Annotated in this window: 58 protein-coding genes and 1 tRNA gene (1 of these 59 running past the window's edge); 56 read left to right on the plus strand and 3 right to left on the minus strand. The window is 37.1% G+C overall.

Annotation, left to right across the window (positions count from 1 at the left end):
• The 22 genes from PHO70_01405 to PHO70_01510 form a co-directional block, all read left to right on the plus strand.
• Positions 1-331: hypothetical protein (locus PHO70_01405; GenBank protein MDD5431629.1), on the plus strand; the 331-nt coding region annotated here is incomplete at its 5' end.
• 809 nt (positions 332-1140) lie between these two features.
• Complete coding sequence (fusA, locus tag PHO70_01410; protein MDD5431630.1) at positions 1141-3240, plus strand: elongation factor G; 2100 nt, start codon at positions 1141-1143, stop codon at positions 3238-3240.
• Positions 3241-3257: 17 nt separating this feature from the next.
• Positions 3258-3812 (plus strand): peptidylprolyl isomerase, encoded by a 555-nt coding sequence (locus PHO70_01415; protein ID MDD5431631.1) that lies wholly within the window; start codon positions 3258-3260, stop codon positions 3810-3812.
• Between the two features lie 194 nt (positions 3813-4006).
• Complete coding sequence (locus PHO70_01420; GenBank protein ID MDD5431632.1) at positions 4007-6052, plus strand: ATP-dependent helicase; 2046 nt, start codon at positions 4007-4009, stop codon at positions 6050-6052.
• Positions 6053-6582: 530 nt separating this feature from the next.
• Entirely contained in the window at positions 6583-7239 is a 657-nt protein-coding gene (locus PHO70_01425) for a methylenetetrahydrofolate reductase C-terminal domain-containing protein (protein MDD5431633.1), read from the plus strand.
• 1 nt (position 7240) lies between these two features.
• The gene (nifU, locus tag PHO70_01430) at positions 7241-7681 is read left to right on the plus strand and encodes a Fe-S cluster assembly scaffold protein NifU (GenBank protein MDD5431634.1); all 441 of its coding nucleotides are present in this window, start codon (positions 7241-7243) and stop codon (positions 7679-7681) included.
• On the plus strand, positions 7668-8264 hold the full coding sequence (locus PHO70_01435; GenBank protein ID MDD5431635.1) for a 5-formyltetrahydrofolate cyclo-ligase: 597 nt from the start codon (positions 7668-7670) through the stop codon (positions 8262-8264). Before nifU ends, PHO70_01435 begins: the two co-directional genes overlap by 14 nt.
• A 120-nt stretch (positions 8265-8384) precedes the next feature.
• Positions 8385-9938 carry a ribonuclease Y gene (gene rny, locus PHO70_01440; GenBank protein MDD5431636.1) on the plus strand — a complete coding sequence of 518 codons (1554 nt, stop codon included), beginning with the start codon at positions 8385-8387 and terminating at the stop codon, positions 9936-9938.
• Between the two features lie 80 nt (positions 9939-10018).
• Positions 10019-10801: a TIGR00282 family metallophosphoesterase gene (locus tag PHO70_01445; protein ID MDD5431637.1), complete on the plus strand. Its 783-nt coding sequence runs from the start codon at positions 10019-10021 to the stop codon at positions 10799-10801.
• A complete protein-coding gene (locus PHO70_01450; protein ID MDD5431638.1) occupies positions 10802-12604 on the plus strand; it encodes a cellulase family glycosylhydrolase in 1803 nt (600 codons plus the stop codon).
• Between the two features lie 8 nt (positions 12605-12612).
• A complete protein-coding gene (xseA, locus tag PHO70_01455) occupies positions 12613-13875 on the plus strand; it encodes an exodeoxyribonuclease VII large subunit (protein ID MDD5431639.1) in 1263 nt (420 codons plus the stop codon).
• Complete coding sequence (locus tag PHO70_01460; protein ID MDD5431640.1) at positions 13853-14092, plus strand: exodeoxyribonuclease VII small subunit; 240 nt, start codon at positions 13853-13855, stop codon at positions 14090-14092. Before xseA ends, PHO70_01460 begins: the two co-directional genes overlap by 23 nt.
• A 2-nt stretch (positions 14093-14094) precedes the next feature.
• Positions 14095-15939 (plus strand): 1-deoxy-D-xylulose-5-phosphate synthase, encoded by a 1845-nt coding sequence (gene dxs, locus PHO70_01465; protein MDD5431641.1) that lies wholly within the window; start codon positions 14095-14097, stop codon positions 15937-15939.
• Positions 15940-15949: 10 nt separating this feature from the next.
• The gene (locus PHO70_01470; GenBank protein MDD5431642.1) at positions 15950-16153 is read left to right on the plus strand and encodes a 4Fe-4S binding protein; all 204 of its coding nucleotides are present in this window, start codon (positions 15950-15952) and stop codon (positions 16151-16153) included.
• An 87-nt stretch (positions 16154-16240) separates the two neighbouring features.
• Positions 16241-17293 carry a 3-methyl-2-oxobutanoate dehydrogenase subunit VorB gene (locus PHO70_01475; GenBank protein ID MDD5431643.1) on the plus strand — a complete coding sequence of 351 codons (1053 nt, stop codon included), beginning with the start codon at positions 16241-16243 and terminating at the stop codon, positions 17291-17293.
• Positions 17294-18022, plus strand: a complete 729-nt coding sequence (locus PHO70_01480; GenBank protein MDD5431644.1) for a thiamine pyrophosphate-dependent enzyme — start codon at positions 17294-17296, stop codon at positions 18020-18022.
• 3 nt (positions 18023-18025) lie between these two features.
• Complete coding sequence (locus tag PHO70_01485; protein MDD5431645.1) at positions 18026-18556, plus strand: 2-oxoacid:acceptor oxidoreductase family protein; 531 nt, start codon at positions 18026-18028, stop codon at positions 18554-18556.
• Positions 18553-19845, plus strand: a complete 1293-nt coding sequence (gltX, locus tag PHO70_01490; GenBank protein MDD5431646.1) for a glutamate--tRNA ligase — start codon at positions 18553-18555, stop codon at positions 19843-19845. Before PHO70_01485 ends, gltX begins: the two co-directional genes overlap by 4 nt.
• Before the next feature lie 13 nt (positions 19846-19858).
• Positions 19859-20044 carry a hypothetical protein gene (locus PHO70_01495; GenBank protein MDD5431647.1) on the plus strand — a complete coding sequence of 62 codons (186 nt, stop codon included), beginning with the start codon at positions 19859-19861 and terminating at the stop codon, positions 20042-20044.
• Between the two features lie 12 nt (positions 20045-20056).
• On the plus strand, positions 20057-21268 hold the full coding sequence (locus tag PHO70_01500) for a glycosyltransferase family 39 protein (GenBank protein MDD5431648.1): 1212 nt from the start codon (positions 20057-20059) through the stop codon (positions 21266-21268).
• A gap of 370 nt (positions 21269-21638) precedes the next feature.
• Positions 21639-22067 (plus strand): CBS domain-containing protein, encoded by a 429-nt coding sequence (locus PHO70_01505; GenBank protein MDD5431649.1) that lies wholly within the window; start codon positions 21639-21641, stop codon positions 22065-22067.
• Between the two features lie 411 nt (positions 22068-22478).
• Positions 22479-23414: a DUF4238 domain-containing protein gene (locus PHO70_01510; protein ID MDD5431650.1), complete on the plus strand. Its 936-nt coding sequence runs from the start codon at positions 22479-22481 to the stop codon at positions 23412-23414.
• Between the two features lie 113 nt (positions 23415-23527).
• Here PHO70_01510 and PHO70_01515 read toward each other — a convergent pair whose 3' ends face one another.
• A complete protein-coding gene (locus tag PHO70_01515) occupies positions 23528-24412 on the minus strand; it encodes a hypothetical protein (protein ID MDD5431651.1) in 885 nt (294 codons plus the stop codon).
• A gap of 479 nt (positions 24413-24891) precedes the next feature.
• Between PHO70_01515 and PHO70_01520 the strand changes: the two genes are divergently transcribed.
• The 6 genes from PHO70_01520 (at position 24892) to PHO70_01545 (ending at position 31635) form a co-directional block, all read left to right on the plus strand.
• Positions 24892-25071 (plus strand): helix-turn-helix transcriptional regulator, encoded by a 180-nt coding sequence (locus PHO70_01520; GenBank protein ID MDD5431652.1) that lies wholly within the window; start codon positions 24892-24894, stop codon positions 25069-25071.
• A 2-nt stretch (positions 25072-25073) separates the two neighbouring features.
• Positions 25074-26747, plus strand: a complete 1674-nt coding sequence (locus PHO70_01525; protein ID MDD5431653.1) for a site-specific DNA-methyltransferase — start codon at positions 25074-25076, stop codon at positions 26745-26747.
• A 3-nt stretch (positions 26748-26750) separates the two neighbouring features.
• Positions 26751-29111 carry a DEAD/DEAH box helicase family protein gene (locus tag PHO70_01530; GenBank protein MDD5431654.1) on the plus strand — a complete coding sequence of 787 codons (2361 nt, stop codon included), beginning with the start codon at positions 26751-26753 and terminating at the stop codon, positions 29109-29111.
• Positions 29108-29692 (plus strand): hypothetical protein, encoded by a 585-nt coding sequence (locus PHO70_01535; GenBank protein MDD5431655.1) that lies wholly within the window; start codon positions 29108-29110, stop codon positions 29690-29692. The genes PHO70_01530 and PHO70_01535 overlap by 4 nt, the downstream gene beginning before the upstream one ends.
• Positions 29693-30065: 373 nt before the next feature.
• On the plus strand, positions 30066-30926 hold the full coding sequence (locus PHO70_01540) for a hypothetical protein (GenBank protein MDD5431656.1): 861 nt from the start codon (positions 30066-30068) through the stop codon (positions 30924-30926).
• A gap of 55 nt (positions 30927-30981) precedes the next feature.
• Positions 30982-31635, plus strand: a complete 654-nt coding sequence (locus tag PHO70_01545; protein MDD5431657.1) for a hypothetical protein — start codon at positions 30982-30984, stop codon at positions 31633-31635.
• Between the two features lie 17 nt (positions 31636-31652).
• Here PHO70_01545 and PHO70_01550 read toward each other — a convergent pair whose 3' ends face one another.
• Positions 31653-31868: a helix-turn-helix transcriptional regulator gene (locus PHO70_01550; protein ID MDD5431658.1), complete on the minus strand. Its 216-nt coding sequence runs from the start codon at positions 31866-31868 to the stop codon at positions 31653-31655.
• Positions 31869-32019: 151 nt separating this feature from the next.
• On the opposite strand from PHO70_01550, the gene PHO70_01555 reads away from it, so the two are divergent.
• The 11 genes from PHO70_01555 (at position 32020) to PHO70_01605 (ending at position 40601) form a co-directional block, all read left to right on the plus strand.
• The gene (locus PHO70_01555; GenBank protein ID MDD5431659.1) at positions 32020-32913 is read left to right on the plus strand and encodes a PEP-CTERM sorting domain-containing protein; all 894 of its coding nucleotides are present in this window, start codon (positions 32020-32022) and stop codon (positions 32911-32913) included.
• A gap of 503 nt (positions 32914-33416) precedes the next feature.
• Positions 33417-34022: a hypothetical protein gene (locus PHO70_01560; GenBank protein ID MDD5431660.1), complete on the plus strand. Its 606-nt coding sequence runs from the start codon at positions 33417-33419 to the stop codon at positions 34020-34022.
• A gap of 127 nt (positions 34023-34149) precedes the next feature.
• Positions 34150-34878, plus strand: coding sequence for a hypothetical protein (locus PHO70_01565; protein ID MDD5431661.1), 729 nt, complete (start codon positions 34150-34152; stop codon positions 34876-34878).
• A gap of 40 nt (positions 34879-34918) precedes the next feature.
• The gene (locus PHO70_01570; protein ID MDD5431662.1) at positions 34919-35191 is read left to right on the plus strand and encodes a hypothetical protein; all 273 of its coding nucleotides are present in this window, start codon (positions 34919-34921) and stop codon (positions 35189-35191) included.
• A 9-nt stretch (positions 35192-35200) separates the two neighbouring features.
• Positions 35201-35386 carry a helix-turn-helix domain-containing protein gene (locus PHO70_01575; GenBank protein MDD5431663.1) on the plus strand — a complete coding sequence of 62 codons (186 nt, stop codon included), beginning with the start codon at positions 35201-35203 and terminating at the stop codon, positions 35384-35386.
• A 76-nt stretch (positions 35387-35462) separates the two neighbouring features.
• The gene (locus PHO70_01580) at positions 35463-36533 is read left to right on the plus strand and encodes a site-specific integrase (protein MDD5431664.1); all 1071 of its coding nucleotides are present in this window, start codon (positions 35463-35465) and stop codon (positions 36531-36533) included.
• Between the two features lie 14 nt (positions 36534-36547).
• A tRNA-Gln gene (locus tag PHO70_01585) sits at positions 36548-36622 on the plus strand.
• Between the two features lie 253 nt (positions 36623-36875).
• On the plus strand, positions 36876-37766 hold the full coding sequence (locus PHO70_01590; GenBank protein MDD5431665.1) for a metal ABC transporter substrate-binding protein: 891 nt from the start codon (positions 36876-36878) through the stop codon (positions 37764-37766).
• A gap of 20 nt (positions 37767-37786) precedes the next feature.
• On the plus strand, positions 37787-38617 hold the full coding sequence (locus PHO70_01595) for a metal ABC transporter ATP-binding protein (GenBank protein ID MDD5431666.1): 831 nt from the start codon (positions 37787-37789) through the stop codon (positions 38615-38617).
• On the plus strand, positions 38604-39452 hold the full coding sequence (locus PHO70_01600) for a metal ABC transporter permease (GenBank protein ID MDD5431667.1): 849 nt from the start codon (positions 38604-38606) through the stop codon (positions 39450-39452). Before PHO70_01595 ends, PHO70_01600 begins: the two co-directional genes overlap by 14 nt.
• 15 nt (positions 39453-39467) lie before the next feature.
• Positions 39468-40601, plus strand: coding sequence for a GNAT family N-acetyltransferase (locus tag PHO70_01605; protein ID MDD5431668.1), 1134 nt, complete (start codon positions 39468-39470; stop codon positions 40599-40601).
• A gap of 3 nt (positions 40602-40604) precedes the next feature.
• Here PHO70_01605 and PHO70_01610 read toward each other — a convergent pair whose 3' ends face one another.
• Positions 40605-41831: a hypothetical protein gene (locus PHO70_01610; protein ID MDD5431669.1), complete on the minus strand. Its 1227-nt coding sequence runs from the start codon at positions 41829-41831 to the stop codon at positions 40605-40607.
• A gap of 13 nt (positions 41832-41844) precedes the next feature.
• Between PHO70_01610 and PHO70_01615 the strand changes: the two genes are divergently transcribed.
• The 17 genes from PHO70_01615 to PHO70_01695 form a co-directional block, all read left to right on the plus strand.
• A complete protein-coding gene (locus tag PHO70_01615; GenBank protein MDD5431670.1) occupies positions 41845-42048 on the plus strand; it encodes a hypothetical protein in 204 nt (67 codons plus the stop codon).
• 293 nt (positions 42049-42341) lie between these two features.
• Positions 42342-42656 carry a metalloregulator ArsR/SmtB family transcription factor gene (locus tag PHO70_01620; protein MDD5431671.1) on the plus strand — a complete coding sequence of 105 codons (315 nt, stop codon included), beginning with the start codon at positions 42342-42344 and terminating at the stop codon, positions 42654-42656.
• 80 nt (positions 42657-42736) lie between these two features.
• Positions 42737-44566, plus strand: a complete 1830-nt coding sequence (locus PHO70_01625) for a proton-conducting transporter membrane subunit (protein MDD5431672.1) — start codon at positions 42737-42739, stop codon at positions 44564-44566.
• A 1-nt stretch (position 44567) separates the two neighbouring features.
• Positions 44568-45467, plus strand: coding sequence for an NADH-quinone oxidoreductase subunit H (locus PHO70_01630; GenBank protein ID MDD5431673.1), 900 nt, complete (start codon positions 44568-44570; stop codon positions 45465-45467).
• Between the two features lies 1 nt (position 45468).
• Complete coding sequence (locus PHO70_01635; protein ID MDD5431674.1) at positions 45469-46104, plus strand: hypothetical protein; 636 nt, start codon at positions 45469-45471, stop codon at positions 46102-46104.
• Between the two features lie 2 nt (positions 46105-46106).
• Complete coding sequence (locus PHO70_01640; protein ID MDD5431675.1) at positions 46107-47564, plus strand: hydrogenase 4 subunit F; 1458 nt, start codon at positions 46107-46109, stop codon at positions 47562-47564.
• Positions 47534-49108 (plus strand): NADH-quinone oxidoreductase subunit C, encoded by a 1575-nt coding sequence (locus PHO70_01645; GenBank protein ID MDD5431676.1) that lies wholly within the window; start codon positions 47534-47536, stop codon positions 49106-49108. The genes PHO70_01640 and PHO70_01645 overlap by 31 nt, the downstream gene beginning before the upstream one ends.
• Positions 49109-49111: 3 nt before the next feature.
• A complete protein-coding gene (locus PHO70_01650) occupies positions 49112-49624 on the plus strand; it encodes an NADH-quinone oxidoreductase subunit B family protein (GenBank protein MDD5431677.1) in 513 nt (170 codons plus the stop codon).
• A 139-nt stretch (positions 49625-49763) separates the two neighbouring features.
• Complete coding sequence (locus PHO70_01655) at positions 49764-51146, plus strand: radical SAM protein (GenBank protein MDD5431678.1); 1383 nt, start codon at positions 49764-49766, stop codon at positions 51144-51146.
• 499 nt (positions 51147-51645) lie between these two features.
• Positions 51646-51966 carry a methionine--tRNA ligase subunit beta gene (gene metG / locus PHO70_01660; protein MDD5431679.1) on the plus strand — a complete coding sequence of 107 codons (321 nt, stop codon included), beginning with the start codon at positions 51646-51648 and terminating at the stop codon, positions 51964-51966.
• Positions 51963-52466 carry a YkgJ family cysteine cluster protein gene (locus PHO70_01665; GenBank protein MDD5431680.1) on the plus strand — a complete coding sequence of 168 codons (504 nt, stop codon included), beginning with the start codon at positions 51963-51965 and terminating at the stop codon, positions 52464-52466. The genes metG and PHO70_01665 overlap by 4 nt, the downstream gene beginning before the upstream one ends.
• A gap of 3 nt (positions 52467-52469) precedes the next feature.
• On the plus strand, positions 52470-53360 hold the full coding sequence (locus PHO70_01670) for a phosphatidylglycerol lysyltransferase domain-containing protein (protein ID MDD5431681.1): 891 nt from the start codon (positions 52470-52472) through the stop codon (positions 53358-53360).
• Positions 53361-53364: 4 nt separating this feature from the next.
• On the plus strand, positions 53365-54183 hold the full coding sequence (locus PHO70_01675; protein MDD5431682.1) for an exonuclease domain-containing protein: 819 nt from the start codon (positions 53365-53367) through the stop codon (positions 54181-54183).
• Positions 54155-55525, plus strand: coding sequence for an aminodeoxychorismate synthase component I (pabB, locus tag PHO70_01680; GenBank protein MDD5431683.1), 1371 nt, complete (start codon positions 54155-54157; stop codon positions 55523-55525). The genes PHO70_01675 and pabB overlap by 29 nt, the downstream gene beginning before the upstream one ends.
• Positions 55526-55528: 3 nt before the next feature.
• Positions 55529-56362 carry an aminotransferase class IV gene (locus PHO70_01685; protein ID MDD5431684.1) on the plus strand — a complete coding sequence of 278 codons (834 nt, stop codon included), beginning with the start codon at positions 55529-55531 and terminating at the stop codon, positions 56360-56362.
• A 1-nt stretch (position 56363) separates the two neighbouring features.
• On the plus strand, positions 56364-57515 hold the full coding sequence (locus PHO70_01690) for an FGGY-family carbohydrate kinase (protein ID MDD5431685.1): 1152 nt from the start codon (positions 56364-56366) through the stop codon (positions 57513-57515).
• A gap of 22 nt (positions 57516-57537) precedes the next feature.
• On the plus strand, positions 57538-57671 hold the 5' portion of the coding sequence (locus tag PHO70_01695) for a HypC/HybG/HupF family hydrogenase formation chaperone (GenBank protein ID MDD5431686.1). It continues 76 nt past the right edge of the window; 134 of the gene's 210 nt are visible here — the first part of the coding sequence; the start codon lies at positions 57538-57540; the stop codon falls past the right edge of the window.

Consider the following 57671-nt stretch of genomic DNA (forward strand, 5'->3'; position numbering starts at 1 on the left):
GACAAAAGAAGGGCAAGCGGAAGGAAAAGCCCGGCTTGAGGACAAAAAGGGAGAAATAGAAGGAGAGAAGATTAGTTATAACTTCGAGAATAAAACCGGGATAATACTTGATGCGGCTTTTAGGGCTAATCCTTATTTTGGTAAGTCTGAGAGCCGCAAGTTTCGTTCCAGGATCAGAAAATACAGAAACTTCAGGATGAAGCCGGTTCCTTGCAAAGCGAATTGGAAATTGTTAAGGCTAATTATGAAAATGCTCAAAAAGAGGCTGAAAATGCAAAAGCCCAAACTGCTAAATTGCAGGAAGAGATTTCCCGGAGGCAGGAGTGGGTAACCAAGTCCGAGGAAATGCTTAATAAGGCCAAAGAAGAAGCCCTTGATTTAAAAAATAAATTTATCTCAAAAGAAAAAGAATCCCACGATGAATTTGCGAAAAACGTAACTTTAGGAAAAGAATTAAGAGAGGGCGCGGAAAGAATAAAAATACTTGAGGCTGAAATTAAGGATAAATCGGATTTGATAGAGGCACAAAAGCATCAGATTGAAAGGTTAGAAAAAGAGATTAAAGAGCAGTTAGGCTTAGTCGCTGAATTTAAGAAAAAAGAAAAAATTAGTGAATGGATCCCGAAAACAGAGTTTAATAAATTAAATGATGAATTTGCAGAATTAGAGAAGGAATCTGAGCATAAAGATGAAAGGATAAGGGTTCTTTCCGAAGAGATCGTGCATTTAAAAAATCAGATAGAAAAGAGAGAACCCGTTTTTTCCGGGGAAGAAAAGAATATTGAAAAAACCCAGCCTTTAAATGAAGAGGCCCAAGAAAAAACAGATGAAAAAAGAGTAGAGGAAAAACTTTTTGAACAAACACCCTCGGATGTTGAGAAAAATATCCCTCCCGGACCAGCTCAAGAAGAAAAACCGCAAGAAGTTGAAGAACCTATTAAAGAACCGGATATCCCCGTAGAAGATGTTGTTGAAGAGATGGTTAAGGAAGACGTAGTGTCTTCCCCTGAGCCTCAAGAAGCAATTCCGGAAAAAACAGTTCCCGAGGAAACAGCCTCCAAGGAAACAATTTCTGAAGAAGTGGTGATTCCCGAAGCAGCAGCCCCCGTTGAAAAAGAAAAGAAAGAAAGCGGCCTGCCTGTGCCAAAATTTGATTTGAATAAGACAAGAAATATAGGGATTATGGCGCATATAGATGCCGGGAAAACCACTCTTTCTGAAAGGATTCTTTTTTATACTGGGAAATCTTATAAGATAGGCGAAGTGCACGAAGGTAAAGCTCAGATGGACTGGATGAAACAAGAGCAGGAAAGAGGCATTACTATCACTGCAGCTGCAACAACTTGTTTTTGGAAAGATCATAGGATTAATCTGATTGATACTCCCGGGCACGTTGATTTTACTGTTGAGGTTGAGCGTTCTTTAAGAGTTTTAGATGGGGCAGTTGCTGTTTTCTGTGCGGTAGGCGGCGTTGAACCGCAGTCAGAAACCGTCTGGCATCAGTCTGATAAATACGGTGTCCCAAAGATAGCTTTTATTAATAAGATGGACCGTACCGGAGCTGATTTTTACGGAGTTTTAAACGGTATTGAAAAAGACCTAGGAGCAAATGTTGTGCCATTAGATATCCCTATTGGCAGTGAAGATAAATTCCGCGGGGTTGTGGATTTAATGGAGATGAAGGCATATCTTTATCAGGATGAAACCCAAGGCAAAGAATACCGCGTAGAAGACATCCCGGAAGAGCTAAAAGAGGATGCGAAAAAATACCGGCACATGCTGGTTGAAAGAATTTCTGCTTTTGACGAGAGTTTAACTAAAAAATATCTTGAGGCTCCAGAGTCAATTACTCAGGAAGAATTAGTTGCAACTTTAAGGAAAGGGACGATTGCTAATAAGCTTGTCCCCTTGCTCTGCGGAGCTGCTTTTAAGAATAAAGGAGTACAGAAATTACTAGACGCTGTTACGCTATACCTTCCTTCTCCTTTGGATTTACCTCCTGTTAATGGGCATAATGTTGATAACCCCGATGAGGCTATTGCGCGGGCCGCTGATTACAAAGAACCATTAAGCGCTTTGGCATTTAAAATCCAATCTGATCCGCATATGGGCAAGTTAGTTTATATCAGAGTTTATTCCGGTGTATTGGAAACCGGAACGTATGTTCTTAATTCAACTAAAAACAAAAAAGAAAGAATCGGCAGGATTGTCCGTATGCATGCTAATCAACGGGAAAATGTTGAAAATGCTTTTGCCGGTGATATTGTAGCTGTCATTGGTTTAAGTAATACGATTACAGGGGATACTCTTTGCGACCCGGAGCATCCTGTATTATTGGAAGCGATAGAATTTCCTACTCCCGTAGTTTCTCTAAGTATTGTCCCTAAAAGCAGGGGAGATCAGGATAAACTTGGCAAAGGTTTGGCAAAGTTAACAGAGGAAGATCCTACATTTTTAGTGCAGACCGACGAAGAAACCAAAGAAACAATTCTTACCGGTATGGGGGAATTGCATCTTGAGATTATCGTTGATAGATTGAAAGTGGAATTTGGAGTTGAGGCAATTGTCGGCCAGCCAAAGGTCGCTTACCGCGAGACGATCCTAAAGAAAGCATCCGGTGAAGGAAAATATATCAAGCAATCAGGCGGACGCGGGCAATATGGACATGTTGTAATGGATCTTATTCCTGCTACTCCGGGAGAAGGCTTTGAGTTTATTAATAGTATTAAGGGAGGGGCAATACCGCGTTCGTTTATTCCGGCAGTAGAAAAGGGGATAATCGAAGCAATGCAGCAAGGGGTTTATGCGGGTTTTCCTGTTGTAGACGTGAAGGTGGATCTTACCGATGGTTCTTTTCACGAAGTTGATTCTTCGGAACTTTCATTTAGAATGGCGGCTATTTTAGGTTTTAAGGAGATTTTTATGCAGGCAGAGCCTGTTTTGCTCGAGCCATCTATGAAGCTTGTAGTTACGAGCCCCGAAGAATATGTTAATAGTATTGTCGGGAATATATGTTCCCGAAGGGGGAAAATTCTTGGGATTGATCAAAAAGGAAATCAAAAGATAGTTTCAGCAGAAGCCCCTCTTTCTGAAATGTTCGGATATGCTACAATGTTTCGGTCTTTAAGCTCCGGACGGGCAAATGCAACTATGGAATTTGATAAATACGTGCAGGTCCCTACGGAAATAGCCAAGAAAATAATTGAAGAAAAGAAAGCGCAAAAAGAAAAAGAGCGGTAATGATAAGGAGAAAGAATATGAAGAAAATGCTCGTAATATTGTTAGCAGTATTTTTTATTAACTGTATTAACCAAGGAGTGTTTGCAATGGAAGAAAAGACTGTTGTGTTGGAAACAAATCAGGGGAATATTGAAATTAAACTTATGCCGGAGATTGCCCCTAAGACTTGTGAGAATTTTATTAAGTTGGTAGAAAAAGGGTATTACAACGGTATAATATTTCATAGGGTTATCAAGGGTTTTATGATTCAAGGGGGAGACCCTACGGGTACAGGCATGGGAGGAGAATCAATTTGGGGGAAACCGTTTGAAGATGAAGTTACTCCTGTTGCTAAATTTGATAAGGAAGGCTTACTCGCTATGGCAAATGCCGGCCCAGGCACAAATGGAAGCCAGTTCTTTATTACGGTTGCAAAAACTCCATGGCTTAACATGAAGCATACGATTTTTGGAGAAGTTGTTTCCGGGTATGATGTGGTGCAGAAGATAGAAAATACACAGGTAGGTTCTGGCGATAAACCAGTTGCCGAGCAAAAAATCATAAAAGCATATTTAAAGCCCGCCTCTAAATGAAGTTTTGCGGTTTCTAAAGCATATAAACAAAAATGGCCCCCGCTTAAAAGGGCCATTTTAGGAGGAGATAATCCTCTAATGTGCTTTCGCTATCGCGAACCTCCTTTTGGTTAAGCAAAATGAGTAATTAAAATATGCCACATCTTGAATGCGTTTCAAGGTGAAATTATAGTTTTTTTGAAAGCGGTTTCATTATGAAGAACATTGACTACAAAAGTGAATTAAATACAGCACAACTTAAAGCGGTTGAATCAATTGATGGAGCGCATTTAGTTATTGCCGGTGCCGGAAGCGGAAAAACCCGGGTGTTGGTTTATCGTGTTGCTTCTTTGGTCCAAAAAGGAGTAAAGCCGGAAGAAATACTTCTGCTTACTTTTACCCGTCGAGCAGCAGAAGAAATGTTAAGGCGTGCTTCTCTTCTTCTTGATGAGCGTTGTTCAAGAGTTTCCGGAGGCACATTCCATTCTTTTGCAAATATGATTTTGCGTAAATACGCGCAGGCAGTTGGTATTTCAAATAATTTTACTATTCTTGACCAGGCTGATGCAGAAGATGCAATTAGCCTGATTCGTACTCAGCTCGGGTTTCATAAAGCAGAAAAAAGATTTCCCCGGAAGCATGCGATATTGGAAGTCATTTCAAAGAGTATTAATAAATCCCTTGATTTAAAAGACGTTCTTTTTGATGAATATCCTCAGTTCATGGAATGGGAAGGTGATATAAAGAAGATTCGTGAAGAATATGTAAAATATAAAAGCCAAAAATCACTCCTTGATTATGATGACCTTCTGGTTTTCTTAAAGAATCTTTTAGTTACTCATGAAGAGATTCGCTCAAGCTTATCCCGAAAATATAAATATATTATGGTTGATGAATATCAGGATACGAATAAGCTTCAGGCTCACATTGCCTGCCTTTTAGCCTCGGAACATAATAATATTATGGTTGTAGGAGACGATGCCCAGAGTATTTATTCTTTCAGGGGGGCAAATTATAGGAATATTATTGATTTCCCGAAAATTTTTAAGGGCGCAAAGATTATTACTCTCGAGGAGAACTATCGTTCTACTCAACCTATCCTTGATATGACCAATGCTGTGATTAAAGAAGCGCGTGAGGGTTTTGAAAAGACTCTTTATACCAAGAAGAAATCAGAAGCGCTTCCAGTTTTTATTGACGCGCAGGATGAACACGCACAATCCAAATATGTAGCGGATAAAATACTTGAGCTTAGGGAAGAGGGTGTTGAATTAAGGGATATTGCAGTTTTATTCCGTTCCGGATGGCACTCAAATGATTTGGAAATTGAGCTTTCCAGCCGCAACATCCCTTTTGTAAAATATGGAGGGCAAAAATTTGTCGAGGCAGCGCACATAAAAGACATAATGTCTTATTTGCGCATTGCCTATAATATGTTTGATGAAGTAAGTTGGCACAGGATGTTATTGCTCATCCCGGGAATAGGCCCAAAAACAGCACAGACAATTATTAATGAGATTGTTACCCAGAAAAAAGGGCTTGCTGTTGATGAAAAAGCTTATCGCAAGATTGAAGATGTAAGGAAAGTTTTAGAGATTCTAAAAAATGTTGATTCTACGAGGCTTACTCCGTCGGAACTAATCAAGGCTTTTCTGGAATATTACCAGCCATTATTAAAAGTAAAATATGATGATTTCCATAAGCGCATTAATGACCTTGATTCCCTTGAACATATTGCCTCCCGTTATACTTCCTTAGAAAAGTTTTTGACAGATATGGCCTTGGAGCCTCCGGAGAGAAGCATTGTGGAATCTGGGTTTAATGATAAGGATGACTCAAGATTGACACTTTCTACGATTCACTCCGCAAAAGGTTTAGAGTGGCATAGTGTTTTTCTTATTTATGTAGCAGAAGGACACATGCCTTCTTATTTGTCTTTAGAAAATGCAGATGATATTGAAGAAGAGCGTAGGCTTTTTTATGTTGCTTCAACCCGGGCAAAAGAAAACCTCTTTTTGCTAAAGCCGCATATTGACCGTTCGCCGAGAAGTTTTATGAATGAAGGGGGCTTGGTTTTTACACAGGTATCGCGTTTCCTGGAGCAGGGGAATATTTTGGATAAGTTTGTGGAAACCGAAAATGGCGGAGAATTTGACAGGATTGTAGAAGAAACAGATTTTGATGATATTGTTGAACCTCGACATCCGCGCGACAAAGAGTTTTTTGACAGAATGAATGATTATTTTGGCGAGAATGAATGAAATGAATCTGTCGTTTTTCTCGCTCAGGTCGATTTTTTAACGGCAAAGGTCTCTCGTATTTTGGCGGCTGCTGAACTCCACCCTCCGCCTCTGCTTCGGGTGTCGAACAGCATCGCCGTCCCGATATTGTCCCGCCCTGTCGGTCGGGACATCGGGATTCCCAAAATACTCGAGCATGCTTTGCCTAAAATCGACATTCGCTCGAAAATCCGACAGATTCATTTATAATAGTAATGATTCTAGCGGATGGTTTGGCTTTTGTTTTATCGGGGCCTCCGAGGATGCCGAGCGGGCACGGTTCGCCCGCTAAATACACGTAGCGAGAGCGAGGCACCGCAGGGGAGCGAAATTTTGCCTCGCAGGGGCAAAATAAGCGTCCCCGAGAAAACAAAAGACAAGGCAGACGCGAAAGTTAACTACCTTTTTCCTTGAGAATGCTTGTAAACTGTGCTAAAATAGGAAAAGTTGGAGTTTTATCAGAAGCTTAACTTAATATTCTTATTCAAGTTAGGTTAATTTAGAGGGAATAAATGATTGTCACACAGCTTAAGCCGTCACAGGAGATACTAGACAGCTTAAAAGGCTTTAACAAGATTTTCTTAGTCGGTTGCGGCGAATGTGCCACTACTTGTAAGACCGGCGGAGAAGTTGAGCTTGCTAAGCTCAAGGTTGAGTTAGAAAAAGAAGGGAAAACAGTTGTTGGGATGTGTGTCCCAAGCGCTCCTTGCGTAGCCGCAAAGCTTAAAATAGAGCTTGCTAAGAATATGGCGCAAGTACGCCAGGCAGAAGCAGTGCTGGTACTTGCTTGTGGTTTGGGAGTTCAGTCCGTAAAAGACAATGACCGGTTGCAGCTCACAGTTCTCCCTGCACTAAATACAATCTTTGGCGCAGTGTTGGATGCCAAGGGGAATTTTTATGAAAAATGTTCCTTGTGTGCAGATTGTGTCTTAGGTGAAACTGGCGGTATTTGTCCAATTACCCTCTGTGCAAAGGGTTTGTTAAATGGCCCCTGCGGAGGGATGAATAAAGGTAAGTGCGAAGTAGATAAAGAGAAAGATTGCGCATGGGTTTTGATTTATAAAGAAATGGAAAAAAAGAACAAGCTTGATGTTTTAAAGAAAGTTCGTCAGCCAAAAGATTTTAAGAAGTCAAATAAGCCGCATAAGTTGATTTTAAATCAGGAGTAAAATGGGAGAAACTTATTCCGATAAAGTAATGGATCATTTCATGAACCCCAGAAATGTTGGGGAAATTACGGATGCCAGTGGGGTTGGTACCGTCGGAAATCCCGTGTGCGGGGATGTAATGAAAATGTTTTTAAAGATTGAAAATGAAGTAATTACAGATGCAAAATTTAAAACTTTTGGTTGTGGTGCTGCGGTTGCAACAAGTTCTATGGTTACAGAGATGGTTAAAGGAAAAACTATTAATGAAGCGCTTGCAATTTCAAATAAGGCAGTTGCAGAAGCATTAGGAGGATTACCTGCAATAAAAATGCATTGTTCTGTTTTGGCAGAACAAGCCTTAAGGTCGGCTTTGGCGGATTATTATAAGAAACAGGGTAAGCCTGTTCCTTTTGATGAAAAAATGCATGCGCACGATGAACATCATGGTCATGAACAAGAGTAAAGAATCGAAAAAAGCAGGAATTTTGAGCCCTTTAGTTGAGTTGACAAAAGCTCAGATACGTAGTAAAATTCTTATTAAGTTAAAAAAACAGAAGGAGGAAGACCGTAACCGAAAAAGTAAAAAGATAAAACAAAGACTTTTTAGGACACAGGTTTTTACTAAGGCAAATAATATAATGTTTTATATTGCATTTCGTGGCGAGGTTGATACGGAAGAGATGATTAGAGAGTCAAGAAAATTAGGTAAGATAATAGCAGTTCCAGTATGTCAAAAAGATAGAGAAACTTTGAGGCCATGTATTTTAGATAATGACGCGCGGTTAAAAAGGGGCCCATATGGCGTCCGCGAACCAGCTTTGGAGAGTTTTATTAGAATGGACGAGTTAGACCTTGTGATTGTCCCCGGCTTAGCCTTTGACAAAAAAGGCAATCGATTGGGCCGCGGGATGGGGTTTTACGACCGTTTCTTAAGTAAACTACCCAAGCGCACAAAAACCCTTGGCCTTGCTTTTGACTTTCAAATCTTACCATCCGTACCCACCAGAGCGCACGATGTGCGTATTAACAAAGTTTTGTTTGCTTAATCAATAATAAAAGAGTTAACCAAAGAGTAATTGCGTTTGCGCTAAATTTTCGGTGTTAATTATAATTTTGCCGATATTTGTTTAGTGCGTTGCTTTTGGAAAGAGGAGGAAGGAATAGTCATGTTAAACATAGCTATATTCGTGGGAATTGCATTAATTGCCTGCTGTGCAGGATATTTTATGAGGAAATATTTTGCAGAAAAGAAAGTTCAAAGCGCCGAATTGCAGGCACAGCAGATTATTGAACAGGCGAAAAAAGAAGCGCAGGATAAGCGTAGAGAAATTGACTTGGAAGGCAAAGACCTTCTTTTTAGATTAAGGCAGGATTTTGAGCGCGAGACAAAAGACAGAAGACTGGAAATTTCCAATATGGAAAGAAGGCTTGCGCAAAAAGAGGAAAATATTGACCGAAGGCTTGATCTATTAGAGAAGAAGGAAAAAGAAATCGATTTAAGGCAGGAAAATCTTAAGAAACAGGAAGAGGCATTAAAGGCTAAAGATAGCCAGTTGCATTTATTGATTGCGGAAGAGAAAGAAAGATTGCAGAAGATTTCTTCTTTGTCTGCCGAAGAGGCAAAGCAAATTCTCTTGAGCCGCTTGAATGAAGAATTAAATGTGGAAAAAGCAGTGCTTATTAAAAGAGAAGAAGAAGAAATGAAGCAGACTGTTGATAAAAAAGCCAGAGAAATTATCAGCCTTGCGATTCAAAGATGCTCAGCGGAGCATACCGTAGAGTCTACTGTAAGCGTTGTTAATCTACCTAATGATGAGATGAAGGGAAGGGTTATCGGAAGAGAAGGCAGGAATATACGCGCATTAGAAATGGCAACTGGGGTTGATGTAATTATTGATGATACTCCCGAAGCAGTAACCCTCTCAGGTTTTGATACTGTGCGCCGTGAAATTGCGCGGCTCAGCCTTGAGAAATTAATTTCTGACGGCAGAATCCATCCGGGCAGGATTGAAGAAATTGTTGAAAAGACAAAAAAAGAAATGGAAGAAAAGATCCGCGAGGAAGGCGAAAAAGTGGCTTTTGAGGCGGGGATAAATGGATTGCATCCGGAAATTATTAAGTTATTGGGCCGTTTGAAATACCGCACCAGCTTTGGCCAGAATGCTTTGCAGCATTCCAAAGAAGTATCTTTTCTATTAGGGGCAATGGCATCGGAGCTGGGTTTGGATTTTAAACTTGGAAGGCGTATAGGGCTCTTGCATGACATAGGTAAGGCAGTTGATCATCAGGTTGAAGGTACGCATGCGAAATTGGGAGCTGATTTAGCAAGAAAATATAATGAGTCTCCTGAAGTTGTATCCGCAATTGAAGCGCATCACGAAGAGGCTGCTCCAACGAGCTTATACGCAGTCCTTGCGATTGCAGCGGACGCAATCAGCGCAGCTCGTCCCGGTGCACGCAGAGAAACATTGGAAACTTATATTAAGCGCCTTGAGAAATTAGAGTCTATCGCAAATCTTTTTAAGGGTGTAGAGAAATCATTTGCTATCCAGGCAGGCCGTGAGATAAGGATTATTGTGCAGCCTGATAAGATTTCCGATAGCGATGCTATTAATCTTTCCCGCGATATCCGTAAGAAAATTGAAGAGGGTATGGAATATCCGGGCCAGATTAAAGTAACGGTAATTAGGGAAACAAGAGCAATTGAGTATGCAAAATAAGTCGCAAGTTGCAAGATTCAAGTTTCAGGTAAAATCTTTTTCTTGAAACCTGAAACCTGCAACTTGAAACCTAGGAATATATGAAGATTTTATTTATCGGTGATGTGGTTGGAAGGCCGGGCAGAGACGCTATAAACAAGCTTTTGCCTAAACTTAAAAAAGAGCATAATTTAAGTTTCGTAATTGCCAATGCGGAAAATGCTGCCGGAGGATCCGGCATTACGCAAAAAACAGCCGCGGAATTATTTGGCGCGGGAGTAGATGTGCTTACTTCCGGAGATCATATCTGGAAAAAAAGCGAGATTTTGGAATTTATTAAGGAAGAAGAGAGAATTTTGCGCCCAGCAAATTTTCCAGCTGGAGCTCCTGGCAGAGGATTTAGCATATTTAAAGCAGCCAATGGAATTAAAGTCGGAGTAATTAATGTTAACGGAAGAGTTTTTATGGAGGCATTGGAGTGCCCTTTTCGAACTGCGCTGGCAGCACAAGAAACAATAAGCAAAGAAACAAAAATTATTATTGTAGATATCCACGCGGAAGCAACTTCTGAAAAAGTAGCTTTGGGATGGTTCTTAGATGGAAAGGTTTCCGCTATATTAGGAACGCACACGCATATACAAACAGCCGATGAAAAAATTCTGCCTCAGGGCAGCGCTTATATTACAGATGCAGGGATGACTGGGCCATATAATTCAGTGATTGGTAGGAAGGTCGAGAATGTTTTGGATAAATTCCTTAGCGCAATCCCTGTTAAGTTTGAAGTTGCCGAGGAGAATGTGCAATTACACGGTGTTGTTTTGGATATAGATGAATCAAGCGGCAAGGCAAGGTCGATATTGCGCCTGCAGGAGAAAGTTTCTTAAATGGCCGAGAATAGATTTAAATATTTTGTATTAATGCAGATTTTTGCAGTTTTTCTGTTTGGCTCCGTGTTTGTTTCTTCTGCCCAGCAGGATGATAGTATTGAGGTTGCTTTGGATGTTAATTCAAGCCCCGTAACCTCGCTTCCAAAAATATTTAAACCGGGCATTGATATAAGCGGAAGAGGTTTTCATCGTGAGCCGACATGGCCTCAAGGCTTAGCAGCAAAAGAGGTTTTAGATAAATGGCAAAAGGAGATTGGTTTTGAAGGGGTTTACCGTTTGCCTTATAGCCTTTGGGAGATAAGCCAGCTTTCTAAAAATGCGGAACTGCAGAATAAACTTATAGCAACCTATGATGAAGTGATAAAAAGGATATCGGATTCCGGCGGGACCGTGATAGTTAATGTTTTTGGTATGCCAGCCGGCTTAGGTAAAATCTTAGACAGGAGAAGCCCGCCCCAAGACTTCAGAGAATTCAAAAAATTTGTAAAGAAAACAATCAGTGAATTAAGTTGTAATAAAAAATATAATGTTTGGTATGAGGTTTGGAACGCTCCGGATTTGGATGATTTTTTTCTTGGCCGCAAGCAGGATTACCTGTATTTATACCGTTCTATAGCGGAAGCGGTGAAAGAATTAGAGCGTCAGAATAAAATACATATCCCTGTCGGAGGTCCAAGCATAAGCGGGTGGTTCCAGAATATTAACGGGAATAATGTTTTGACCCCGGAGAAAAGCTTAGTTTACGAGCTCATTAAATACTGCTATCGTTACCATCTTCCCTTAGATTTCATCAGCTGGCATGTTTATTCAACAGCTACTTCTCCGGAAAAAGACGAAACAATTTACAAGAAAACGATTATTAGTTTAACAAGGGATTGGCTGAGCTATTTTAAATTTAAAAAAGAGACACCGTTAATTATAGATGAATGGAATTATGATAAAAGCATCAATGTCCTTCCGGAAAGGAAAGAGAAGTCCTTTGTTGCTGCCAGCTATATTCCAAGCCGGATAAAAGGCATGTATGAGTCTGGGATTGATTATCAGGCGTATTATTGTTTAGAGGATTTCCAGCATAATAAAGAAGGCATAACCCGGAATGTAGGGGTGTTTTCTTTTGACCCGGAATATGTAGAATATAAAGGAACTCCTAAGGCAACCTACAATGTTTTTAGGATGCTTTCAAAACTTGGCAAAGAAATGTTTTTGCTTAAAACTCAGGATGATTTTGCAGGTGTAATTGTGACTAAATCTCCGGAAGAAATCGCAATATTAGCCTATAATTATAGCGATCAGGATTTAGTTACGAATTACCTGTCAAAAAATATTGCCTATCTGGCAGGTTCGGAAAGAAGGTTTTTATTGGATATCATTAAAACTGGTGATGTAGATAAGATTATGTCGGGAGATATCGAAATTTCTAAATTACGTATGACGAAAAGGGTGAAGAACTTTTTAAGGAAAGCACAGGAATTAAATTCCAGAGAGAAGAAGTTTGAAACTACCCCGCGAAATATTAAATTGCAGATAAAAGGGTTAAAGGGAAATTATCTCTATGAAAAATACGTGGTAGATTCATCCTGCGCGCAGAATTGTAAGTTTGCTCCGCAGGAAGATAAAGAATTGCCTATGCTGCAGTCTTTTCAGGAGACATTAGTTTTAAAGCCATATTCGGTCCAGCTAATTTTATTGAAGAATAAGCCGCCAGATCCAGAGCCGGAGGTCAAAGAAGCAGTAAAAGAACCGGTAAAAGAGAGTATTCCCGAAGCAAAGGAAGTATCTGCGGTTAAGCAGAAACAATAAAAATCTTTATGCCGAAAACCACACAAGGCCAATCTTTAGAAACTGGTATCCGTCTTGAATCCAAGCACGTTTATACCGTTTCTCAAATTACAGAAGATATAAAGGTTATATTAGAAAATACATTTGGTGATGTTTGGGTAGAGGGGGAAATCTCTAATTTTAAAGCAGCTTCTTCCGGGCACTTTTATTTTTCTTTAAAAGATTCCAAAGCGGTATTGCTGGCCGCGATGTTTTCTCGTGCAAACCGGGAAATTAAATTTAAGATTGAAGATGGCCTAAAAGTAATTTGTTTTGGAAAAGTAGATGTTTATCCTCCTCGCGGGCAATATCAGCTTATTGTAGAAAGAATTGAACCAAAAGGCATAGGCGCTCAGCAGTTAGCCTTTGAACAGCTAAAAGAAAGGCTTTTAAAAGAGGGATTGTTTGCTCCGGAGCATAAAAAACCCCTTCCTCTTATGCCATTTCGCGTCGGGATTGTTACATCCGGGGCAGGAGCTGCGGTAAGAGATATCTTACAGATTCTTAAGAAGGGCGCTCTTTGTGTTGATGTGGTTATTCGTTCCGTCCGCGTACAAGGAGAAGCTGCTGCAGGAGAAATTGCCCGGGCAGTAGAAGATTTTAATAGTTTTGATAAAATTGATACTATAATTGTAAGCCGCGGCGGAGGAAGCATTGAAGACCTCTGGGCGTTTAATGAAGAAATAGTGGCAAGGGCGGTTTATAATTCAAAGATTCCTGTAATTTCAGCGGTAGGCCATCAGATTAATACCACGCTTTGCGATTTGGTCTCTGATATGTTTGTGGAAACCCCATCAGCTGCAGCAAAAATCATCGTTGATAAAAAGAATGCACTTTTATCTGATTTAGATGGTATGCGGCATGAGTTGAAGTTCTCTATTTCCGAGGCGATCAATGAATTAAGGCATAATTTGATTGCTCTTGAGCACATGTTAAAAAGCCCTCAAGACAGGCTTTTAGAAAAACAACAGACAGTAGATGATTTAAACGAAAGATTGAATTTAAGTATCCACCAGTATTTAAAAAATATTAATGAAAGAGTGATGGCTCTTGCAGGAAGATTAGATGCGCTTAGCCCTTTGTCGGTATTAGCACGTGGGTATAGCTTAAGTTCACTTTTAACCGACGGGTCAATTATTAAAGATGCCGGAAATTTAAAACCAGGGGATTTAATAAAAACTTTTTTGGGTAAAGGTGCGTTTGTTAGCAGGGTTCAGGAGGTAATGAAGGATGAAAGAAAAACAGACATTTGAAGAAGATTTAAAGAAACTGCAAAAAATTGTTGAAGAGTTATCAAGCGGGAAACTGACTTTGGGCGAGTCTATGAAAAAATATGAAGAAGGGGTCAAGCTTGCGCAAAGTTGCTCTCAGGTGTTAAATGATGCTGAGCGCAAAGTTGATTTATTGATGAAAAAAGAAGGGAAATTTTCTTTGGAAAAGTTTGAAGAAACAGAGGAAGGGAAAGAGTAGCAATGTTATTGGAAAATATTAATTCCCCTCAGGACCTTAAGAAATTGACGAGTGGGCAGCTTGCTATCTTAGGCAGTGAAATAAGAGATAAGATTGTAAGTACTGTTTCTCAAAATGGCGGGCATCTTGCTTCAAGCCTTGGTGCTGTGGAGTTAATAATTGCTTTGCATTATTGCTTGGATTGCCCTAAAGATAAAATAGTTTTTGATGTTGGCCATCAAGCATACGCTCATAAGTTGTTGACAGGCAGGAATGCTCAATTCTCGAGCCTGCGCCAATTTGGCGGAATAAGCGGTTTTCCTTCCAAGGATGAATCTATTTATGATGCTTTCACAGTGGGGCATTCTTCCAATGCCGTATCTTTAGCCCTTGGGCTTGCCTGTGCAAGAGAAACTTTGCCTAAGGAAGCCTATTTTAAAGTGGCAGCGGTAATCGGAGACGGTTCGTTAAGCGGAGGGCTTTGTTTTGAAGGTTTGAATAACGCAGGCCACCTTAAGAAAGACCTCCTCGTTGTATTAAATACTAATGAATTAAGTATTGCGCCTAATGTTGGAGCGCTAAGTACATATTTAAATAAAATTATTTCTTTGCCTATATATAATCGTTTTAAGGCTTCTCTTGAAAAATTCACAACTTCGCGTATTCCCAAGGGAAGCCGTATTATTAAGCTTGCAAATAAGTTTGAAGAAGGGCTAAAAGGCTTATTCATTCCAGGAATGTTTTTTGAAGAGTTGGGTTTTAAATACTTTGGCCCGTTTGACGGGCACAATTTAGAGCTTTTAATCCGCAGCCTTAAAAATATTAGCACAATAAAAGGGCCGATTCTATTCCATGTTATTACAAAAAAAGGTAAAGGTTATCTTCCCGCGGAAAAAGAACCGGTTAGATTCCATGGGACAGGCTCTTTTAATATTAATACCGGAGAATCATCAAAGATAGCATCAACTAGTTATACAGATATTTTTAGCAAGAAGCTCGTGGAATTAGCGCAAACTGATAAAAAGATTATCGCTATAACTGCGGCAATGCCAGAAGGCACGGGCCTTGATAAATTTAGGAATGCATATCCCGATAGATTTTTTGACGTAGGGATTGCTGAATCTCATGCAGTCTGTTTTGCAGCCGGACTTGCAAAAGAAGGGTTTAAGCCTATTATCGGCGTCTATTCTACTTTTCTACAGAGAGCTTTTGATCAGATTATTGAAGATGTGGCTTTGCAGGAATTACCTGTTGTTTTCGCAATTGACCGTGCAGGGATCTCTGGAGAAGATGGAGTAACACATCAGGGGATATTTGACATCTCCTTTCTAAATTTAGTTCCGAACATAGTAATAATGGCTCCTAAAGATTTCATTGAGCTGGAATACATGCTTGAGTTTGCGTTTAAATTAGGTAAACCTGTAGCAATTAGATATCCGAAAGGAATCGGTGTAACTTTTGCAAATAATATGCGGCAGATAGAATTGGGGAAGGCGGAAATTTTAAAGAAGGGCGATGACTTCATGGTTATCGCGTATGGGAGCATGGTTTCTTTAGCGCAGGAAGCCTTAGAGAATTTATTTAAAGAAGGCAAAGCAGGAACGTTAGTGAATGCCCGTTTTGCCAAGCCGCTGGATAAGGAATTATTTATAACCCTTGCAACAAAGTTTAAGCATATTTTTACTATTGAAGAAGGCGTTTTAAATGGTGGTTTTGGTTCTTCTGTGGCTGAAGTGATAAATAGGCAGGTAGTTAAAATTGGCTTACCCGGAGCTTTTATAACTCATGGAAAAAGAGAGTTATTGTTGGATAAATACGGGTTAAGTGTAGAAGCGATAGTTAATAAAATCAGGACGGTTGTAGGATAAGGAAAATAAATTGGCAAAGATTATTATAAATAAAAATAAATGCAAGGGTTGCCTTTTGTGCATTAGTGTCTGTCCAAAAGGATTGATTGTCAGGGGGGAGGAATTAAACACTTTAGGTGTAAAACCGGCTAAATTTAAAGATGAACAAGTTTGCCTTGGGTGCATGATGTGTGCTGTAATTTGCCCGGAGTGTTGTATAGAGGTCTATAAATAGAAGTTGCAAGTTTCAGGTTGCAAGTTTCAAGTAAAAGATTGCATCTGAAACTTGAATCTTGTAACTTGAAACCAAGAAAAATAAATTATGAAGAATAAGATTTTGATGAGCGGAAATGAAGCAATTGCCGAAGGAGCAATCAAGGCAGGCTGCAGGTTTTATGCCGGATATCCGATTACTCCGCAGAATGAATTGATTGCTTACATGTCTTCCAGGATGCCAGAAGTAAAAGGCGTATTTATTCAAGCAGAGTCAGAATTGGCTGCGATAAATATGGTTTATGGCGCTTCAGCTGCAGGCGTAAGAGCGATGACTTCTTCATCAAGTCCGGGTGTTAGCCTTAAGCAAGAAGGAATTTCCTATATTGCAGGAGCTGAATTGCCGGCAGTAATTGTAAATGTGATGCGCGGCGGGCCGGGCCTTGGAAATATTGCTCCAGCTCAGTCGGATTATTTTCAGGCAACTAGAGGAGGAGGCCATGGTGATTATCGCTCTATTGTAATTGCTCCTTCTGCTGTGCAAGAAGCTTTTGATTTGATGTTCTTGGGATTTGGCCTTGCTGATAAATACCGAAATCCTGTTATTGTTTTGACAGATGGCATGCTTGGCCAGATGATGGAACCTATAAAAGTTGCAAGTTGCAAGTTTCAAGTTTCAAGTAAAAAGCCTTGGGCGCTTACTGGTTGCGCAGGTAGAAAACCGAATATTGTGAAATCATTCTTTTTAGCAGAAGGCGCTTTAGAGATTGCTAATTTAAAGCTTCAGGAAAAATATAAAACGATTCAAGAAAAAGAACAGCGTTTTGAGGGATTATTCCTGGATGATGCAAATATCATTTTGGTTGCATACGGATCAATGGCGCGCGTTGCAAAAGGCGCGGTAGGCGCATTGCGTAGGAATGGTAAAAAAGTCGGGCTTATCCGCCCAATTACTTTATGGCCTTTTCCAAGTAAGGTTTTTAAGAGTATCTGCCAAAGAAATAAGAAGTCAAAAGTTCTAGTTATAGAAATGTCTTATGGCCAGATGATTGAAGATGTTTTGCTGTCAGTTAACGGTAAGCTTCCGGTTGAATTTATTGGTAAATCTGGAGGAGGAATTCCTTCAGAGGAAGATATAATAAATAAGATAAAATTATTATAAATGGAAAAAATATATAGACGTCCCGAATCACTATACGATACCTCGACTCATTATTGCCCCGGTTGCGGGCACAGCACTGTGCATAAAATCATCGCTGAAGTCGTTGATGAATTAGGTATACGTAAAAAAGTTATTGGAATTGCTCCGGTTGGCTGTGCGGTGGTTGCTTATAATTACTGGAATTTTGATTGCTCGGAAGCTGCTCACGGAAGGGCGCTTGCTGTGGCAACAGCAATTAAGAGAGTAAGGCCAAACAATATAGTTTTTACTTATCAGGGGGATGGAGATTTAGCTGCAATTGGGACAAACGAAACAATACATGCAGCGAACAGAGGAGAAAACCTCACTGTAATTTTTATTAACAATGCGATTTATGGCATGACCGGAGGCCAGATGGCCCCTACCACGCTTTTAAATCAAAAAACCGCAACTACTCCTCTTGGCAGGGATGCTAAGTTTCAAGGTTATCCCTTAAAAATTTCCGAGATGCTGGCAGTTTTGCCGGCGGTAAAATATATTGAAAGAGTGTCTTTGCAATCGGTTCCGGAAACTATTAAGGCGAAGAAAGCTATAAAACAGGCTTTTATTAATCAGGTTGATGGGGTTGGATTTTCTTTGGTTGAAGTGTTGTCTCCCTGTCCAACATATTGGGGGATGAATCCCGTGGATTCGCTAAAATGGATTAAAGATGTGATGGCTAAAGAATTTCCATTAGGGAGAATTAAATAAAACATGATAGAGCGGATCATTATTGCAGGTTCCGGCGGGCAAGGAGTCATGCTTTTGGGTAAAGTCTTAGTTTCATCCGCTATGAAGGAAGGAAAATTTGTTACATGGCTTCCCGCTTATGGTCCGGAAGTGCGAGGAGGAGCGGCTCATTGTATGGTAGTAATTTCTGATAGTGAAATCGGCTCGCCTTTTGTGGATAAAGCAGATAGTTTGATTATCATGAATAGCCAGTCACTGGATAAATTTAAGAATCGCCTTAAAGAAAACGGCATTATGATTTTGAACAACTCTTTGGCGGATATAAATATTAAGAAAAGCCTTGTTATAAAATATCCTTTTACTGATATTGCTCAGGATTTGGGAAATATCAAAGTTGCGAATATGGTAGCTTTGGGTTGTTTTCTGGCCCACAAGAAAATAGCAGGTTTAAAAAGCGTATTTTCAACAATTGTTGAATTTGCCCCTGCCGGAAAAAAAGAACTCATTGAGGTAAACAAAAAAGCAATACTGAAAGGAATGGAACTTAAAAAATGATAAGAGTACGTTTTGCCCCAAGCCCTACAGGATATTTGCATATCGGCGGCGGCCGCACCGCTTTATTTAATTGGATTTATGCCCAGGCTCAGGGTGGCAAGTTTGTTTTAAGGATTGAAGATACGGATAAATTACGTTCAAAACAAGAATACGTTGATGAAATTCTCTTTAGCCTAAAATGGCTCGGCTTCAACTGGGATGAGATTTATTATCAAAGCCAGAGATTTGATCTTTACAGAGAATATGCCCAAAAACTTCTTCAAGAAGGGAAGGCTTATATTGAAAAATCTCCCGAGGGGAAAGAGGCGATTATCTACAAAGTCAACCCTCAAAAGATTCAGGTAAACGATTTGATCCGCGGCCAGATTGAATTTGATTCGTCAGTTATTAAAGATCAGGTTTTGATTAAATCAGACGGGACGGCTACTTATAATTTTGCCTGTGTTGTTGATGACGCAACTATGAATATTACTCATATTATAAGAGGGGATGACCATATCTCAAATACCCCAAAACAGCTGCTTATATACGAGGCCTTAGGTTTTAAAATTCCCGAATTTGCGCATTTACCTCTAATCATGGGCATGGAGGGAGGAAGGCTTTCCAAGAGAACCGGGGCAACGGCAATATCCGATTACCGCAAGATGGGGTATTTATCCGAAGCCTTGGTAAACTATCTTTTGCTTTTAAGCTGGGCGCCGGGAGGAAACAGGGAAGTAATTGATATTAATGAAGCAATTAAGCTGTTTGATATTAAAAATGTAAATAAGACGGCCGCAACATTTGATTTAAAGAAGCTTGATTGGATGAATAATCAGTATCTTAAGAATAAGGATCCCCTTAAACTTTTTGACGAGATATTCCCTGCGTTGGTTGAGAAAAAATATATTGATAAAGATAATTTTGATAAAGATTACGTTGTTTCTCTGATAAAATTATTTCAAGGCAGGCTTACCACTATAAATGATTTTGTTGATTGGTCGGATTTCTTTTTTGTTAAAGATATTGTAATGGATGAGGCAGCGCGGGAAAAGCACTTATCGAAGGACTTATCAAAAGAATTTAAGCTTTTCTCAGACAAGCTGGATGCTTTAGGAGAATTTAATATAACAAACATAGAAACTGTTTTCCGTGATGTGTTGAAGGATTTAAATTTGGAGTCAAAAGCTTTAATCCATCCGGTCAGGGTTGCCTTAACCGGAAAAACTATTGGACCTGGCCTTTTTGAAGTGATATATTATCTAGGTAAAGAGCGTACAAAGACAAGGCTTTCACGTTTTATCAAATAACGAAGGAGCAGCTATGAATTTTAAAAGGCTTTTGTTTCTTGTTTCTTTTGTTTTTGTTTCTCTTCTTGCCGGATGTGAAACTTCAAAAGGCGTAGCTGTCGGAGTAGCAGGAACCGCGGTTGGCGCAGTGGAAGACACCAAGAATACGTATAGTTTTCTAGAGCGGGTTGACAACTGGATGAGAAAGAATATGTGGTAGTTTTGTAATATCGTGAAGAACAAGGTATTCTTTTTGGTACTTTTAAGTTTTTTAATTCGCGGCTTATTCGCAGTTTATTACCTTAATTTTGATACACACTATTCGAAAAGCTACGGGACAAAACCCTTTCTAAGCGGCAAAAGCAAGATTGATGAAGTTGTTATAAACTACGATAAATACAATTCCACTGCCTACAATATTGTTTTTTCCGGAGGAATGCTTGATAAAACAGAGCATTTCCTTTATCACCCGCCTCTTTATTCGTTCTTTTTGGCATTTTCTTATTTTTTCTTTGGTTACAATATTCTTTCTTTTATCATTCCTCAAATTTTGCTCGCCTCATTTAATTCTGCTTTGGTATTTATTCTTACATTCCGAATATTTAGGAATGAAAAGGTTTCTTTTATTGCTGCATTAATGTATGCATTAAACCCCTACTTTGTATTAAATTCAGTGCTTCTTTTATCAGAAACTCTTTACTCATTCCTACTGCTTTGCGTGTTTATTATTTGTTCAAAAATCGCTTTTCCTCCCAGCCAGAAGAATAATTTTTTATCCGGAATATTTTTGGGCTTAACTGCTTTATGCCGCACAGTAGTATTGGTTTTTATACCTTTTGTATTTATCTGGCTTATATCAGTATTGAGAAAAAGAGCTAAAGCTATCATTATTTCTTCCAGTGTTATCTTTTTGGCGTTTTTGTTAGTATATGGCTCTTGGTTAGTGAGAAACTATTTTACATATGGCCGCTTTGCTTCTTCAATAGGGTATGATTCTGCGCTTGAAGAAAACTCTCTGCAATTGTATAAGCAGCATGTAGAAGGTACTTTAGAATATGGGAAACAAAGGCAGATTTTCTTTAATTGGGTAGCAAATAATAAGCAACTTTATCTTAAGAATTCCGCTAAACGTTTTGTAACCTTTTTCTTTAAGCCTTATTCTGTGGATGATATAACGAAAAGAAATAAGATAATTGCATTTTTTGTGTTCCTTCTAATATTCCCTTTGGGCTATCTGGGGCTATTTAGGCAAATAATGATTAATAATAGGATATCTTGGCTTATTTTCTTTTATTGCCTTTCTACCGCTTTCTTGCATGTTATGACTTCTATCTCTGCGCTTGAGAATATGCGTTATCGCCTACCGATAATGCTTTGTCTTATCCCGTTTGCCGCAAATGAACTATATTTGGCTATAAAATCCGCCAAGAGAAAGTTTTCTTAAAAACAAATATTTTTAGATTTCCGTCGATAATATTTATTTTACCTCTACTTGAAATCGCATTAATATGTGTTATACTTTCTGTAGAAAAAAGGTTCGGGCGAGGGGAAAACTACCAGCGGGCAGGCAATGCCCAGCTTAAAACAAACAAAAATTAAATTTACCCCTTGCCCTTTTTGTTGTCCCTTCCGGTTATTTGCAATAATCCAGTAATTATAAGCTCTTGCAAAAAAAACCTCTAAGATATATAATTCTTTAAGGTTAGGTGTCTGCTAAATCAAGAATTTCATTAATTTTTGCAGAGTTGTGCCTTATTCTGCCGTTTCTGATGGCAGATGGAAGAGGACGAACCGATGCTTAAAGGAGGTTAAAGATGTTGGTCAAAAATCTAATGACATCAAATGTAATTACTATAACCCCGGATTCATCTATAAAAGAAGTGGGAAGGATTCTAAAAGAGAAAAGGATAAGCGGAATTCCAGTTGTTGATAATGACGGAGAGCTTGTTGGGATTATAACGCTTACGGATTTATTCAAGATATTGGGCCAGATTTATCATTGGAGAAAAGTTGAGTCTGTAGCCCCTGAATTGAGAATTAGCGAAATGTTTGAGAAAGAAAAAGAAGAGGCCAAAGTAGCAAGTTACATGACCAAAGCAGTATTTACTGTTGAAGAAGAGGAGCCTATTGAGGCGGTAATGGATCTTATGTTTGAAAGAAATGTTCATACAATCCCTGTTACAAGAAAAGGTAAATTAGTTGGAGTCATTGGACAGAGAGATTTGATATATAGCTGTTTTTGATAAGTAGGAATAAAGAAATTTATACATTTTCCTGTCGTCTAATCAAGCGAGCTTGATTTTGCAACAGTTTGCGAGCGCAGTCCTCGCTTGCCCTGATATCAAGAAATAGGCAAGCAAGGATGGTAGGAATAAAGAAATTTATACATTGCCCTGTCGTCTAATTGGTAGGACTTCAGATTCTGGATACGATATTGGCTGAAATCATAACATATTGAAATCATTGTAACTCTAATCTCCATGAATAACTTGCGGAGATTTTTTGTTTTTAGGTCTTTTAATGTTCTTTAACCATTTATAATATTCCATAGTCATTTTTTAGACACTGGGTAGGGTGTTTTTTCGCACAATCGGTAATTTTCGCATAAATAGTCCTACTAATCCTATCTATGAGTAAGTGATATAATACTAGAAATGAATAATTCCAGTCCCAAAACGAAACACCATTTTGTACCAGTTTTTTATCTCAAAGGGTTTGTTAATTCAAACGGTTCACTGTGGGTGTATGACAAAAATGACAAAGGCTTATTTGAATCATCACCGGAAGGGATAGCCTATGAAAAACACTACTTTTCTTTTACAAATCTGCAAGGAGAGAAGGATTCAGAGACAGTAGAGAATGCCATGAGCGAATTGGAAGGAAAATTTGCAGGTGTTGTTAAAAAAATACTTAATTGCAAAGAGTTATCCGAAAAAGATAATTTAGATTTTGCGTTATTTGTTTCTTCTATGATGGTAAGAGTGCCCAATATGAAGGAAAACATTCGAGAGTCAACAGGTGAAGTAATAAAGCGAACGAGTCTTTTTATTGCATCAAATAAAGAAAATTTTGAGAAAATGATAGAAAATTATGAGAAAAATACAGGGAAAAAGATTAGTATGACGCCTGAAGAGTTACGTCAATGGATGCTTAATGAAAATAATTATACAGTAAATGTTGACCATCAATATGCGATTGGGATGGCACTATCTTTACTAGATAGTTTTGCGAGAATATTTTTTAATATGAAGTGGCGTTTTATAAAGGCAACAAACGACTATAAGTTTATGACAGGAGATAATCCACTGAGATATTTTGACCCGACTCATAATCCGCATTCTTTTTATGGCGTAGGTTTAGCTAATAAGAACATAGAAGTAACCATTCCATTATCAAAAGACATGGCTGCTTTTGGGTCATGGGAACGTAGTGAAGGATATTTTCAAGGTAGCAATCAACATGTCAAACATATAAATAGAATGACTGTGATTGCGTCACGCAGGTTTGTATTTGCACATAATAAATCAGAAATTATAGATAAATTTGTAAAAAAATATAAAGGGAGTCATCTAGTGATTAAAGTTGGATGAAGGAGGGTATTATTAAAAGATAAATTATTGACTCTAGAGTTGTCTTAATTCCTAAAATGTGAATTTCCGGTTGCTATTTAACGCTTGTAATTTTGATTCTAAATATTAGTTGGTTAAATATCAATAACATGGCAATAAATACCTTGAGTAGTATCCTCAAATCGTATCCCAAAATTCTCCATAAAACAAATCATTAAATTAACTCCGTCAGACAAATCAGTATTGTTTTCATTAAATTTTTTCCGATAATAATTTAATAAATTTAAAGTTTTATTATTAACAAATCTTGATTTTAGTAAGAATCGTTCGAATCTTTTAAATTTTGGATAGTGGTCAATGTAGGAATATGAATGAACTATTGCTTTAGAAACTTCATCAAAATTACACTCAGTATTATTTAAGAATTGGTTTATTTGACCATGAACTCGAAATTTTCCAATCTCAAGCTTAATTTTATCGTAATGTTTTGAATCGGCAATCAATGGTTTTATCAATAGTTTTAATTCTGTTCTATTACCATGTTTATGTTTTGTAGATGTTTGAGGGAATAGGTTATCTACTATTTCAAAAGATTTTCTATTTGCATAGTATTCATCAAATAAAATGTATAGATTAAGTAAGTATGTTTTAACAGAATGCACATTCTTTTCTAAGGCAGGAAATCGTTGTTTATTAATGGCATGTATCAATTCGTGGAGATAAAATTGTAGCCGCTTAAGATTATCATACGTTTCGGTATATAATAGTCCTGAAAAAACTAGGTATATACCTCTAACGGTAATGATAGTTTTTGCTACAGCACGATGGTTTTCCCTTGTCGATTTGTAATGGATTGTATTCTGAATCTCGTTAACTTTATTATCAAAGTTTTCGGGGACAATAATACAGATTACTTGAGTAGGGGGGGTAAGATTTGAACAAACAGTTTTAATAATTTCCAATTCTTGTTTAATCAATTCTTTCTGTTCAGCAGTTCCTATTTCAACAATAATTTCCATAACATAAATTTATCACAAATATGAATATTATCTAGATTTAATATGGGTTTATTTTCTGGGAAACCATTTAGTAATTTCTTGGTTCTATTAAAAATTAATTAATTGGAACAGGGGAACGTCTAATGCTTGGGCGATTCTTTCGATGGTTTCAAGCTTCCAATTAGGAGGATTTGTACATTAAGTTATTAGCCCGCATTTGAGCTATTTTAATACAAACAAAACGATTTAATTACAAAATATCGTGTTAGATTTTTCCAATTCCTTCGTCTATTGTTAGTAGGGGGTGGCGAAGATGAAACCTACCAAGAAGCTAGTCCAAGAAACAAAGGCTATAATCCGGTTGTATCAATTCCTGCGATATGATTGTGGCCTTAAATATGCTGATAAGCTTTCCGCGAAGGATTTAAAACACCTATTAAACGTACTGAAAATCAGAGATAAAAGTTGATTCTATTTATAAGATGATATAAAATGTTAATATGGATTTAGTCCAGAAGCTAGACACTTACCGGTTAGAGCATAAGATCTCCCAGCAGGCACTTGCAAAGCTTTTGGGAGTTTCTTTTGTTACGGTGAATAGGTGGTTTAATAGAAAGACTGAGCCAAACAAGATACAAAGTTATCACATAGAGAAATTATTGTCAAAAAATAATAGGTAAACATGAACGAAGAAATCTTGGAATTAAAAAAGGAAATAGAGAGGTTAAAGAAGGCGGTAAAAGAACAGCGCTATGGCTTAAATTGGATTGATGTTCCAGAGGCATTTGAAGATGATGTTGAAAACAAATTGCCTATTTTAAAAGAAGCAGAAGGCAATGAAATTATAAATAATGATACCAAGCCCACCCACATTTTAATTGAAGGCGACAACTACCACGCTCTTACCTGCTTGAATTATACACATAGAGAAAAGATAGACTTTATTTATATTGATCCGCCATACAATACTGGGAATGATGGTTTTGTATACAAAGATAAAAGGATACTGGATAGATATCCAGACGGGAGTCCAGTTCCTAAGGATAACCCGTTTCGGCATAGTTATTGGCTTTCGTTTATGAAAAAGCGCCTAGAACTAGCAAAAACACTCTTAAAAGAAACAGGAGTGATTTTTATCAGTATTGACAATAATGAAATTTCCCAACTTAAACTTTTGTGTGACGAAATATTTGGAGAAGATAACTTTGAGTCCTTTATCTGGAAAAAGAAGGGAGGCGCAGGGAATACAGAAAGAATAATAGGAAATCTTACTGAGTATATTTTGTGTTATTTTAAAAATAAAAAACCAGGCATTTTTAATTATAGAACTATCGAAAGGGTATACAAGCATAAAGATGGGAAAGGGCCTTATAACTTAGAAGGTATTGAAAAAACTAACCTTGGTGGCTATGAAAGAAAAACGATGCAGTTCCCAATTGTTGATCCAAAGACTAAAAAGAAATTTTTCCCTGGGACAAATATGAGATGGACTATCGGCGAAAAGAACGCTAAGAAAGCCATAGAACAAGGAAGAATTTATTTTGATTATAAGAAAAGTAAAGTTTATATAATAAAGAGACCTAAGGATTATGAGGAATCAGAAAATGTATTTTATAATTTATTGTTAGACGCCGGTAGTCTAGCTACAGCGAAAGATGAACTGTATGATTTCTTTGGAAATAGAGAAATTTTTGATACTCCCAAGCCAACATCTTTAATTAGGCAGCTATTAGAGATAGCATCTTCAAAGAATCATATAGTCTTAGATTTTTTTGCGGGGAGCGGTACTACAGCGCAGGCCGTCTTAGAATTAAATGAAGTAGATAATGGGGAGAGGCAGTTTATCGTATGTACTGATAATGAGAATAATATTTGCCAAAAAATATGCTATCCAAGAATTAAGAAGGTTATTAATGGCTATCTAAATCCAGATGGCGAAAAAGTAAAAGGTTTGGGGAATTCACTAAAATATTATAAGACTAATTTTATTGGCAAACATAATATCAAAAGAGTGATAGATGAAGACAAAGTAGAATTAGCGTATCATGCGGGTGAGTTATTAGCAGTGGCAGAGAATACACTTTATAAAGTATCAAAAAATAGGCATTATCAATTCTTTAAAACAAAGAGTAATGCTAATGAACATTATACTGGTGTCTACTTTAGAGAAGAGTTGAACAAGTTCGATGAGTTTGTCAAAAGGGTAGAAAAACTTAAGAGTTTAGTTACTGTTTACGTTTTTAGTTGGGGACAAGGTGAATTTATTGATGAATTTTCTCACTGTAATAACGTTACTGTAAAAAATATACCGCTACCAATATTGGCAATATACAAAGAAATTTACAATCTTCATTAAACTATGTTTAATCCACTTAATTTTCAAGAAGAGGCAGTAGAAGATCTATTATCGAGAATTTTGCTCATTTGGAATAGGGAAGATCGACAAATGCCGTTGGTATTTAAATCTCCTACGGGAAGCGGTAAGACTTTTATGTTAGCACATTGCATTCGTGGACTAAATCATTTACCTAATTGGGATTACGATAAAGCTTTCGTTTGGATTACGTTTAGTGATGATCTTGCAATGCAAAGTAAATATAAATTTGAAAAGTACTTCGAGAATACTTTAGAAAACAGATTATTAACAGTAGATGATATCAATCAGGGGAAGTTGTACAAAAACGATATTCTATTCCTCAATTGGCAAAAAGTGGTTTCAAGAAAGGCGGAAGATAGGGTTTTGAGGCGTCCCGAAGAAGAAATAATGCGGAAAGAGACAGGGGTGTATTTTGAAGATTTTATTGATGCCACCCATTCTGATAACCGAGAAATAATTCTTATTATTGATGAGGCCCATACTCATGTAACAAAAGATTTGGCACAACAAATTATTGATTATATAGATCCACGTATAATTATACATGTAACAGCAACTCCAGATCAAGAAATTGAACTTTTGGCATACAGGATAAATAGTTTTGTTGAAGTGCCTCGGGATAAAGTAGTAGAAGAGGGTTTAATTAAAGAGAAGATAGTCATTCAAACTAATGAAGAGTTAAGAAAACATAAGGGTGAAGATTTAGATAAAGTACTGCTTGATTTGGGATTTGATAAAAGAAGTAATTTAAGAAAACAATTTGAAAAATTAAGCAAAAACGTAAACCCTTTGATGTTGATTCAGTTACCTAATGATGATAAAGAATTGCGGGAGCGGAAAGAAAAGACTAAAGAGGAAATCGTGCTTGAATATTTAAAAGAAAAAGGAGTGCACGAGAATCAGATTGCTTTATGGTTTGACAGCCATAGAAAGAATCTCGATTTTATTAGTGATAATAATAGCAGTATAGATTTTATGCTTTTTAAGCAGGCTGCAGGAACTGGTTGGGATTGTCCTCGGGCCCATGTGTTGGTAATGTTTAGAGAAATAACCTCTCCTACTTTCTACGTACAAACAGTTGGTAGAATTTTGAGAATGCCTGAGCCTGATAAAAAAGGAGACTATAAAAATAGCCCAGAGTTGCGAACAGGTTTCTTATTTACTAATTACCGAAGAGAAGAAGTAGTAATTCCAGACCAGTCTAATAAAAACAAGCCATGTATTCATCGTGCACTTTTGAAGGTTAAGTTTAAGAATTCTGTCAAGGATCTTAAATTAGAATCCGCATTTATTTCTCGTATTGATTATGGAGATATTGCTTATTCATCTGAATTCCAGCTTAGTTTTATTAAAACAATGAATAAGTATTTTTATATCTCACAGAAAGATTTCCTATCTGAAAAACAACAAAAACTTGGAGTACCACTAACCCCTAGATTAAATAATAGTTTAGTAGTAAATGCAGAGTTTAGGGATTTTGATAATATGTCGATGGATTTTAAGAAGAAAGGAACTGATATAGATTTTGAAATATCCCAGAATGATATAGAAAAACTTTTCAACTATTTGATATACCACATACTCAAAGAGCAGACAGACGAAGATGCTAAGATCTCAAATATTGCTAGATCCTGGAGTCCTCTTAAATCAGCCATTCGTATTTGGCTTAAAGATATTTTTGGAGAAGAGAGCAATTTTTACTATCGAGTATTTATTAGCGATATTATGGAGGGAGCAGGTAGTAAATTTAAACCAGCCATTACTCAAGCATTAAAAGATTACAGGCCAATCCTAAATAAAATTTTAGAAAAACGTCGAGAACAAGAGCAGGAAAAAGAGAGATTAATGTTTACTATTCAAGATGAATATCTATTTACAGAAGATTACGAAGAAATAGACCAAGATCTGTGTGTTTTGGAACAGTGTTTTATCAAAAAAGATTATGCTGGAAGAGAAAATGAACAAAAATTCATTAAATATATAGATTCAAAATCAAAATATCTTTCTTGGTGGTTTAAAAATGGTGATATTGGCAAAGATTATTTTTCTTTAAGATATTTCAATACTGCAGAGCAAAAGGAAAGGCTTTTTTATCCAGATTGGATAATTAAGTTAAAAGATGGTAGGGTTGGAATATTTGATACAAAGGCGGGAAGAACGCTTAATACAGAAGGACGTGCGAGTGGGTTAGCAGAGAAAATAAAAGAATTGGGCAAAAATTATATTGGCGGAATAGTTAAGTTTGCGAATGGCATTTTCTATTACTGTAATTCTTTAGAATATAATGATCAAACGGAATCGAATAATAAATGGATTAGATTAGAGGAAGTATTTGAGAAATGAGTAAGATCATATTTGATAAAGCATATATTTTTGGTAAAAACAAGCTAATCTTTAAAAAAGGGAGTAAGGCTGAGAATGACTATTTAATATGGCATAATAAGGTTCAGATTACAGACCTTTTTTTATTCAATGAATTATTTAAACGAATATCTCTAGAGCAAGAAGCAAAGGATTTCCTGGATTTATTCTGCGGCTATAGAAATATTAAATTTAATAATGATAGTATAATATGCAATCCATCTCCATTAGATGTAGATGATTTATATAAGTATTGCGTTGGTTCTAAATTAAATACTGAACAACAGGAATTACTGTTTGTGTGTATTTTGAGATGTGACATTGATAATATATGTTATCCTCCTCCTAAATTAAATGGTTGTATTAGAATTTTTGTTCAGGTTTTATTATTATTTACTTATAAATTTAAATGGATAATGTATTATTTGGAAGATAAGGTAGCTGAAGATTTAGATGTATTTGTTTATAAAATAGGATTTCCAAGGAATCGTTATGATGTAGATAAAACTACCTTTCTTGCAATTTATCGAAAATATATAGAAAACAAAAAGACTAGAAAATAAATTTTCCTTCTAAGAATTTCCCCGAAAAAGTGGACACAATGAAAAGTCGGTGATAGGGGATACTAAGGACATTGGGGGGGGAGATGAGCCAGCGTAGAAAACAAAATTATCAGTTTGTCCAAAAATTCCAGAGTAGACTTTCGGAGGAAGGATTAATCTATATTAAACTAATTACTCTTAAATACCTGAAGAATCATGAGTTTGTAACTAACTGTATTTTGAGAAGAATCGCCAACGTTACTTATGATCAAGCAATTGTATTTTATAACGAGATGCTAAAGCGAAAAGTTCTTAAGAGAATTGGCAAAGGGAGTGTAACCCGATACATCTTGAGAACGAAGAAGTCAATACTACTAAAGACATTAAGGAAGAAATGAATAAAAAACAATTATCCGCTATTAACACAAAGAAAAAATACAATTGGATTAGGCCCAAAAAAAAGAGGTTTTGTGCTGATGTTCGAGAAAATCCTACTGCTTGGATTTTAGCAGCGGTAGCATTGATATCTTTATACCTTACATATAGCAATGTTGAATTAGTTAATAGACCATTCGTGGGTATAGAACGGGTTGCTTGGCTAGAAATGCAAAATACAGATTGGTTTGAATCTTGGTTCAAAATAAAGAATTATGGTAATAAACCAGCACTGGATTATTCTGTAGTTAATTTTAGAGTTATAGTTATGAGTTTAAATAAAGACCTGCTTAAAGAAAAACTAAAGAATGATAATAAACAATTGTTAGAGCAGTACCTTAATGAATATTTTCTAGACTTAAGGAATAAAGTATGTCGTGAGACTACTAATTTGTTGGCAGATTATTTTTATAAGTTTCCAAATGCTACTCAATCTGAAGTCGTCAGTTTTTTAGATTCGTGGAGTAAGAAATTGTCCAGAGATAATATTCTAAAATATAACGGAAAATTGCTTGTAGGAAAGATAGAAGTTAATAATGATATGTTCGACTATTTTTTAAGAAACTCACAGCTTATTTATCCAAATGAAGACAATCTAATGGAGACATTAAAAACGCAAATGGGAAGTGGTGGGATATCAGGAGTAAGAAATGGAGACAATTTCATTATTATATATTGGGCTATCAAATATAAAGGGCTAACCAATAAATTTTTAACCCCCTGGATTCCTAAGATGTATTCTACATATTATATTGGTTATAATTCTGAATCGCAAACTAGAGAATTACAAGAGTTTAGGAGTTGGAGTAACGTTAAATAAATGGCCAAACAAGAAAAAATCGACCAATGGTCTAAGCTTTATTGTAAGCAGATATATGATGATTGCAGATAAATTTTTTAATGATACAATTTCAAGATTTCCTGTTTTAGAAGAAGGGGGAAGTTTTTATGAGATGGCAGTAAATCTTCTTAATAACAACTTTAAGGTTGAGGCATGTCTTTTGATACTTGCTACATGGAATTTTGCTTATTTTCGTTATGTTGTAAAAGAACTCGATATTAATAGCTTTAGGAGAGCCCTTGAAGCCATTACTCCCGAGTTTTATAATATCCAAAATGAGGAATTAAGGAGTATCGATTTTAAAAAACAAGGTAATGATATTGAAAAAATATATAATACTTTATCTTCATTTTCTGCAATTAAAGCCACAGGTGCTTCAAAAATTATGCATCTCTATAACAGAAAACTATTTATTATGTGGGACCGCTATATCCGAGGGGAAAAGCCTAAAAAGCATTATCAAGAGCTCGAAATATACAAAAATAGCTATATGGTTTATAAAAAGTATAATACCGATGGCAAAGGCTATATTCAATTTTTACAAGATATGTCAAAGCTTTTTTACAATGTAACTTTTAAGGATAATGGGAAAACTTTTGCTAAAGCAATAGACGAATTCAATTATGTTAGTATAACAATTCCATACCAAGGATTAGAAAAAAAGTTAAAAAAGAAGAAAAAGAAATAAAGGTAGACATTTAACAATTAAAATTTTAACAGCTCGGCAGGTTTTACCTTTAACGCTTTAGCAAGTTTTTCAATAGTATCAATCTTTAAAGCAGGTGGATTTTTTCCTTCGATACGTTGCAAGTACTTATAATCAATTTGAGCTAACTCAGAAAGTTTCTCCTGAGTAAGACCTAGCTTCAATCTCAATTCTTTAATTCTCTTACCCAATTTTAGTCTTATATTAGTCTCCATACACCGTATTATGCCACGGTGAATTATCTCTTGACACCTAACTATAGTAGGGTGTATAATAATTCAATAATTAACCGTTGTTTATGACAGTTGGAGGTAAAAAGTGAAAAAACTATTATTGTTAATGATTCTGTTGGCAACTTCTGTAACTATGAATGCATCGGCATCTGACTTTAATATTGTTAAATTAACAGATAACGATGTCAATGATAAATTTCCTGATATATACGAAGATAATGTGGTATGGCAGCATTGGGATAAAGTAAGAAGCAACTATGAGATTTATTTAAATAGTATTGAGGTAACTAACAATAAAAAAGATGATACTATGCCCGTGATTTTTGGTAGCAATATCGCATGGACAGGCATGGATCAGCAGTATCCTTATTATCGCAGAATATATAAAAATGGTGTACCTATAACCAATCCCGGAGATATTATAGGAAATCCAGTTATGAATAGTGGTAATGTTGTGTGGTCTTCAACTTACGATATCTTTCTCAATGGTACAAAAATTACTAATTCAAATAACGAATATAATTTAAATCCATCTATTTATGGGAATAATATTGTTTGGACGAATCGTTCTCTCGCTAAGCCAGAGTCAGGAGCAGAAATATATTTTAATGGCGCAAATATATCAAATAATGATACTGCTGATGACCACCCAGATATTTTTGAGAGCAATATTGTATGGCAGAGCTGGGATAATGCAAATAATTGTTGGCAGATTTACAAGAATGGTAATCTTGTCACTAGTGGGAATAATAATAAAGTGGCCCCTAAAATATATGGGGAAGATATAGTTTGGATGGAAAATGACGGGAATCATTGGCAGATTGTTTATAACGGAAAGTATCTTACCGCAGGTGATTATGATAACTATTCACCGGAAATCTACGGGGATAAGATTGTATGGATGCAGTTTGATGGCAATGACTATGAGATATATAAAGCGACAGTTACTCCTGAGCCCGCTTCATTTTTACTCTTTGGTATGGGTGGTTTGATAATTAGAATCTTAAAAAGAAGAAAAAAAGTATAAGTATTCGTAACTTTATTAGGGCATGTTATTTTATTGTATTTGGGATAATAACGCATATTTGGAATATTAATGACGCTTATGCTGCTTCTTGTTAGGTTGTCAACTAACAATGCTAATTTTATTATTTTATTGAAAAATTAAGAGATATTTGATAGGCATTTCTAAGTTTGTTCGCCGCAATCATTCCTGTGTTATTAAAAATAGCATTTTTCTCCGTGCGATAATCTCGCTAGTTAGACGTAAAATCTAGTCAAAAGTCTTATATCATCTGTAAACTCCCCTAATTTTTCAAGAAAAACAGTTTTTATCTTGAAAAAGCCTTAAATAGACCACATTTATTGGATTTAGAGTATAAAAGACATAGATATGCAGTCGTATTGAATGGCATGACTTAGATTTATAAGCTAAATTATACCCATCTCGCCATTAAAAAATATGATATAATTAATTATCTTAAGAAGGATAAATGGTTAAGATTTGTTTTTATTATGTAAGGAAAAACTATGTGCACCAATTTTGAATTAAGACAGCTGTTAAAATGGGGAGCAGTAAAGTATGTTTATGTGAATAAAGAGAATAAATTCTTCTTATTCAATAGCCCAGGAAAGAAAATTATGAGTAAGCATGCTGTAGCTACTTCTGCAGGGGAATATCAAGAGCATATAAGTTATCACTGTGCTATATTTACTGGGAGTAAAATAATCTATCCTTACGATAAGAAAGCGATTCGTTATTTTCTTGATGCATATGGAAAGAAAATTATAGCATCTCCCGAATTCTTGATAAATAACGTTATGAATGCCGACTTAGTAATTAACTCTCCCAAGTATCTCAAGCCTATAAAGGATTTACTGAGGCAGATAGGTGTACTTAAAGAAACTAGGGGTAAAATTAAGAAAACTGATGAGACTACTAAGATACTTAGAGCTTTTATAGTTAAAGAGTTTAAGGGTATTCAAAAAAAGAGACCTTTACCCATAAACATATTATCCGATAGATTAACAAAGAAAGTGGATTCGATGTTTCCGGATGATTCAGAAACTGCAGAAAAATATTACTGGAGCTTTGCCACCATCAGGAGGATTATAAAAGATTGCAACAAAAAATAATTTTTTTCACGCAAAACTAATTTTCTTGGCTTAGCGTAAAAATACCCAACATTTAGTAAAATGAAACCTGTGTTCAAAAGACACAGGTTTTTTATTTGTTCAACATTTTATATCAAGGAGGAATGCGATGGAAAGTAAGAGAAGTCTAGAAAATCTTAGAGACTGCGTAAGGTACTATTACGAAAACGGAGCAGAGAGAGGAAGCGAATTTAAGAAAATGAGACACGCAATAATTGTTGAGCTTAAGAGGCTCAATTATGAATCAACGGAAATAAAGGGGATGCTATTAGCATGGAATAAAAAATGCGAGAAAGTATTGCCTTATAAAGAACAAAAAAGACAGTTATTAGACTACATTGATTGGGTAGACAAGAAAGAGACAAAAGGCAAGACCATGAAAGTCGGTTGTCGGGCTTTAAAGGACTATTGCATAGGAGAAGATAGGTGTTTGTTCAATAAGCAAAGAGTCTATTTGGGTAGAAAAGCTACAGAGGATCCGCCTTTTAAGATAGATGAATTAGTAAAGTTTTTGGAAACAAGATACAAAGGAACAAATGGCTACGTTATGTATTTAATCACAAAAAACCTAAGACAATACCAAATGAAAAAAGGTTTAGGTGAAGTAATCTTTATTGGACATAAAAGTATCTCGGATTTAATAAGAGATAATGATGGACATACTATAGAGATAATGGCAATAAACAGAAGAATAAAAGATTTAATCAGTGAGGGCATTATAGAGATAGTTGTCAAAGGGAAAAAAGGAAGTTTTTCAGTTGAGGCTAATGGATACAGATTCTTACCCTGGAAGCCCCCATCTGAGTATGCATCTCATGAACAAACGGATTCAATTTAATACATATGTATAACATTTATATTATTGAAGGAGATTAGAAATGCGAAGTAAAACTTTATTGTATGGTGTAAATTTTAAGTGTAGACAGTGTGTCGGAAAATGCAAGCAATGGCAACAAATAATAATTGTTTATTGTCCAATGTTTGAATCAATCTTGGCTGATAAGTCAGATGGTCTACCATCTGAGCACGAGAAATTAGTAGCAGAGCTTCAAGGTAAAAGAAATTTAGTGAAGACAAGTACTAACTCTATCTTTTTTACAGATATAGGTTCTAAGCATAAGAAAGAGATAAAGCATCGTTTTAAGGAGTAACTATTTAAAATGATTGTTAAAAGATTTTTAAATGTGGAGGAATTGGCAGAATACTTAGGATTTGCTGTAGGTACTCTCTATGTATGGGTATGCCGTAAAAAGATTCCATACTTAAAAATAGGTAGGACAGTTAAGTTTGATTTACAAGAAATCGAGAATTGGCTTAAAGATAAAAGAATAAGGGAATTATCTTGACTTTCTATATGGTTATGTAACCATCCAAGGAATAAAGCAGAAGTCAATAACTTGAAGAAATTAATAGGAGAATAGTATGGGTATTTATTTAAGAAAAGATAACTGGTATATAGATTATTATGCAAATGGCATACGTAAGCGTGAAAAGATAGGTACTAGTAAGAAGCTTGCTGAAACTGTATTACAAAAGCGTAAAGTTCAGGTTGCAGAAGGTAAGTTTCTAGATATAAAACGAGAAAAGAAGATAAAATTTGACGATTTTGCTAATGAGTATTTAGAGGTTTATTCTAAGCCTAATAATAGGTCATGGAAAGCAGATTTGCATAATCTTAACAGGTTGAAATCATTTTTTGATGGAGTATGCCTTCATGAAATTACACCTTTACTAGTTGAAAGATTCAAGGTAGAGAGGGTAAAAGAAGTGAAGCCCGCTACAGTAAATAGAGCTTTAGCAAGATTAAAATCAATCTTCAATAAAGCTATTGCTTGGGGTAAGTTTAATGGCGTGAATCCAGTTAATAGTGTAAAATTCTTTCCAGAGGATAATCAGAGAACTCGTTATCTTGAAAAAGAAGAAATTATAAAGTTTTTTGAGTATTGCAGTGGGAATATAAAGCCTATAGTCATAGTTGCTCTAAACACAGGAATGAGAAAAGGGGAGATACTCAATCTTAAATGGCACGATATTGATTTCAAAAGAGACATAATTTATCTTTTAAAGACTAAGAACAATAGCAAAAGAGAAATACCAATGAATGAGGCAGCAAAGACGGCTTTAATCAAAGTTAAGAAGCATGTTGATAGCCCGTATATATTCTGTGGTAAAGACGGTAGACCCTTACAAAACATAAGAAAATCATTCTTTACAGCACTAGAAAAGGCAGGTATAATTAACTTTCGATTCCATGATTTGAGACATACCTTTGCTTCTCAGCTAGTAATGTCTGGAGTAGATTTAAACACGGTTAGGGAGCTTTTAGGTCATAAGTCTCTAGAAATGACTTTGAGATACAGCCACCTATCTCCTGACCATAAGAAGCGAGCAGTTGATGTTTTAGGCGAGCGGATAGACACTTTTTGGTCACCAGAGGTTAATGAAGCAAAAGTGCCAGAAAACACCAGGCTCGCAACAGTCTTAACTACATAAAGTTATAATGATTTTGCCCTGTCGTCTAATTGGTAGGACTTCAGATTCTGGATCTGACTATCATGGTTCGATTCCATGCGGGGCAGCCAAAGTTAATACTTGAGCTGTTCTTGTAGATGTGGTTCGTCCCTGTTGAGCCTTCGGCTCAACAGGGATTAATTCGCGGGCGCTTTACTACAACTTATGTCGCTCGCTTCGCTCGTTCCATAAGTTGTCCGCTCATTAAATTCCATGCGGGGCAGCCAAAGTTTAGTAAACGAGTTTTATTTTGAGCTCTGTAACAGAATATGTTGCAGAGCTTTTTATTTACAACTTTAAAATGGAAGTGGTATAATTAAACAAATGAAAATTAGACGAAAGATAATTAGTTTTTTCACAGCCCTTTGTTTATTCACTAGTTTCTGCTCTATCTTAGACGCCAAAGCAGCAGAAATAAAGGGGATTAAGGTAGTTACTTCATTCTATCCTGTTTATATTTTGGCTAAAAATGTTGCAAGGGATGTTCCAGGGGTTTTAGTTCAAAATTTCACTCCGCCAATGACAGGTTGCCTTCATGACTATACAGTATCAACCAATGATATGAGGAAATTAGCTGATGCGCAGGTTTTTGTTGCTAATGGCGCAGGGGCGGAGTCTTTTTTGGATAAAATTGTAAACGGCTACCCTAATCTTAAAATTGTAGATTTATCTAAGGATATACCATTGATTAAAGGTTTAAGCGGGGAATATAATTCCCATGTTTGGGTGAGCATATCTAATTCAATAAGCCAAGCAAAAATTTTAGGCAAGGCCTTGGGAGAATTTGACCCGGCTCATAAAGAGCTTTACGATAAAAACACAATTGAGTATGTTGCAAAGCTTGAAGTGTTACGTGAAAAGATGCATTCTGAATTAGCGGAATTTAAGGCAAGAGCGATAATTACATTCCACGAAGCATTCCCTTATTTCTCCGAAGAGTTCGGTTTTAACATTATTGCTGTTGTAGAAAGGGAGCCCGGAAGCGAACCAAGTGCCAAGGAACTTGCTGATACGATAGAGATAGTAAGAAAGCATAATGTTGTTCCATTGTTTGTGGAACCGCAGTATCCAGCTTCCGTTGCCAAAACTATTGCAAAAGAAACCAAGGCTTCAATTTATATCCTTGATCCGGTTGTTATCGGCCCCGATGATTATGATGCCTATTTAGATATTATGGAAAATAACTTAAAGATTTTAAAACAAGCTTTACGATAGATAATAAATGGAGAAAGGCTTTGGCAAGAACCTGTGAACATTGCTGTACGAAGATAGATAATTTAACCGTTAGGTTTGGCAGCAATACTATTTTAGATAAGGTCAATCTTCATGTTAATTGCGGTGAAGTTATTGGAGTAGTCGGGCCGAACGGCGCCGGTAAAACCACTCTTCTAAGGACAATGCTTGGAGAGATCCCATATCAAGGCAATATAGCTTTCCGGATAGAAGGGAGAATTTCTAAAAAGCCGAAAATCGGCTATGTCCCCCAAAAATTGCAATTTGATATTAGTTCTCCCATTAGCGTTGCGGATGTTGTGGCCGCAGCGGTTAGTTTTCATCCAATCTGGACGGGGATAAGCAAGGATTTGTTAAGGAAAGTAGAAGGTGTTTTGTCTTTATTCTCTGCACAGCATTTATTAACTAGGAAATTAAGCGAACTTTCTGGAGGAGAACTGCAACGTGTATTGCTTGCTATGGCTATGACTCCCTCCCCCCAGCTTTTACTTTTGGATGAGCCTGCTAGCGGCGTAGATGCCAAGGGTTTATCTCTTTTTTACCAGATAGTAGACGACCTTAGAAAGAAACATGATATTGCGGTAATTTTAGTCACGCATGATTTAGGAGGGATTTCTTCTTATATTGACAGGCTTATTCTTCTTAATCATTCTGTTATCGCGGAAGGAGAGCCAAAAGAAGTTCTTTCCAATGAGAAGCTGATAAAAGCATTTGGCCCTGCGCTTTGGAATATCTCTTGCCTTCCCATAACAAATGGGACACCAAACCATCCGATAGGTTTGGGTGGCCGGATTCCAGAATCTTCAGAAGGCGGTAAACATGGCAGCCATTGAGGCTTGGTATAGAATAACGGATATGCTCCCTTTTAGCTGGCCGCATTATGCTTTTATGAATAATGCGCTTCTGGCTGTTTTATTGGTTACTCCATTATTCGCGATATTAGGAACGATGGTAGTAAATAACCGCATGGTTTTCTTTACCGACGTATTGGGGCATTCCGCTCTTACCGGAATTGCTATAGGCGTACTTTTTGGCCTGCAAAACCCGACATTCCCAATGATAATTCTGGCAGTGGTTCTAGCGGTTGCTATAAACCTTTTAAAGAATATAACCAAGGCTTCTTTAGATACTATCTTAGGTGTTTTATTTGCTTTTATCGTTGCGCTTGGCATAGTTATTTTAAGCAGGCAGGGAGGATTTGTTAAGTATACAAATTATTTAATCGGAGATATCCTTACGGTAACGCCTAAAGAGATAGCTTGGTTTTTAGTGCTTGCACTGGTTGTTTTAGTTTATTGGTATGCGATAGGGAATGCCTTGGTATTAACAAGCGTAAATTCTTCTCTGGCCAGAAGCCGCATGATAAATACGTTTCTTATAGAGACCAGCTTCACAGTGCTTTTAGCGCTGGTTGTTATTATTTCAATAAAGCTCGTAGGTATTTTAATCATAAACTCACTTTTAGTCTTGCCAGCTGCTGCATCGCGGAATTTTACGCGTAATATTTATTCATATACAATATGGGCGGTAATAATAAGTGTTATTTCAGGTATTTCAGGATTAATCGCTTCGTATTATTGGGGCACTGCCTCTGGAGCTACCATTGTTCTTTTTGCCACAGTATGTTTTGGCATAACTGCAATATTGGGAAGGCGGCTTAACAAATAACTTGTTTTATTAAACATGACTGTGGATTCCGAACTTAAAATTAAGATAGTAAATAAGATTAAAGAAATTCCCCGCCAAGACTGGGAGAAGGTATTCCCTCGAGTTTTGGAAAACTATAATTTTTTCAAAACTCTTGATGATTCTAATTTCCCTCAATTCTCATTTTTCTATATTATGGTTTATGAAAAAGAAAAGCCTGTTGGAGCAACCAGTTGTTTTATCATGAATTTCCCCTTAGATATTGCTGTTGAAGGAGCTTTTAAAAAGACTTTGAATTTTATAAAGCGTTTTTCCCCTTCATTCTTAAGCCCTAAGATTTTGATTTGTGGGTTGCCAATGGGGCAGGGTAGAATTGGGATTGCAGGAGACCCTAAGAGAGTAATCCCCGCTATATGCAAAGGTATGGAGCAAATCGCCCAAAAAAAGAAAATCGGAATTATTGCTTTTAAAGATTTTGTTTCTGACTACAAAAAGATGCTTGATATATCATTGGATAGGGGCTTTTTAAAAATTCATTCTTTGCCATCAACCGATATGGACATTACCTTTTCAAGCTTTGACCACTATTTAAAATCTTTAAGTAGTGTTTCCCGCAGCGGATTGAAAAGAAAATTTAAAGAAATAGACGGCAAGGTAAAAATTGACCTGGAAATCAAGAATATCTTAGGGGATGATACGCTAAAAGAAGTGCACGCTCTCTATCTGCAGACTTATGAAAAACAGGATTTGGGGTTAGAAAAACTTACGGTTGATTTTTTCAGGAATGTTTCCAAGAATATGCCTGATGAAACTAAGTTTTTCCTCTGGAAGATGGATAATAAATTAGTGGCATTTGCTTTTTGCCTCGTGTCCGGAGAGTATTTTATTGATTACTATTTGGGGTTTGATTATTCAGTTGCCCATAAATACCATCTGTATTCTGTGCGATTCCGGGATTTGCTAAACTGGTGCATTCAAAACAAAATTAAGAAATATGAGATGGGGGTTACTTCGTATGAACCAAAAAGAAGGTTAGGCTTTAAGCTCTTTCCTCTATATATCTATGTTAAGCACCGTAATAAGTTTTTTAATCCAATCTTCAGGGCTTTCTCCCGCCTCTTACAGCCGGCAAATTTCCACCCGATATTTAAGGAATTAAAGAAAAGTTAGATTTTATTTTTTTTGGAAGATCGTAAAGGTTTGGTCATATTGCAGGTAATCTCTCCCGGGGATAAAAAGGAGGGATTTTATTCTTTGTGAGCAATCAAAGACTCTTGCTTCCCGGTAATGCCTGTTTAAAATCTCTGGCATTTGGTTTAATATTGTTAAGGCTTCAGAAGGTCTTAATACCAGCCAGTCAGGGTTAATTTCTGCGATGATTTTCGCCATTGAATCCTCCGGAAGCAATCTTTTTCTTGCAGCAATGACCTCATTAGAGGCGATTCCCGGGAAATCGAGCATTTTCAGCCCGGAAAAGAATCCAATGTAGCCTAATGGTTCAAGAAAAACAGTATCTTTATTTGATTTCGCGTGTTCTTTTAACCAGAGCCCGATTTGTTTGCGGCTCCCGGTTTCAATTATCTCTTGCTGCAGCCGTAATTGGTAAGAAGTTGCTAAAGTAAGAGATAGGTTGATGGATAATAAAATAAAGGCGGCAATATAGACGCTAAACACAATCTTTTTAGTAAAAGAGATAAGGCTTATTGCTTGTTGTAAAATTTGAGTAAGGACGAAAATACTTAGGAATATTACACTTGGAAGATACCAGGGGGCTATATAACTGGCTATATAACTAAGGTAAAAATGTGCGATCATTAAGGCAAAAGATACGGCCCGTCCTTCTTTCCGCGCAAAAGGAAGTATCCAGTAAAAAGCACAGGCAAGCGCAATCGGCCCGCTATAATTAATTGCCAGAAATCCAAAATCACCCAAAGGTATGAAAGTAAAATAACATGATTTAAGCCCAAGAAAAAACCGGGAAGTCAGTGCCTTATCAGCGAAAGAAAAGACATTTAAATTGTTCCAATGATTCAAACCTTTAGCTATTATTGTGTGAGGAATGGGCGAGCCGTAATAATGCCAAGTCCAGAGAAGCCATGGCAGATACAAGATTGTAACGATTGCCATGGCTTTTATGTAAGTTATGATTAGCCTTTTACGGGATTGTGCTTTCTCTATGACAGGGCTGAATAATAAATATCCAATTGCTAAACCAAAGATGTAGATAAATCCATCCGGCCTTGTATACATTAAGCCTGTCCAGGCAAGCCCAAGGTTTAAGGCGGGATGATGCGTCGGAACAGACATAATATAAATTATCCATGCTAGGAATATTATCATAAAAGCCGCTTCCATGCCGTTTATGCTAAAATCCAGGATAAAAGCATTTGTGCAAAACATGCCGATGAGGAATATGGCTGAGAATAAATATAACAGGCTTTGTTTAGCTATCCTTAATAATAAAACAGCAGTTAATCCAAGCAGGCAGCAGCCGATTAAACGGAAAATCCAGAGCACGAGCTCATCAGAAGAATTAAAAGTTATGAGATTCAGCAATGCTGGAAGCAAAGTTCCTATTGGAGAGGTAAAGGCGTGGATCTTTTCGCCCGGGGTATAGACGAGGCCGGATCCTTGGCTTAAATTCTTGCTGCAGCGGTAGGTGATATACCAGTCTTCCCAGGCGTGTTTTGTATAAATAGCAAAAGTAAGGCTGATTATAAAGGCAAATAAAAAGACAAGAAGGTAGGCTTGTTTATTTAGTTTGAGATGGCCGGGTAACATTAATTAATTTTACATTAACCAAGATAGGTTGTAAATACTAAATTGGTTAAGCTTTCAGGTTGACAATGATGAATGCGTATGTTATACTATATATCCGAATATTAAGAAATATGGAAATATATGAATGGCATGGCTTATAAAATAAAAGCAGACTTCCTGAAAACACTGGCTCATCCTTTGCGCCTGCAGATCCTTGAGTTCTTGAAAAACAAAGAGGAAAATGTGGGCAATATCGCAAAGAAATTGAATATCCCGCAGTCAAGCCTATCAAGGCATTTACTCGCGTTAAGGGAAGCCGGGATTTTAAGGTCTAAACAGCAAGGAACGGTTATTTACTATAATATAGAGGATAAAGGCATATTTCAGGTATTGCGTCCCATAGCAGAACTATTACGTAAAAAGTTAGAAAAGACAGCGACTGTATTGAATAGTTTAGGTAAGTAAAAATTACGCTTCTAATTCAAAACGCAGTTATAGATTAAAGAAGTCCTGCCTTTTGCAAAATACCCTTAATTTTAAAAGAGATGGAAAATTTATCGTTTAATTTATTGTTGGACGGGCTTTCTATATTTTTTCTGGCTGTGATTTTTATTGTTTCGCTGCCATCGGCAATTTACTCTATCGGTTATTTAAACGGCGAAGCGGGTAAGGCAAAGAAAAATTTAGCATGGTTTTTGCTTGCTGCCTTTATAATCTCAATGGTGCTTGTGGTAACGGTAAATAATGCCCTGATTTTCCTTGTTGCTTGGGAAGTTATGTCGTTAGTCTCGTATTTTCTCGTTATATTTGACACAAAACACGAAAAATCTATTCAAGCAGGGACAATCTATATTGTCATGACACATCTTGCGACAGCCTTTTTGGTTGCCGCATTTTTATTAATGTATAAACATGCCGGTTCATTCGATTTTCTTGCGATAAAAAACGCCTGCCTGGTGATGCCGAGGCAAACCCGTAACATTATATTTTTGTTGCTTTTGGCAGGCTTTGGTACCAAGGCGGGGATAGTTCCAATGCATATCTGGCTTCCTTACGCGCATAGCCAGGCGCCCAGCCACATTTCAAGTATCATGTCGGGTGTAATGATTAAAACCGCAATTTACGGAATACTCAGGTTTATATTCTTTATCATGGGAGTTGATTGTACATGGTGGGGGATGTTGGTTATCAGCCTTGCGGTAATCTCCTGCCTCGTCGGAGTAATTTACGCTCTTATGGCCAATGACATAAAGAAATTGCTGGCTTATTCAAGTATCGAGAATATCGGGATTATATTCTTAGGAATAGGATTGTCCATGTTTTTCATAAACCTGAAAATGCCTTTTTTAGCGGTTTTTTCTTTGATAGCAGGTTTGTATCACCTGATTAATCATGCGATCTTTAAGGGATTATTGTTTTTATGCGCCGGCAGCATTTATAAAGCTACCGGAACGCGCGATATAGAAAAATTAGGCGGGTTGATCAAGAGAATGCCGCAAACCGCAATTTGTTTTCTGCTGGGAGCAATGGCAATTTCAGCGCTTCCTCCTTTAAACGGATTTGTTAGTGAATGGCTTACTTTGCAGGCTTTTTTCCTGGGTGCCCTTAATGTTCAAGGCTCGGCAAAACTATTCTTAGGTTTCTCTGCGGCTATGCTCGCCCTAACCAGCGGGTTGGCAGTTGCCTGTTTTGTGAAAGCTTTCGGAGTGACGTTTTTAGCGCTACCCCGTAGCCGTTATGCAAAAGAGGCGAAAGAGGTTTCATTTACTATGAAGGCAGCGATGTTCTTCTTATCGGCCCTGACCGTTATTTTCGGTTTGTTAGCCGGGTTTATTATGAAATTGTTGGCAAAAACCGCCAGTGCCGCAACAGGGATAGATTCACGCGGTTTTAGTTTTTCTGTGAATAATTTTACCTTGTCACCGGAGATAGGGAAAAACATTTACCTATCTATACCTTTAATTTTAATCGTGTTAATTGGTTTTGGGTTGATAGCATTTAGCGTGTATAGGCTCTTTGGCAGGCAAAGAGAGGTAATTTATAATACTTGGGATTGCGGTTACTATAAGCTGGGTTCGCACAATGAATACACCGCCACCGCTTTTTCAAAACCATTCAGAATCGCCTTTAGTTTTTTTCTTCTTCCATATCATAAGGCGCAGAAAATCCGTGATTCATTTTACCACGTTAAATCATTTGCTTATGAAACATATACAACACCAGTTTTTAAGAAATATATTTATCAGCCTCTCTTAGCGGTAGTTTTTAAAACAGCCAAATCTATGAGAAGGATACAGCCGGGGAGCATACATCTATATCTGGCATATATTTTTGCTACTGTTTTGTTGCTGATCATATTCATAAACAAATTTTAAAATGAAGATATTGATTATTTTCCTACAATTAGGTTTATTCTTGGTTATCCCGCCGTTTTTGAGCGGATTAATTACTAAGGTAAAAAACAACCTCAGGATGCGTAAGGGCCAGAGTATGTTTCAGCCCTATTACAATTTGGCAAAACTTTTTTCTAAAGACGAGGTAGTTTCCGAAACAGCTTCATGGGTATTTAAAATAACGCCTTTTGTTGTAATTTCTTCTTCTTTGGCTGCCGCGGCAATGATTGTTACCGGCAATATGGCAGATTTCCTGGCGCTCATATTTGTTTTTGCTTTGGGTAGGTTTTTTATCTGCCTTGCGGCATTAGACGCGGGGAGTTCCTTTGGCGGCATGGGTTCATCAAGGGAGATGTTTATATCTAGCTTAGTTGAACCCGCTATCTGTTTAGTGATCTTTTCTTTATCTTTGCAGTTTGGTTCAACAAATTTTTTAGCATTTACCGGCACCCATTCGATATCTGTCGCTTCATTAGTTTCGGCTGTTGCATTATTTCTTATAACAATTGCGGAAACCTCGCGAGTTCCTATTGATAATCAGGAAACTCATCTTGAGTTAACTATGATACATGAAGCAATGATTTTGGAATATTCCGGAAGAAGGCTTGCTTTAATAGAAATGGCCTCTTATATAAAACAGATGGTTCTTTTTTTTCTAATCGCTCAGATTGTTTTCCCGGTTTGCCTGCCGCAGGGTGCAACTTTAACGGTGCATGCTTTTTGGTGGGTATGGTATTTAGCGAGGCTGTTCTTCATTGCCGTCGTCGTAGCTTTTGTGGAAGTATCGGTTGCAAAAATGCGGCTTTTTAGAGTCGCGGATTTTATCTGGTTTGCTTTTGTCTTAGGGATTATCGCGACAATATGCGCCATTTTGGGAGTTTGATATGCAGTTAATAATCTTATTCGGGGTTTTGGTTTCAACATATTTAATGGTAATAGCTAAAAGGATCCCGGCTTTAATCCGTGGTTTTCGCTACCAGTCATTTTGTTTGTTTTTGGTGACTTTTTTTATAGCCTTACACGAACATGAGCTTGATTTATTTATCGTTGCAGGATTATTGTTTATCCTAAAGGTGTCTCTTATACCTTTTTTACTATATCGCATCGTCAGGAGAATTAAAGTAAATGAAGATTTAGGGTTATTTATTAACGCGCAATTGTCTTTATTGTTTGCTTTAGGGTTTACATATTTATCGTGGGTTTTTACTATGTATTTGATTGGCCCGGGGAATGAAAGATTCGGCATAATATTGGCGGTTGCATTTTTTATAGTATTAGCAGGCTTATTCTTGATGATATTTAGAATGACGGCGCTTGCCCAGATTGTCGGCCTTTTAGTAATGGAAAATGGTTTATTCCTGCTTGCTTCAACCATATCCGGAGGAATGCCGTTTTTTGTGGAGATTGCGATATTTTTTGATGTTTTTGTGAGTATTCTTATTATGGGATTTTTTGTGTATAGAATCAACAAGCTTTTTACGCATATTGACGTAAATAAGCTCTCAAGGCTTAGAGGGTAATTATGGAAATATTTTTTATTCTCGGGATTCCCGTTCTTCTTGCCATAGGGGCAGCGCTAATTAGAAACTTGAAGATTGCGGGGATGTTTAATTCTATCGGGTATTTATTGATATTGATTTTAAGCATAGTTTTATTAAAGAAGGTGCCGTTATCCGAAGGCGTTGAATCCCACTTTGGTTTTATTTATTTGGACACATTAAGCGTATTTTTTATTTTTGTTATTTCGGTGGTGGCTTTTGCCGCTTCGCTTTATTCCATCTCTTATATTAAAAAAGACTTAGAGAAGGGGATAATCTCTCAAAGAAAAGCAAAGATTTATTATATCCTCTTTAATTTTTTCTGTTTATCAATGCTTTTTGTGCCTTCAGTAAATAATATGGGTATTCTTTGGGTGGCTATTGAAATGACCACGCTTATTTCTGCTTTTCTCGTTGGCTTTTACAACACCAAAGAGTCGGTTGAGGCTGCCTGGAAATATATTATTATCTGTTCGGTTGGGATTATCCTTGCTCTTTTAGGCACAATACTTTTCTATTTTGCTTTTTCGTTTTCCGGAGGGATAAAAAGCCTGAATTGGTCGGACATGGTTATGTCCGCAGGGAAAATGGACAAGAATATCTTGAAAATCGCCTTTATTTTTATTGTGGTTGGTTATGGGACAAAAGCAGGGCTTGCCCCCATGCATACCTGGCTTCCTGACGCACATAGCCAGGCAGTTTCTCCGATAAGTGCGCTTTTATCCGGAGTTTTACTGAAGACCGCGATATATGCAATTTTAAGATTCGGCATCATCATTATTAAAGCGGTTGGGTTTGCGTTTTTTGGGAAGATTATGATTCTATTTGGAGTTGTTTCTCTGGTTATTTCAGCAGGTTTTATTATCGTCCAGAAAGATTTAAAACGCCTTCTTGCCTACAGCAGTATTGAGCACATCGGTATTATTGCCATTGGTTTTGGCCTTGGCAATGTTCTGGGAGTCATCGGTGCGCTGCTGCATGTTTTTAATCACGCGGTAACCAAGTCGCTCATGTTTTTCGGAGCAGGAAATATTGTAAGTGTTTATAAAAAACATAATATGAATTCTATCCGCGGGGTGATAAAAGTGTTGCCATTTACCGGTATTATGCTGTTGTTGGGTACTTTTGCCCTTACAGGGTTCCCGCCGTTTTCAATTTTTATCAGCGAAATTATAATACTTATCGGAGCTTTTCTAAACGGCTCTTATTTAATTGCAGGATTAATGCTATTATTCCTGGCAGTAATTTTTAGTGCTTTTATCTATCATTTTGGAAAGATGCTTTTTGGTAATCTGCCTAAGGATATGGTTAAAGTTCAAGAGCCGCTGAGCGGAAAGATAGCATTTTTATTTTTGTTCTTCCAGATTTGCGCTTTGGGCCTTGTCATCCCATTTATAAAGAAGGATTTAATATGGATTGCACAGAAATTATTTCAGGGATAAAAAACAAATTTCCGGGTTTCTCTGCGCTCTCTGTCTCGGAGGAATTCACAGACGAGGTTTGTTTAAAAGTAGCTCCGGAGAATTTTAAGGAGGCTTGTTTTGCGTTACATAAAACTCTTCCTTCTCCTGTAATGATGCTTTTTGCCGAGGATGAGCGTCGGGAGTCAAATAAATTTGTAGTTCATTGTGTATTTGTAAGTTTCAAGAGAAGCCAGTGGGTCAGGTTAAGCATGGATATCCCAAAGGATAATCCAGCTTTTGATTCTATCGCAAAGAATATTTATTCAGCGAATCTATTTGAGAGAGAAATTTGGGAGATGTTTGGTATTGAGCCAAAAGGAAACCCTGACCTAAGGCATCTTAGCTTGCACGATGAGGTTTGCCCCGCGGGGAATTATCCTCTACGCAAGGATTTTAAGAAAATAGAAAACGGAAATTTAAGCGAATATAAATTCGGCAGGGTAGAAGGAGATGGGATATTTGAAGTTCCTGTTGGCCCTGTGCACGCGGGAATTATCGGGCCCGGGCATTTCAGATTTAGCGTTGCCGGGGAGCCGATAATCAACTTGGAATTAAGGCTCGGGTTTACCCATCGGGGAGTAGAAAAGCTTTTTGAGGGGAAAACCTGCCTTGAAGCGATAAAAATTGCTGAACGCGTTTCCGGAGATTCTTCTTTTGCGCATAGTTTAGCATTTGCTAATGCTGCAGAAAAAATTTCCAATATCACAATTTCTAAACAAACCGCTTATCTTCGCGCAATATTCCTTGAGCTTGAGAGGATGTATAATCATGTGAATGATATGGGAGGAATCGCTCTTGATGTAAGCTTTAGTTTTGCATCAGCGTATGCTTCGATAATAAAAGAGGCGATCTTGCAATTAAACGAATTGCTTACTGCAAGCAGGTATCTTAAAGGAGTTAATACGATAGGAGGGGTTTCATCTGGCACCGGCATTAAGAAAGAAATATTTTTTGATTCGCTTAATAAAATTGAGAATGATTTTTGTGAATTTGAGAAAATTTTAAGCTCCAGCGTTTCTTTTATGGATAGGGTGGATACTACCGGGGTATTAAGAAGGAAAACCGCGGAAGATTTGGGAATAGTGGGTTTTGCGGGAAGAGCCTCGGGAATACCCACGGATTTAAGAAAATATTTCCCCGGAGTGTATAAAGAGGCAAAATTCAAAATGATCTTACAAGAGTCTGGTGATGTTTTAGCAAGGCTGCGCCTTAGAATTGAGGAATTCAAGGAATCTGTCAGGCTTATAAGGGAATTTACGGAAAAACTCAATCAGAATGAAGAAGCTGTGGTAAATCCGCAATATAAAGAAGGATGCGCTTTAGGTTATGTTGAAGCCTGGCGCGGGCCTGTTTTATATTGGCTTAAAACAGGTTCCAATGGATTGATACAAAGATGTAAAATCGTAGATCCTTCTTTTCGCAACTGGCAGGGATTGTCATACGCGGTGTTAGGAAACATTATCCCGGACTTTCCTCTTTGTAATAAGAGTTTTGATTTGTCGTATTCAGGAAACGACCTTTAAATTATGATAAATATACTAAAAAACAGGGCATTAAAAGGCATTGTAACAAAGCATATCTCTTTGGATAAGGCTAAAGAGATAGAAATAACAGGCAGCGAGCTATCTTCGCTTATAAAACAAAAATTCAACAGGTCGCTTAATATACGTGAGGTGGATACTGGTTCTTGCGGTGCTTGCGAATCGGAAATCATTGCGGCTAATAACCCGATTTATGACTTGCAGCGTTTCGGGATTAATTTTGTTGCCTCACCTAGGCATGCGGATGCGCTTATGGTTACTGGGCCGGTTTCTAAGAATATGCTTATCGCCTTAAAAAAGACATATGAAGCAATGCCGGAACCAAAATTCATCATTTCTGTCGGAGACTGTGCTTCGGATGGGGGCGTATTTAAAGATTCTTATTATGTTGAAGGCGGAGTAAAAAAAGTATTGCCGGTAATATTAAGTATCCCCGGTTGCCCTCCATCTCCTTTAACAATCATCAAGTCTTTACTGGCTTTCCTTAAAGAAAAATAATATTTTTTATTTATTTGCTTTAGTATCTGTTTAATGTTAAAGTAAAACAACTTATCAATTTTTAACAAGAGAGAATAAAATCAAATACAAACACGCATTATTCCTGAATCCTTATATCGAAAGTAGCGCAACCAGCGCTATGATGATGTTTCCTCCTACCGGCCTTGAGTATGTGGCAACCAGTGCCAAGGGTTTGGTTGGTAAGGTTACGCTTATGGATTTAAGGTATGAAAAGGAATTATCCGACGTAAACAATTTAATAGATTTTATATCCAAGGAAATAGATATAATTTGTGTTGGCATTGGCTGGGACCGGCAACTTGAAGAGATATGCAAAATGCTCAACAGTTTCCCTAAAAATATTCCTTTGGTTATAGGCGGTTACAAGGCCACAGAAAAAGTAGAAGAATTCTTTCAAAACTGCCCAGATATTTCCATAATTGTCCGTGGAGAAGGGGAGGAATCAATTAAAGAAATTCTTGAAGGAAAGGCTCTAAAAGACATTTTGGGTATTTCTTACAAAGAAGGCGGTAAGATAATACATAATAAGAACCGGCCTTTTCCTCACGTAGATAATCTTCCTGCTCCTGACCGTTCATTAAGGAGAAATAATTATTCGCTTTTATTAAACGGGATAAATATCGCCGGATTGACTTTTGATTCTGTTTTAAGTGCCAGAGGCTGCCCATTTAATTGTAAATTTTGCACCTTTAGCATGAACCCTCTGGGGCAAAAGAGAAATTATTCCGCGCGCTCTGTTGAATCGGTGGTTGATGAGATAGAAAAACTTGAAGCCAAAGTAATACTTTTTAGCGACGATGATCTTTTTTGTAATCCCAAAAGAGCGGAACAAATCTGCGATTTAATTATCAAGCGAAAGATTAAAAAACGTTACCTTGCGCAGGCAAGGATTGACATAGCCAAATACCCAAGCCTCTTAGAGAAAATGGTAAAAGCTGGTTTTAAGGCCTTGTTAATCGGAATCGAATCTCCTCATGACTGGATACTTACGCAACTTAATAAAGGATTTAACCAGGAAACGATTCGGAAAGCCTTTGCGGTTTTAAGAAAATACCCTATATATTACAATGGATATTTTATTTATGGGAATATCGGGGAGAAAGAAGAAGAAATGCTTTATATCTCTAAATTTGCTAAAGAAATAGGAGTTGATTCTATTGCTTGTAATAAACTTAGGATAGAACAGTTTTCTCCGCTTAGAGAGCTCGCAGAAAAAACTCCCGGTTATCATATTACAGAAAGAGGAGAGTTGTATTCTGATACTTACAGCCACGCTGCTTTAAAGAAGATCGGCAGAAGGATAAAATTTTCTTTCTATACTCCGGGAAGATTTATGAAGATACTTTTTAAGAATATATTTATTGTGAAGTTTTTCACGTTTAAAGAAATTATTTCGGTTTTTCTTGCTACCCCGAGGTTGTTAAAGAGCGTCATTGTCCGAGAACGCTCGCGCGGAAGACTCAAAGACTCTCTTACCCGCACTTTTATCAGAAATAAGTAGTAATTTATCCCTTCGAAGCATTTTTTAAATCCACACGTTTCTCTAATGAATCTGCCGTCTTTTCTCGCTCAAATTTAACCTTGCTTTATGGTTTTAGCTTCCGGCACTGAAAATTTTTGCCGTCGGCTGCTGTTTACCGCGTCGCTTCGGCTTAGCGTTCTTATATAGCTGTCCTTCGCTCCTCGTAAATCCTTGCCGACATTTGCCAAAAATTTTCTAATGTGCCTCCAGCAAAAACCATAAAGCTATAGATAATCTGTCTTAGCGGATGACTTGGCTTGGTTCGCAGCAGGGCTTCCGGAAATTCGAGCGGGCATGGTTGCCCCGCTAAATAGAATGTAGGCAGAGCGAGAATTTTCGAGAGTGAGCCAACCACGCTGGGGATGGCGAACGTCCCTGCGAGAAACAAGACAAGGCAGACGCTAAAGAGTAAGTTTTTAGCTTGTTTTTTTCTCTTCGGCGTGCTATTATTGAATCAATATTAAGGAGGATTAAAGAAATGGCAAGTATTGAAGATTTTAGAAAATTAGAGTTGAAAGTTGCTGAAATTAAAGAGGTTAACGAACATCCTAATGCGGATAAATTGTATGTAATCACACTTGATCTTGGGGATAGGACTAAACAAGTAGTAGCTGGGATAAGGTTGTCTTATCAGAAGGAAGATTTGATTGGTAAACAGGTTATTGTAGTAGATAATCTTGATCCTGCGGTATTAAGAGGAGTTGAAAGCCAGGGAATGCTTCTGGCTGCCACAGATGAAACCGGAATAGTTGTTATTAGCCCGGAAAGAAAGGTTAAGTTGGGGAGTATAGTAAAGTGAGTGCAAAGATTAAACAGTTTATTCCAGAAGAATACTGCTTGCAGTGTAAAGGATGCTGTAGGTTTGCCCAGGAGGATTCAGTTTGGCTGCCTTGTCTTTTAGATGAAGAGAAGCTAGAGTTGATAGATAAAGAAGGAATTCCACCTGTTTCAATAACCGCTGACAGTAGGGTTCATCCTGTGCCTAATCCTAAGAGCGAAGGATTTATCTGTCCGTTATTGAATATTGAAGATAACAAATGCAAAATTTATTTGAGCCGTCCATTTGAATGCCAGCTTTATCCATTCTTACTGAATCTGCGCGACAAAAAAGTGATTTTAACAATTGATCTAAATTGCCCATACGCAAGAGAAAAAGCTAATAGTAAAGAGTTTAAAGAATATACCGAGTACTTAACCACCTTTCTAAATGAGCCAGCGCAAATAAAAATCCTTAAAGCCAACCCGCAAATACTCCAGGCTTACGAAGAAGTTTCTGATATAGTTGAACTAAATTTCTGATATATGGGCCTTAAAAAATTATCTCTTCAAGATAAAAAAATTATAGATAAGTATTTGTCTTTCTCGGAACACAGCCTTTCGTTTTATGCTTTAGAAAATATCCTTATTTGGAATAGTTTTTATGATATTGGCTGGGAGATAATTGACAATTCCCTGTGTATTTTTTTTAAGGATAAAATTGGTTGTTTCTTATATCTGCCTCCGCTTGGAGCCAAGCAAAGCGCTTTAGCGGTTAATAAATCCTTTGAGGTTATGGATAGATTCAATGCAAATCCTCAGGTTTCACGTATTGAGAATATTGAAGAGCAGGATGTAAAGTTTTTTAAAGAGATGGGGCTTCTTTGCAGGGAGAAATCGCTTGATTATTTATGCTCAAGGTCAGAGTTAGCGAATTTAAAAGGGAATAAATTTAAATCTAAGCGCGCCTCATTAAATTATTTTACCAAACATTATGATTTTGAGAGTTTTGAATTAACATCAAATCTGAAGAAAGAATGCTTAAGTTTATACGATTATTGGAGCAAGCAGAGAAAAGCTCAGAATGAAGACCATGTTTTTCAGGGGATGCTTGATGATAGCAGGTTAAGTTTAAAGACAGCTCTCGATAATTATAACAAGTTGGATTTTACCGGGATGGCTGTGAAAGTAAATGGCAAGATAGGAGCATTTAGCTTTGGATATCCAATAAATAAAAATACATTCTGCATTCTTTTTGAAATTACAGACCTTTCTATAAAAGGCCTTGCGCAGTTTATTTTCGCAGAATTCTGCAGCCAGTTAAAGGGGTACAAGTATATCAATATTATGGATGATTCGGGGCTTGAGAATTTAAAGAAAGTGAAGCTTTCTTATAAACCGGCAAGATTAATCCCTGCTTTCATCGCAACCAGGTAAAATTATGGATAAGAAATTAGATGAGATAGAATTTACAATTTTTGATACAGAGACTACCGGGCTTGATGCTGCTTCCGGGGATAGGATTGTAGAAATTGCAGCCGTAAGGTTTAAAGACGGCCAGAGGTTAGATACCTTTCAGGCTTTAGTTAACCCTGACCGGCCGATTTGTGAAGCAGCTTTTCAGGTAAATAAGATAACCCCGGAGATGTTAATTGATGCTCCGAGGATTAAAGAGGTATTGCCGGGGTTTTTAAAGTTTATTCAAGGAAGCTGCCTGTGTTCTTATAACGCAGGTTTTGATTTAGAATTTTTGAATAATGAATTAAAGCTAAGCAGTATGCCTGAATTAGAAGGGATTGTAGTTGTTGATGTTTTAAAGATGTCCCGCCGGCTCCTCCCTGGTTTGGAGCGTTACGCGCTATGTTTTGTTGCGGAAAGCCTTGGCATTACTACCAAGCAGATACATCGTGCTTTTTCCGACGTTGAGCTTACTCTGGGAGTATTCAATAAATTGAATGAAATGCTTTATGAAAAAGGAATCAAGGATTTTAAAAACTTCTCAAACTTGTTCTCTATTAATGCGCATTTGCTGGAAAGCATGAATTCAAAAAAGATTTCTGAAATTCAGGAAGCAATCGATTTGAATGTTAGATTGCACATAAGATATATCTCAAGCTCCGGAGAAATCTCGGAGAGAGACGTAATCCCGAAAGAAATTAAGCAGGAATATGGCCGCAGCTATTTATTGGCACGTTGTTGCCAAAAAAATAAGGAACGCATATTTAGGATAGATGGCATATTGCATCTTGAAATCGTATAAACTGGGTGTTGATTTCTTCCGTGTTTTTGAAACTTTAAAAACCCGTAAGAATTGCTTTTTTTTGGACTCTAGTAAGAATTCGTATTGTTTAGGCAGGTTCTCTTTTATCGGGATAGACCCCTTTTATATATTAAAATCGGATAATGCCTTGCCGTTTGATAAATTAAGAGAGCTGTTAAATAAATACAAAATCCCCTCAAACAAGGCTAACCCCCCATTTTTAGGAGGGGCAGCTGGATTCTTAGGATACGATTTAGGTTTTATCTTAGAGAAAAAAATAAAAAAGATTATTCCCGAAGACATAAATATCCCTAATTTTTACTTTGCTTTTTATAATACAGTTATTGTTGCAGATAATCTAAAGAAGAAGCTTTTTATATCCTGCTTAGGGGCTCCTGAAGAAAACGAAATTTCAGCTAAAAAGCTTGCTTGTGAAAATTTTAAGAAAACAGAAATCTTTCTTTCCAGAATTATTTCAAAAGATAATTTAACCGATGATATCCAAACTACCGGAAAGGTTGATTTTAATTCTAATTTTACAAAGAAAGCTTATCTTGCCGCGGTTAAAAAAGCCAAGGAATATATTAAGAAAGGGGATGTCTACCAGTTAAATCTTTCGCAGCGGTTTGACGCAGAAACAGATTCAAGCGCTTTTGAGATATATAAGAGGCTCCGGAAAATCAGCCCCTCTTCTTTTTCAGCTTTTTTTGACGCAGGAGATTTCCAGATTTTAAGTTCTTCTCCGGAGAGGTTCATAAGTTTTTCTGATGGCAAGGTAAGCACCCGGCCGATGAAAGGAACCCGCCCCAGGGGTGAGAATTATAAAGAGGACAATCTTCTTAAGAAAGAATTGCTTGAGAGCCAAAAAGATAAAGCAGAATTAACGATGATTGTTGATTTAGAGAGAAATGATTTAGGAAGAGTCTGTAGCTATGATTCAATAAAAGTAACCAAGCCAAGAGAATTGGAAAAATATAGCACCGTGTATCAGACTACATCTACAATTGAAGGGCGGTTATTTAAAAGTAAAGACAGAATTGATCTTTTGCGTGCATGTTTTCCGGGAGGCTCTATCACTGGATGCCCAAAAATACGGGCAATGGAGATTATTGAGGAATTGGAGCCTAACAGGCGTTCAATTTATACCGGTAGCCTTGGTTATTTAAGTTTTTCAGGAGAGATGGATTTTAATATTTTAATCCGTACGATACTCAAGAAAGAAAACAAAATATATTTTGGCGTAGGAGGGGGTATTGTCGCGGATTCCGATCCTAAATCCGAATATGAAGAAACTTTATGTAAAGCCAAAGCAATGATGAAAGCGCTATCTTTAAAGGGATGATGCATGAGCAAAGCAGATAAGAAAGCGGCGTTGTTTTTAAATGGCAAATTCACTGGTAGCCTGGAAGCTAAAACTTCGGTCATGGATCCCGGATTCTGTTTTGGCTTAGGGTTGTTTGAGTCTATGCGTTCTTATCGGGGGAAAATTGTTTATTTGGATGAGCATATTGAAAGAATTAAGAATTCATGCCGTTTGATAGGCTTGAAATTCCCTTTTTCCGCACCAAGGCTAAAACAATTAATAAGAAAGTGTGTTGATGCTAACGGGTCAGTTGATACATATGTAAAATTAATCTTATGGAAGGCTATCAAAGGCACAAATTATTTAATCATCACAAAAAGATATAATGCACCTTCCTTGAATAGGTACAAATCAGGTTTTAAAGTTTTGATTTCAGATTTGCGGCAAGATGAAAAATCTCTTACTGCCCGGATAAAAACCACCAATCGCCTTCTTTACCAGCTTAGTTTTAATGAGGCAAGAAAAAAAGGTTTTGATGAGGCGCTTATTTTGAATAATCGTGGGCTGCTTGCCGAGGGAAGCCGGAGCAATGTATTTTTTATTAAAGATAATGAAGTTTTCACCCCTTCTTTGGAATGCGGATGCTTAGGGGGGGTAACCCGTAAAGTTATCTTTGATTTATGTAGTAAATTAAAGATAAAAATTTACACAGGCAGGTTTACCGTTAAGGATTTATTGGAATCAGACGAAGCATTCCTTACTAATTCTTTAATGGGAATAATGCCTTTGTCTTTTCTTAATCAGAATGCGATAGGCAACGCCTCTTTACGGCATATAACAAGCCTTTTGCAGAAGAAATACAGAGCTTTATTGTAAAATGAAATTAACCAATAAAATCAAGCTTCCTTTTAAAGTCAAGAAACCGGTTCTATCATTTGGTTCGCAGGCAAAGAATACGCTTTGTTTTGCTAAAGGCAATTTCGCTCTTATAAGTAGAATCCATGACGACCTTAACAATTTAGATGATTTTTTGCTTTTTGAAAAAGATGCCAAATATTTTCTTAATAAAAAACCCAAGGTTTTAGCTTTTGACCTTCATCCCGATTATCAGTCTACCAGTTACGCATCAAGTTTGAATAATGCTTTTAATGGCGGCATTGCTATCCAGCATCATCATGCTCATATTGCCGCATGTATGGCGGAAAATGGGCTAAAGAACGAACAGGTAATTGGAGTTGCGTTTGATGGGTCGGGGTTAGGATTTGATAATACTATTTGGGGTGCCGAATTTTTAATCTGTAACTACAAAACTAGCGTAAGAATTGCTCATTTAAAAAAGATAAAACTTTTAGGAGGGGAAAAGGCGATACTCGAGCCTTGGCGTATTGCGGCTGCCTGGTTAAATTCTATTTATGGGGGTAGCTTTCTAAAGCTAAAAATTGATTTTACTAAAGGAGTAGACAAGATCAAGTGGCACATCTTAAAAGAAATGGAATCAGTTAGTTTTAATACTCCCTTAACAAGCAGTATGGGCCGGCTATTTGATGCATTTGCAAGTTTAGTATTAGTAAAATATAATGCTTCTTATGAAGCCCAGCTTCCAATTGAGTTAGAAAAACTTGCTACGAGGGCAAATGTTACAAGCCAGAAAACATATCAATTTGGTATTAAGGAAAATGCAGGTATGTTTATCATAGACCCAAGCCCGTTGTTTAGGGCAGCAGTGGCTGATTTAAAAAATAAAAGGCCAAAAGCAGAGATCGCCTATTGTTTTCATTTAGCCGTTGCCAATGCGATTAATGATATTTGTTTGAGAATAAGAAAAACCCGAAAAATTAATACTATTGTTTTGTCGGGAGGTGTTTTTCAAAACAAACTCTTGTTAGGCTTAAGTAAGGATTGTCTTAAGTCTTTAGGGTTTACTGTTTTAACCCATAAGAAGCTTTCTTGTAATGATTCGAGTGTTTCTTTGGGGCAGGCTGTGGTAGCTAACTTTAACACCCGAACCTATCGGAAGGTTCGGGTGTGAACTTGTGTTCAAGGGGTAGAATATGTGTTTAGCAGTTCCAATGAAGGTTAAAAAAATTAACGGCGCATTTGCCCAAGTAGATGCAGCTGGATTGCTTCGCCAGGTGAATATTGAAATGGTCAGCGGAATTAAAGAAGGCGATTTTGTTTTAGTGCA

The sequence above is a fragment of the Candidatus Omnitrophota bacterium genome, from assembly GCA_028715415.1.
GTDB lineage: Bacteria > Omnitrophota > Gorgyraeia > Gygaellales > Profunditerraquicolaceae > JAQURX01.

What these genes read in the sequence shown, in the direction of transcription:
- PHO70_01545 (MDD5431657.1), top strand. Translation starts at nt 30,982, where the DNA reads ATGATGATTGCAGATAAATTTTTTAATGATACAATTTCAAGATTTCCT.
- PHO70_01610 (MDD5431669.1), bottom strand. Translation starts at nt 41,831, where the DNA reads ATGTTTTGCACAAATGCTTTTATCCTGGATTTTAGCATAAACGGCATG.
- PHO70_01635 (MDD5431674.1), top strand. Translation starts at nt 45,469, where the DNA reads ATGCAGTTAATAATCTTATTCGGGGTTTTGGTTTCAACATATTTAATG.
- PHO70_01580 (MDD5431664.1), top strand. Translation starts at nt 35,463, where the DNA reads ATGGGTATTTATTTAAGAAAAGATAACTGGTATATAGATTATTATGCA.
- PHO70_01420 (MDD5431632.1), top strand. Translation starts at nt 4,007, where the DNA reads ATGAAGAACATTGACTACAAAAGTGAATTAAATACAGCACAACTTAAA.
- PHO70_01485 (MDD5431645.1), top strand. Translation starts at nt 18,026, where the DNA reads ATGATAGAGCGGATCATTATTGCAGGTTCCGGCGGGCAAGGAGTCATG.
- rny (MDD5431636.1), top strand. Translation starts at nt 8,385, where the DNA reads ATGTTAAACATAGCTATATTCGTGGGAATTGCATTAATTGCCTGCTGT.
- PHO70_01570 (MDD5431662.1), top strand. Translation starts at nt 34,919, where the DNA reads ATGCGAAGTAAAACTTTATTGTATGGTGTAAATTTTAAGTGTAGACAG.
- nifU (MDD5431634.1), top strand. Translation starts at nt 7,241, where the DNA reads ATGGGAGAAACTTATTCCGATAAAGTAATGGATCATTTCATGAACCCC.
- PHO70_01640 (MDD5431675.1), top strand. Translation starts at nt 46,107, where the DNA reads ATGGAAATATTTTTTATTCTCGGGATTCCCGTTCTTCTTGCCATAGGG.
- PHO70_01590 (MDD5431665.1), top strand. Translation starts at nt 36,876, where the DNA reads ATGAAAATTAGACGAAAGATAATTAGTTTTTTCACAGCCCTTTGTTTA.
- PHO70_01495 (MDD5431647.1), top strand. Translation starts at nt 19,859, where the DNA reads ATGAATTTTAAAAGGCTTTTGTTTCTTGTTTCTTTTGTTTTTGTTTCT.
- PHO70_01540 (MDD5431656.1), top strand. Translation starts at nt 30,066, where the DNA reads ATGAATAAAAAACAATTATCCGCTATTAACACAAAGAAAAAATACAAT.
- PHO70_01675 (MDD5431682.1), top strand. Translation starts at nt 53,365, where the DNA reads ATGGATAAGAAATTAGATGAGATAGAATTTACAATTTTTGATACAGAG.
- PHO70_01655 (MDD5431678.1), top strand. Translation starts at nt 49,764, where the DNA reads ATGATGATGTTTCCTCCTACCGGCCTTGAGTATGTGGCAACCAGTGCC.
- PHO70_01435 (MDD5431635.1), top strand. Translation starts at nt 7,668, where the DNA reads ATGAACAAGAGTAAAGAATCGAAAAAAGCAGGAATTTTGAGCCCTTTA.
- PHO70_01520 (MDD5431652.1), top strand. Translation starts at nt 24,892, where the DNA reads ATGGATTTAGTCCAGAAGCTAGACACTTACCGGTTAGAGCATAAGATC.
- dxs (MDD5431641.1), top strand. Translation starts at nt 14,095, where the DNA reads ATGTTATTGGAAAATATTAATTCCCCTCAGGACCTTAAGAAATTGACG.
- PHO70_01565 (MDD5431661.1), top strand. Translation starts at nt 34,150, where the DNA reads ATGGAAAGTAAGAGAAGTCTAGAAAATCTTAGAGACTGCGTAAGGTAC.
- PHO70_01480 (MDD5431644.1), top strand. Translation starts at nt 17,294, where the DNA reads ATGGAAAAAATATATAGACGTCCCGAATCACTATACGATACCTCGACT.
- PHO70_01525 (MDD5431653.1), top strand. Translation starts at nt 25,074, where the DNA reads ATGAACGAAGAAATCTTGGAATTAAAAAAGGAAATAGAGAGGTTAAAG.
- pabB (MDD5431683.1), top strand. Translation starts at nt 54,155, where the DNA reads ATGGCATATTGCATCTTGAAATCGTATAAACTGGGTGTTGATTTCTTC.
- PHO70_01475 (MDD5431643.1), top strand. Translation starts at nt 16,241, where the DNA reads ATGAAGAATAAGATTTTGATGAGCGGAAATGAAGCAATTGCCGAAGGA.
- PHO70_01505 (MDD5431649.1), top strand. Translation starts at nt 21,639, where the DNA reads ATGTTGGTCAAAAATCTAATGACATCAAATGTAATTACTATAACCCCG.
- PHO70_01650 (MDD5431677.1), top strand. Translation starts at nt 49,112, where the DNA reads ATGATAAATATACTAAAAAACAGGGCATTAAAAGGCATTGTAACAAAG.
- PHO70_01550 (MDD5431658.1), bottom strand. Translation starts at nt 31,868, where the DNA reads ATGGAGACTAATATAAGACTAAAATTGGGTAAGAGAATTAAAGAATTG.
- PHO70_01515 (MDD5431651.1), bottom strand. Translation starts at nt 24,412, where the DNA reads ATGGAAATTATTGTTGAAATAGGAACTGCTGAACAGAAAGAATTGATT.
- PHO70_01620 (MDD5431671.1), top strand. Translation starts at nt 42,342, where the DNA reads ATGGCTTATAAAATAAAAGCAGACTTCCTGAAAACACTGGCTCATCCT.
- PHO70_01415 (MDD5431631.1), top strand. Translation starts at nt 3,258, where the DNA reads ATGAAGAAAATGCTCGTAATATTGTTAGCAGTATTTTTTATTAACTGT.
- xseA (MDD5431639.1), top strand. Translation starts at nt 12,613, where the DNA reads ATGCCGAAAACCACACAAGGCCAATCTTTAGAAACTGGTATCCGTCTT.
- PHO70_01450 (MDD5431638.1), top strand. Translation starts at nt 10,802, where the DNA reads ATGGCCGAGAATAGATTTAAATATTTTGTATTAATGCAGATTTTTGCA.
- gltX (MDD5431646.1), top strand. Translation starts at nt 18,553, where the DNA reads ATGATAAGAGTACGTTTTGCCCCAAGCCCTACAGGATATTTGCATATC.
- PHO70_01645 (MDD5431676.1), top strand. Translation starts at nt 47,534, where the DNA reads ATGGATTGCACAGAAATTATTTCAGGGATAAAAAACAAATTTCCGGGT.
- PHO70_01600 (MDD5431667.1), top strand. Translation starts at nt 38,604, where the DNA reads ATGGCAGCCATTGAGGCTTGGTATAGAATAACGGATATGCTCCCTTTT.
- PHO70_01615 (MDD5431670.1), top strand. Translation starts at nt 41,845, where the DNA reads ATGGCTGAGAATAAATATAACAGGCTTTGTTTAGCTATCCTTAATAAT.
- PHO70_01510 (MDD5431650.1), top strand. Translation starts at nt 22,479, where the DNA reads ATGAATAATTCCAGTCCCAAAACGAAACACCATTTTGTACCAGTTTTT.
- PHO70_01685 (MDD5431684.1), top strand. Translation starts at nt 55,529, where the DNA reads ATGAGCAAAGCAGATAAGAAAGCGGCGTTGTTTTTAAATGGCAAATTC.
- PHO70_01445 (MDD5431637.1), top strand. Translation starts at nt 10,019, where the DNA reads ATGAAGATTTTATTTATCGGTGATGTGGTTGGAAGGCCGGGCAGAGAC.
- PHO70_01605 (MDD5431668.1), top strand. Translation starts at nt 39,468, where the DNA reads ATGACTGTGGATTCCGAACTTAAAATTAAGATAGTAAATAAGATTAAA.
- PHO70_01630 (MDD5431673.1), top strand. Translation starts at nt 44,568, where the DNA reads ATGAAGATATTGATTATTTTCCTACAATTAGGTTTATTCTTGGTTATC.
- PHO70_01460 (MDD5431640.1), top strand. Translation starts at nt 13,853, where the DNA reads ATGAAAGAAAAACAGACATTTGAAGAAGATTTAAAGAAACTGCAAAAA.
- PHO70_01575 (MDD5431663.1), top strand. Translation starts at nt 35,201, where the DNA reads ATGATTGTTAAAAGATTTTTAAATGTGGAGGAATTGGCAGAATACTTA.
- PHO70_01530 (MDD5431654.1), top strand. Translation starts at nt 26,751, where the DNA reads ATGTTTAATCCACTTAATTTTCAAGAAGAGGCAGTAGAAGATCTATTA.
- metG (MDD5431679.1), top strand. Translation starts at nt 51,646, where the DNA reads ATGGCAAGTATTGAAGATTTTAGAAAATTAGAGTTGAAAGTTGCTGAA.
- PHO70_01535 (MDD5431655.1), top strand. Translation starts at nt 29,108, where the DNA reads ATGAGTAAGATCATATTTGATAAAGCATATATTTTTGGTAAAAACAAG.
- PHO70_01560 (MDD5431660.1), top strand. Translation starts at nt 33,417, where the DNA reads ATGTGCACCAATTTTGAATTAAGACAGCTGTTAAAATGGGGAGCAGTA.
- PHO70_01555 (MDD5431659.1), top strand. Translation starts at nt 32,020, where the DNA reads ATGAATGCATCGGCATCTGACTTTAATATTGTTAAATTAACAGATAAC.
- PHO70_01670 (MDD5431681.1), top strand. Translation starts at nt 52,470, where the DNA reads ATGGGCCTTAAAAAATTATCTCTTCAAGATAAAAAAATTATAGATAAG.
- PHO70_01625 (MDD5431672.1), top strand. Translation starts at nt 42,737, where the DNA reads ATGGAAAATTTATCGTTTAATTTATTGTTGGACGGGCTTTCTATATTT.
- PHO70_01690 (MDD5431685.1), top strand. Translation starts at nt 56,364, where the DNA reads ATGAAATTAACCAATAAAATCAAGCTTCCTTTTAAAGTCAAGAAACCG.
- PHO70_01425 (MDD5431633.1), top strand. Translation starts at nt 6,583, where the DNA reads ATGATTGTCACACAGCTTAAGCCGTCACAGGAGATACTAGACAGCTTA.